57 protein-coding genes and 1 other RNA gene (1 of these 58 only partly in view) are annotated in these 55,452 nt (G+C 67.2%); 23 read left to right on the forward strand and 35 right to left on the reverse strand.

Annotated features, from left to right (window positions below):
- Positions 1-274, reverse strand: a transfer-messenger RNA (tmRNA) gene (gene ssrA, locus QZ755_RS08055); the annotation flags it as partial.
- Positions 275-318: 44 nt separating this feature from the next.
- Between ssrA and QZ755_RS08060 the strand changes: the two genes are divergently transcribed.
- Positions 319-750 (forward strand): Rrf2 family transcriptional regulator, encoded by a 432-nt coding sequence (locus QZ755_RS08060; RefSeq protein ID WP_294321721.1) that lies wholly within the window; start codon positions 319-321, stop codon positions 748-750.
- A 94-nt stretch (positions 751-844) separates the two neighbouring features.
- Here QZ755_RS08060 and mscL read toward each other — a convergent pair whose 3' ends face one another.
- On the reverse strand, positions 845-1,312 hold the full coding sequence (mscL, locus tag QZ755_RS08065) for a large conductance mechanosensitive channel protein MscL (protein ID WP_294321723.1): 468 nt from the start codon (positions 1,310-1,312) through the stop codon (positions 845-847).
- Positions 1,313-1,392: 80 nt separating this feature from the next.
- On the opposite strand from mscL, the gene QZ755_RS08070 reads away from it, so the two are divergent.
- From QZ755_RS08070 to QZ755_RS08085, 4 genes are read left to right on the forward strand one after another with little or no spacing between them, the layout of a single operon-like run.
- The gene (locus QZ755_RS08070) at positions 1,393-1,983 is read left to right on the forward strand and encodes a LemA family protein (RefSeq protein WP_294321725.1); all 591 of its coding nucleotides are present in this window, start codon (positions 1,393-1,395) and stop codon (positions 1,981-1,983) included.
- Positions 1,984-1,994: 11 nt separating this feature from the next.
- Positions 1,995-2,888, forward strand: a complete 894-nt coding sequence (locus QZ755_RS08075) for a YgcG family protein (RefSeq protein ID WP_294321727.1) — start codon at positions 1,995-1,997, stop codon at positions 2,886-2,888.
- On the forward strand, positions 2,888-3,556 hold the full coding sequence (locus QZ755_RS08080; RefSeq protein ID WP_294321729.1) for a hypothetical protein: 669 nt from the start codon (positions 2,888-2,890) through the stop codon (positions 3,554-3,556). The genes QZ755_RS08075 and QZ755_RS08080 overlap by 1 nt, the downstream gene beginning before the upstream one ends.
- Positions 3,553-4,077: an NUDIX hydrolase gene (locus QZ755_RS08085; protein WP_294321730.1), complete on the forward strand. Its 525-nt coding sequence runs from the start codon at positions 3,553-3,555 to the stop codon at positions 4,075-4,077. Before QZ755_RS08080 ends, QZ755_RS08085 begins: the two co-directional genes overlap by 4 nt.
- Positions 4,078-4,316: 239 nt before the next feature.
- Here the strand turns inward: QZ755_RS08085 and QZ755_RS08090 are convergent, their stop codons facing one another.
- The 9 genes from QZ755_RS08090 to QZ755_RS08130 form a co-directional block, all read right to left on the reverse strand.
- Complete coding sequence (locus QZ755_RS08090; protein ID WP_294321732.1) at positions 4,317-5,075, reverse strand: methyltransferase domain-containing protein; 759 nt, start codon at positions 5,073-5,075, stop codon at positions 4,317-4,319.
- On the reverse strand, positions 5,065-6,192 hold the full coding sequence (gene prfB, locus QZ755_RS08095) for a peptide chain release factor 2 (protein ID WP_294321734.1): 1,128 nt from the start codon (positions 6,190-6,192) through the stop codon (positions 5,065-5,067). Before prfB ends, QZ755_RS08090 begins: the two co-directional genes overlap by 11 nt.
- A 56-nt stretch (positions 6,193-6,248) precedes the next feature.
- Positions 6,249-8,768 (reverse strand): PBP1A family penicillin-binding protein, encoded by a 2,520-nt coding sequence (locus QZ755_RS08100; RefSeq protein ID WP_294321735.1) that lies wholly within the window; start codon positions 8,766-8,768, stop codon positions 6,249-6,251.
- 197 nt (positions 8,769-8,965) lie between these two features.
- Positions 8,966-9,322 carry a MerR family transcriptional regulator gene (locus QZ755_RS08105; protein WP_294321737.1) on the reverse strand — a complete coding sequence of 119 codons (357 nt, stop codon included), beginning with the start codon at positions 9,320-9,322 and terminating at the stop codon, positions 8,966-8,968.
- Between the two features lie 10 nt (positions 9,323-9,332).
- Positions 9,333-9,632 (reverse strand): integration host factor subunit alpha, encoded by a 300-nt coding sequence (locus QZ755_RS08110; RefSeq protein ID WP_294321739.1) that lies wholly within the window; start codon positions 9,630-9,632, stop codon positions 9,333-9,335.
- A gap of 73 nt (positions 9,633-9,705) precedes the next feature.
- Positions 9,706-10,677 carry a beta-ketoacyl-ACP synthase III gene (locus QZ755_RS08115; protein WP_294321741.1) on the reverse strand — a complete coding sequence of 324 codons (972 nt, stop codon included), beginning with the start codon at positions 10,675-10,677 and terminating at the stop codon, positions 9,706-9,708.
- Entirely contained in the window at positions 10,674-11,705 is a 1,032-nt protein-coding gene (gene plsX, locus QZ755_RS08120; RefSeq protein ID WP_294321743.1) for a phosphate acyltransferase PlsX, read from the reverse strand. Before plsX ends, QZ755_RS08115 begins: the two co-directional genes overlap by 4 nt.
- 27 nt (positions 11,706-11,732) lie before the next feature.
- The gene (gene rpmF, locus QZ755_RS08125) at positions 11,733-11,912 is read right to left on the reverse strand and encodes a 50S ribosomal protein L32 (protein ID WP_294321745.1); all 180 of its coding nucleotides are present in this window, start codon (positions 11,910-11,912) and stop codon (positions 11,733-11,735) included.
- A 310-nt stretch (positions 11,913-12,222) separates the two neighbouring features.
- Positions 12,223-12,882: an MBL fold metallo-hydrolase gene (locus QZ755_RS08130; RefSeq protein ID WP_294321746.1), complete on the reverse strand. Its 660-nt coding sequence runs from the start codon at positions 12,880-12,882 to the stop codon at positions 12,223-12,225.
- A 155-nt stretch (positions 12,883-13,037) separates the two neighbouring features.
- Between QZ755_RS08130 and pabB the strand changes: the two genes are divergently transcribed.
- From pabB to msrA, 5 genes are all read left to right on the forward strand, one after another.
- Positions 13,038-14,795, forward strand: coding sequence for an aminodeoxychorismate synthase component I (gene pabB / locus QZ755_RS08135; protein ID WP_294321748.1), 1,758 nt, complete (start codon positions 13,038-13,040; stop codon positions 14,793-14,795).
- A 38-nt stretch (positions 14,796-14,833) separates the two neighbouring features.
- Positions 14,834-16,033 carry a pyridoxal phosphate-dependent aminotransferase gene (locus QZ755_RS08140; protein ID WP_294321749.1) on the forward strand — a complete coding sequence of 400 codons (1,200 nt, stop codon included), beginning with the start codon at positions 14,834-14,836 and terminating at the stop codon, positions 16,031-16,033.
- Between the two features lie 66 nt (positions 16,034-16,099).
- Positions 16,100-17,281: a GGDEF domain-containing protein gene (locus tag QZ755_RS08145; RefSeq protein ID WP_294321751.1), complete on the forward strand. Its 1,182-nt coding sequence runs from the start codon at positions 16,100-16,102 to the stop codon at positions 17,279-17,281.
- Between the two features lie 150 nt (positions 17,282-17,431).
- Entirely contained in the window at positions 17,432-17,578 is a 147-nt protein-coding gene (locus QZ755_RS08150) for a hypothetical protein (RefSeq protein ID WP_294321753.1), read from the forward strand.
- Positions 17,579-17,639: 61 nt separating this feature from the next.
- Entirely contained in the window at positions 17,640-18,293 is a 654-nt protein-coding gene (msrA, locus tag QZ755_RS08155) for a peptide-methionine (S)-S-oxide reductase MsrA (RefSeq protein WP_294321754.1), read from the forward strand.
- Between the two features lie 173 nt (positions 18,294-18,466).
- On the opposite strand, the gene QZ755_RS08160 is transcribed toward msrA, so the two are convergent.
- Together QZ755_RS08160 and mgtE are read right to left on the reverse strand one after the other, a co-directional pair.
- A complete protein-coding gene (locus tag QZ755_RS08160; RefSeq protein ID WP_294321757.1) occupies positions 18,467-18,865 on the reverse strand; it encodes a DUF1489 domain-containing protein in 399 nt (132 codons plus the stop codon).
- 46 nt (positions 18,866-18,911) lie between these two features.
- Positions 18,912-20,303 (reverse strand): magnesium transporter, encoded by a 1,392-nt coding sequence (gene mgtE / locus QZ755_RS08165; RefSeq protein ID WP_294321759.1) that lies wholly within the window; start codon positions 20,301-20,303, stop codon positions 18,912-18,914.
- A 177-nt stretch (positions 20,304-20,480) separates the two neighbouring features.
- On the opposite strand from mgtE, the gene QZ755_RS08170 reads away from it, so the two are divergent.
- Positions 20,481-20,942 carry a peptidylprolyl isomerase gene (locus QZ755_RS08170; RefSeq protein ID WP_066692505.1) on the forward strand — a complete coding sequence of 154 codons (462 nt, stop codon included), beginning with the start codon at positions 20,481-20,483 and terminating at the stop codon, positions 20,940-20,942.
- A 236-nt stretch (positions 20,943-21,178) separates the two neighbouring features.
- Here QZ755_RS08170 and QZ755_RS08175 read toward each other — a convergent pair whose 3' ends face one another.
- Entirely contained in the window at positions 21,179-22,066 is an 888-nt protein-coding gene (locus QZ755_RS08175) for a LysR substrate-binding domain-containing protein (RefSeq protein WP_294321760.1), read from the reverse strand.
- A 281-nt stretch (positions 22,067-22,347) separates the two neighbouring features.
- Here QZ755_RS08175 and QZ755_RS08180 point away from each other — a divergent pair, with 281 nt between their 5' ends.
- The 6 genes from QZ755_RS08180 (at position 22,348) to QZ755_RS08205 (ending at position 30,520) form a co-directional block, all read left to right on the forward strand.
- Entirely contained in the window at positions 22,348-24,636 is a 2,289-nt protein-coding gene (locus QZ755_RS08180) for a CDC48 family AAA ATPase (protein WP_294321762.1), read from the forward strand.
- A 150-nt stretch (positions 24,637-24,786) separates the two neighbouring features.
- Positions 24,787-25,395 (forward strand): methyltransferase domain-containing protein, encoded by a 609-nt coding sequence (locus tag QZ755_RS08185; RefSeq protein WP_294321763.1) that lies wholly within the window; start codon positions 24,787-24,789, stop codon positions 25,393-25,395.
- A gap of 38 nt (positions 25,396-25,433) precedes the next feature.
- Positions 25,434-26,513 carry a type III polyketide synthase gene (locus QZ755_RS08190; protein WP_294321765.1) on the forward strand — a complete coding sequence of 360 codons (1,080 nt, stop codon included), beginning with the start codon at positions 25,434-25,436 and terminating at the stop codon, positions 26,511-26,513.
- Positions 26,510-27,196, forward strand: a complete 687-nt coding sequence (locus tag QZ755_RS08195; protein WP_294321770.1) for a methyltransferase domain-containing protein — start codon at positions 26,510-26,512, stop codon at positions 27,194-27,196. Before QZ755_RS08190 ends, QZ755_RS08195 begins: the two co-directional genes overlap by 4 nt.
- Positions 27,175-28,290, forward strand: coding sequence for an FAD-dependent monooxygenase (locus tag QZ755_RS08200; protein WP_294321771.1), 1,116 nt, complete (start codon positions 27,175-27,177; stop codon positions 28,288-28,290). The genes QZ755_RS08195 and QZ755_RS08200 overlap by 22 nt, the downstream gene beginning before the upstream one ends.
- A gap of 76 nt (positions 28,291-28,366) precedes the next feature.
- Positions 28,367-30,520 carry a PBP1A family penicillin-binding protein gene (locus tag QZ755_RS08205; protein WP_294321772.1) on the forward strand — a complete coding sequence of 718 codons (2,154 nt, stop codon included), beginning with the start codon at positions 28,367-28,369 and terminating at the stop codon, positions 30,518-30,520.
- On the opposite strand, the gene QZ755_RS08210 is transcribed toward QZ755_RS08205, so the two are convergent.
- From QZ755_RS08210 to QZ755_RS08220, 3 genes are read right to left on the reverse strand one after another with little or no spacing between them, the layout of a single operon-like run.
- The gene (locus tag QZ755_RS08210; protein WP_294321774.1) at positions 30,487-31,305 is read right to left on the reverse strand and encodes a SprT family zinc-dependent metalloprotease; all 819 of its coding nucleotides are present in this window, start codon (positions 31,303-31,305) and stop codon (positions 30,487-30,489) included. The two genes, QZ755_RS08205 and QZ755_RS08210, sit on opposite strands and share 34 nt — an antisense overlap.
- The gene (locus QZ755_RS08215) at positions 31,302-31,745 is read right to left on the reverse strand and encodes a YcgN family cysteine cluster protein (RefSeq protein ID WP_294321776.1); all 444 of its coding nucleotides are present in this window, start codon (positions 31,743-31,745) and stop codon (positions 31,302-31,304) included. Before QZ755_RS08215 ends, QZ755_RS08210 begins: the two co-directional genes overlap by 4 nt.
- Positions 31,733-32,341 carry an SCO family protein gene (locus QZ755_RS08220; protein WP_294321778.1) on the reverse strand — a complete coding sequence of 203 codons (609 nt, stop codon included), beginning with the start codon at positions 32,339-32,341 and terminating at the stop codon, positions 31,733-31,735. The genes QZ755_RS08215 and QZ755_RS08220 overlap by 13 nt, the downstream gene beginning before the upstream one ends.
- Positions 32,342-32,393: 52 nt before the next feature.
- Between QZ755_RS08220 and QZ755_RS08225 the strand changes: the two genes are divergently transcribed.
- Positions 32,394-32,990: an ankyrin repeat domain-containing protein gene (locus QZ755_RS08225; RefSeq protein ID WP_294321780.1), complete on the forward strand. Its 597-nt coding sequence runs from the start codon at positions 32,394-32,396 to the stop codon at positions 32,988-32,990.
- 125 nt (positions 32,991-33,115) lie between these two features.
- Here QZ755_RS08225 and ssb read toward each other — a convergent pair whose 3' ends face one another.
- Positions 33,116-33,679: a single-stranded DNA-binding protein gene (gene ssb / locus QZ755_RS08230; RefSeq protein ID WP_294321782.1), complete on the reverse strand. Its 564-nt coding sequence runs from the start codon at positions 33,677-33,679 to the stop codon at positions 33,116-33,118.
- Between the two features lie 100 nt (positions 33,680-33,779).
- Here ssb and QZ755_RS08235 point away from each other — a divergent pair, with 100 nt between their 5' ends.
- Complete coding sequence (locus tag QZ755_RS08235; protein WP_294321783.1) at positions 33,780-33,956, forward strand: DUF4169 family protein; 177 nt, start codon at positions 33,780-33,782, stop codon at positions 33,954-33,956.
- A gap of 44 nt (positions 33,957-34,000) precedes the next feature.
- Here the strand turns inward: QZ755_RS08235 and QZ755_RS08240 are convergent, their stop codons facing one another.
- The 3 genes from QZ755_RS08240 to QZ755_RS08250 form a co-directional block, all read right to left on the reverse strand.
- A complete protein-coding gene (locus QZ755_RS08240) occupies positions 34,001-35,854 on the reverse strand; it encodes a ferrous iron transporter B (protein WP_294321785.1) in 1,854 nt (617 codons plus the stop codon).
- A gap of 12 nt (positions 35,855-35,866) precedes the next feature.
- Entirely contained in the window at positions 35,867-36,124 is a 258-nt protein-coding gene (locus QZ755_RS08245) for a FeoA family protein (RefSeq protein WP_294321787.1), read from the reverse strand.
- A 63-nt stretch (positions 36,125-36,187) separates the two neighbouring features.
- Positions 36,188-36,871 (reverse strand): COQ9 family protein, encoded by a 684-nt coding sequence (locus QZ755_RS08250; RefSeq protein ID WP_294321869.1) that lies wholly within the window; start codon positions 36,869-36,871, stop codon positions 36,188-36,190.
- Positions 36,872-36,972: 101 nt separating this feature from the next.
- On the opposite strand from QZ755_RS08250, the gene QZ755_RS08255 reads away from it, so the two are divergent.
- Complete coding sequence (locus tag QZ755_RS08255) at positions 36,973-37,221, forward strand: glutaredoxin domain-containing protein (protein WP_294321789.1); 249 nt, start codon at positions 36,973-36,975, stop codon at positions 37,219-37,221.
- A 109-nt stretch (positions 37,222-37,330) separates the two neighbouring features.
- The gene (locus tag QZ755_RS08260) at positions 37,331-38,521 is read left to right on the forward strand and encodes an amino acid aminotransferase (RefSeq protein WP_294321791.1); all 1,191 of its coding nucleotides are present in this window, start codon (positions 37,331-37,333) and stop codon (positions 38,519-38,521) included.
- 3 nt (positions 38,522-38,524) lie between these two features.
- Here QZ755_RS08260 and QZ755_RS08265 read toward each other — a convergent pair whose 3' ends face one another.
- Positions 38,525-39,397, reverse strand: a complete 873-nt coding sequence (locus tag QZ755_RS08265; RefSeq protein ID WP_294321793.1) for a DMT family transporter — start codon at positions 39,395-39,397, stop codon at positions 38,525-38,527.
- A 98-nt stretch (positions 39,398-39,495) separates the two neighbouring features.
- On the opposite strand from QZ755_RS08265, the gene QZ755_RS08270 reads away from it, so the two are divergent.
- Positions 39,496-40,584, forward strand: a complete 1,089-nt coding sequence (locus QZ755_RS08270; protein WP_294321795.1) for an alkene reductase — start codon at positions 39,496-39,498, stop codon at positions 40,582-40,584.
- Between the two features lie 32 nt (positions 40,585-40,616).
- Here the strand turns inward: QZ755_RS08270 and QZ755_RS08275 are convergent, their stop codons facing one another.
- The 5 genes from QZ755_RS08275 to QZ755_RS08295 form a co-directional block, all read right to left on the reverse strand.
- Positions 40,617-41,315 carry a DUF2807 domain-containing protein gene (locus QZ755_RS08275; RefSeq protein ID WP_294321797.1) on the reverse strand — a complete coding sequence of 233 codons (699 nt, stop codon included), beginning with the start codon at positions 41,313-41,315 and terminating at the stop codon, positions 40,617-40,619.
- A gap of 103 nt (positions 41,316-41,418) precedes the next feature.
- Positions 41,419-41,952 (reverse strand): CarD family transcriptional regulator, encoded by a 534-nt coding sequence (locus tag QZ755_RS08280; protein WP_294321799.1) that lies wholly within the window; start codon positions 41,950-41,952, stop codon positions 41,419-41,421.
- A 238-nt stretch (positions 41,953-42,190) separates the two neighbouring features.
- On the reverse strand, positions 42,191-42,529 hold the full coding sequence (fdxA, locus tag QZ755_RS08285; RefSeq protein WP_055757295.1) for a ferredoxin FdxA: 339 nt from the start codon (positions 42,527-42,529) through the stop codon (positions 42,191-42,193).
- A gap of 38 nt (positions 42,530-42,567) precedes the next feature.
- Positions 42,568-42,891 (reverse strand): S4 domain-containing protein, encoded by a 324-nt coding sequence (locus QZ755_RS08290; protein WP_294321801.1) that lies wholly within the window; start codon positions 42,889-42,891, stop codon positions 42,568-42,570.
- A complete protein-coding gene (locus tag QZ755_RS08295; RefSeq protein WP_294321804.1) occupies positions 42,891-45,398 on the reverse strand; it encodes a helicase-related protein in 2,508 nt (835 codons plus the stop codon). Before QZ755_RS08295 ends, QZ755_RS08290 begins: the two co-directional genes overlap by 1 nt.
- Positions 45,399-45,594: 196 nt before the next feature.
- On the opposite strand from QZ755_RS08295, the gene QZ755_RS08300 reads away from it, so the two are divergent.
- Positions 45,595-47,052 (forward strand): M23 family metallopeptidase, encoded by a 1,458-nt coding sequence (locus tag QZ755_RS08300; RefSeq protein ID WP_294321805.1) that lies wholly within the window; start codon positions 45,595-45,597, stop codon positions 47,050-47,052.
- An 85-nt stretch (positions 47,053-47,137) separates the two neighbouring features.
- Here QZ755_RS08300 and QZ755_RS08305 read toward each other — a convergent pair whose 3' ends face one another.
- From QZ755_RS08305 to rho, 8 genes are all read right to left on the reverse strand, one after another.
- The gene (locus QZ755_RS08305) at positions 47,138-48,784 is read right to left on the reverse strand and encodes a DUF87 domain-containing protein (RefSeq protein WP_294321807.1); all 1,647 of its coding nucleotides are present in this window, start codon (positions 48,782-48,784) and stop codon (positions 47,138-47,140) included.
- Positions 48,785-48,827: 43 nt separating this feature from the next.
- Entirely contained in the window at positions 48,828-49,754 is a 927-nt protein-coding gene (locus QZ755_RS08310) for a ParB/RepB/Spo0J family partition protein (RefSeq protein ID WP_294321809.1), read from the reverse strand.
- Positions 49,751-50,530, reverse strand: a complete 780-nt coding sequence (locus QZ755_RS08315) for a ParA family protein (RefSeq protein ID WP_294321811.1) — start codon at positions 50,528-50,530, stop codon at positions 49,751-49,753. The genes QZ755_RS08310 and QZ755_RS08315 overlap by 4 nt, the downstream gene beginning before the upstream one ends.
- The gene (gene rsmG, locus QZ755_RS08320; RefSeq protein WP_294321813.1) at positions 50,527-51,147 is read right to left on the reverse strand and encodes a 16S rRNA (guanine(527)-N(7))-methyltransferase RsmG; all 621 of its coding nucleotides are present in this window, start codon (positions 51,145-51,147) and stop codon (positions 50,527-50,529) included. The genes QZ755_RS08315 and rsmG overlap by 4 nt, the downstream gene beginning before the upstream one ends.
- Complete coding sequence (gene mnmG, locus QZ755_RS08325) at positions 51,144-52,970, reverse strand: tRNA uridine-5-carboxymethylaminomethyl(34) synthesis enzyme MnmG (protein ID WP_294321815.1); 1,827 nt, start codon at positions 52,968-52,970, stop codon at positions 51,144-51,146. The genes rsmG and mnmG overlap by 4 nt, the downstream gene beginning before the upstream one ends.
- A gap of 25 nt (positions 52,971-52,995) precedes the next feature.
- Positions 52,996-54,285 (reverse strand): tRNA uridine-5-carboxymethylaminomethyl(34) synthesis GTPase MnmE, encoded by a 1,290-nt coding sequence (mnmE, locus tag QZ755_RS08330; RefSeq protein ID WP_294321817.1) that lies wholly within the window; start codon positions 54,283-54,285, stop codon positions 52,996-52,998.
- On the reverse strand, positions 54,278-54,508 hold the full coding sequence (locus QZ755_RS08335) for a DUF6489 family protein (protein ID WP_066692592.1): 231 nt from the start codon (positions 54,506-54,508) through the stop codon (positions 54,278-54,280). Before QZ755_RS08335 ends, mnmE begins: the two co-directional genes overlap by 8 nt.
- A gap of 265 nt (positions 54,509-54,773) precedes the next feature.
- Positions 54,774-55,452 carry the 3' portion of a transcription termination factor Rho gene (gene rho, locus QZ755_RS08340; protein ID WP_056457730.1) on the reverse strand. The gene runs 578 nt beyond the window's last position, so only the last 679 of its 1,257 coding nucleotides appear in the window; its start codon lies off the right edge, out of view; its stop codon occupies positions 54,774-54,776.

Consider the following 55,452-nt stretch of genomic DNA (forward strand, 5'->3'; position numbering starts at 1 on the left):
TTACGCCGCAATCGCGAGTGCTTCGTTATCGTTGGCACTTGTGTGTATGGGCCGTTGCGGTGGTCCCATTCCGAACGAAAACAGCGCTTTTCAACACACGTCGATCCTGGTTCGGCCCCGTCAGAAACGGTGTCCAGAAACACCACCTTATGGTGGAGCCGCCGGGTACTGCCCCCGGGTCCGCTGCGTCTATTGCACGCCGCAGTTTATCGTCATAGCCGGCTGGAAGCCGACATTGGGGCATATAGGCGGTCGGGACCGCTTTGAAAAGAAGCGTACTTCCCATGGCCGCGCCCAAGTGGCATGGGCGATCGGATCATGCTGACCCAGCGTTCCCGCTATGCGCTTCGCGCGATGCTGTTCCTTGCCGAACAACCCGCGGGAGAGGCGCCAATGCCGATGCACCGGATCGCCACCGCCGCGAACGTGCCGCGCAAGTTCCTCGAACTGATCCTTGCCGACCTGCGCGAGGCAGGGTTCCTGTCGTCGACGCGTGGCAAGGCGGGCGGGTATCACCTCGCCCGGCCGGCGCACCTGATTTCGCTGGGCGAGATCATCCGCGTGATCGAAGGGCCGCTGGCGCTGGTCCCGTGCGTCAGCCGCACCGCATACCGGGCGTGCGGCGATTGCAAGGACGAGGCGAGCTGCGCCATCCGCCACGCCATGGCACGGGTCCGCGACGAAACCGCGCGCATCCTCGATGGCACCAGCCTGGCGGCGGCCGCCGCGCAGGAACTGGCCGCGGCCTGACCCTTCCGTATCCCCGCGCAGGCGGGGATTCAGGGTTCCACGCATTGCCGCCGCGTTCCTGGCGCTGGACCCCCGCCTGCGCGGGGGTACGGAATTATTCGGGCAGCTTCTTCGCGGCGCGCAGTTCGTCGCGGATTTCGCGTAGCAGCGCGATTTCGGGTGGGTCGGCGGCGGGCGGTACGTCACCAGCCTTTTGTTCCTGATGCACCGTCGCGATCGCCCGGTTCACGAATTTCACCAGCAGGAACACGATGAAGGCGAGGATGACGAAGTTGATCACCACGCTGACGAACTGGCCATAGCCGAACAGCGGGACGCCCGCTTCCTTCAGCGCGACATAGCTGTCGGGGCTGCCCTTGTAGGTCGCCGGGATCGGACCGAGCTTGATGAAATAGCTGGAGAAATCGAAACCGCCGAAGATGTAACCGATCACCGGCATGATCATGTCGTCGGTCAGTGATTTCGTGATCGTGCCGAACGCCGCGCCGATGATGACCCCGACCGCGAGGTCCAGCACGTTGCCGCGCGCGACGAACGTCCGGAATTCCTTGAGCATCGACATGACTCCCTCCCGTCTTAGCCGCTTGAGGGTGCCATAGTGCTTCGATACGGTGGCATCAGGCAAGCATCAGGTGGGATAACATGCACATGCGGCGGGCGATGGTGGTGATGGCGGCGGTGCCGCTGGCGGCGTGCGGCGTGAACAGCGTGCCGACGGCCGAGGAGAATGTGAACGCCAAATGGGGCGAGGTACAGAACCAGTATCAACGCCGCGCCGACCTGATCCCCAACCTCGTCGCGACGGTGAAGGGCTTTGCGAAGCAGGAGGAGCGCGTACTGACGCAGGTCACGCAGGCGCGTGCCGCGGCGACGTCGATCAACGTCACCACCGACGACCTGTCCGATCCGGCGACGTTCCAGCGGTTCCAGGCGGCGCAGAACCAGCTGACCCAGGCGCTGGGCCAGTTGCGTACCGTGGTCGAGGCGTATCCCCAGCTGACCAGCAACCAGAATTTCCTGTCGCTGCAATCGCAGCTGGAGGGGACCGAGAACCGCATCAGCATCGCGCGCCGCGATTATAACGAGGCGGTGCAGGCCTATAACACGCGTATCCGCACCTTTCCTGACGCGATCGGAGCCAAGGTCTTTTACGGCGCGAAACCCAAACAGAGCTTCCAGGCACAGGCCGGGGCGGAGGTCGCGCCGCAGGTCGATTTCGGCAATTCGAACTGACGCGCGGCCCCATGCGGCGCATCCTGTTCTGCCTGTGGATAAGTCTGTGGACGGTTTGCGCGCTGCCCGCCAGCGCGCAGACATTTCCCAAGTTCACCGGGTTGGTCGTCGACGATGCGAACGTCCTGCCGCCTGAGACGCGTGCCGATCTGACACAGAAATTGCAGGCTTTACAGCGGGATACTAAGCGGCAGTTCGTCGTCGCGACGATCGGCGACATGCAAGGCTACCCCTTGGAGGAATATGGTTACCGGCTGGGCCGCGCTTGGGCCGCCGGGTTGAAGGATGTGGATAACGGGGTCATCCTGTTCATCGCGCCGAACAATCCCGGTGGGCAACGCGGGCCGCGGATCGAGGTCGGCTATGGTCTCGAACCGATCCTGACCGATGCGATATCGAGCGCGATCATCCGGCAGCAGATGATGCCGAAGCTGAAGGAAGGCGATGTTCCGGGGGCGATGACCGCCGGGGCCGATGCGGTAATCGCGCAGCTGCGGCTTAGCCCCGAGGAAGCACAGGCACGTGTCGACGCCGCCGCAGCGGCGTTCGACCGAGGGCGGCAGCAGCGAACGTCGGGATCGGATGGCGGTGCGGTGATCGGCATCGTCTTCTTCGTCGGTGTCGGCCTGTTGATCTTCGGCATCATCGCGGTGTCGAGTCGACGACGGCGCATCGGTCCGTGGGGCCGGCCACATCGCGGCAGCACGGCGGGCGATGTCGCGCAGGTCGTCCTGTGGTCGATCGCCGACGAACTGGCGCGCGGCGCGATGCGCGGCGGCAGTTGTGGCGGGGGATGGTCCGGCGGCGGGTCGTCAGGCAGCTCCGGCGGCGGGTGGAGCGGCGGCGGCTTCACCGGCGGCGGTGGCGGATCGTTCGGCGGCGGCGGCGCGTCGGGGAATTGGTGATGCAGTTGACCGACACCGACCGCGCGCGCATCCGCGATGCGGTAACCCAGGCCGAGGCCGCGACCGAGGGCGAGATCGTCGTCGTGCTGGCGCGCCGGTCCGACGCTTATCACGATGTCGGACTGCAAATGGCGGTGCTGGCGATGCTGCTGGTGCTGGTCGTGACCGCGCTGTGGCCCACCTGGCTGCTGGCGTTGCATGGCTGGGCCGAACCATGGGGCGATGCCCCTACCCCGCTGTTCCTGCTGACGACGCTTGGCTGGGTGCAGGGCGCGGTGTTCCTGATCGTACGCTATGCCTGCGCATGGATGCCGCTGCGCATGGCGCTGACCCCGGCGTCGACCAAGGCGCGGCGGGTCCATGCCCGTGCGCTGCTGCTGTTCCGCGCTGCCGCCGAACGGCGCACCGTGGCGGCGACCGGCGTGCTGCTGTACCTGTCGCTAGACGAGCATCGCGCCGAGCTGATCGCCGAAGCCGCGATCCATGACCGGGTCGAGCAGGCGGTGTGGGGCGATGCGCTGGCGGCGTTGCTGGTGGCGTTGAAGGCGGACCGTCCCGCCGACGGTATCGTCGCGGCGGTCGGTGCGATCGGCGCGGTGCTCGCCGAACATTTCCCGATAGGAGCCAAACCCGTGAACGAACTTCCCGACCGGTTGATCGAACTATGATCGACGCCGATGCCCCCGAAGAGGTGATGTGGGCGGGCCGCTTCATCACCGCGAAGAAACGCGGCCGCTGGGAATATGTCGGCCGGGCGAACGGCATCGGTGCGGCGGTGATCGTCGCGATCGATGCGGGTCACGTCTTGCTGGTCGAACAATATCGCGTGCCGCTGGGCCGCAACTGCATCGAATTGCCGGCGGGACTGGTCGGCGACGATAGCGAGGGCGAGGCGGCGGCGGTGGCGGCGACGCGCGAGCTGGAAGAGGAAACCGGCTATCGCGCGGGCACGATGGTGCCGCTGGGCGAATATCATTCGTCGCCGGGGATGGTGTCGGAAAGTTTCACGCTGTTTCGCGCGGGCGAACTGGTGAAGGTCGGCGACGGTGGCGGGGTGCCGGGCGAGAATATCACCGTCCATCGGGTTGCGCTCGACGGGATCGTAGCGTTCCTCGCCGGGCAGCGGGCGGCGGGCAAGGCGGTCGATGTGAAGCTGTTGTTGTTGCTGGCGCCGTACCTTCTGGGGTGAGCTTCCTCCAAGCGTAGCGCGAAACAGGAAGAAGCGGGCCCCCGGATCAAGTCCGGGGTGACGGGGTGGAGTGGTTATCCTCTCCACTCCTTCCCCCGTTCGCTTCGAGCGCAGGTTCGAGCCTGTCGAGAACCGTAGTCGAGAAGGCGGTGCCCCACGCGACCGGTTTTCGACAGACGCTTCTTGACTGCGCTCGAAGCTGCTCGAACCGAACGGAATGGGTGCGGGACGGGGAGAGGTCAGCCCTTGGGGCTGGGCGTCGCACCGGGCGTCGGCACCCTGCACGGCACGATCGTCTTCGGCTCCGGCCTCGCCCCGTCCGGGGTGAACATCGCGATATAGCCGCCCGCCGAGGGCATCTTCTGCAGCTCGACCAGCTTGTAGCCGACCGCTTCGAATTCGCATTTCAGCAGCGCGGGCGGCGTGCCGTGGTTCTGGGTACGACGGTCGGCGTCGACCACCACCACCTGCCCACCGCTGCGCAAGGACGGGCGCAGGTTCCACAGGAACGCGTACGGCTCGGCGATCTCGTGGTACATATGGACCATCAGCACCCGGTCGAAGCTGTCGATCGGCAGCTTCGCATCGTCGGGTTCGCCCAGCCGGACGCTGACATTATCCAGCCGTTCGCGCGCCACCCGCTGCGCCAGCGCATCGCGGATCTGCGGGATGATGTCCTCGGCCAGCACGCGGCCGTCCGGCCCGACGCGCTGCGCGAGGCGGATGGTGTAATAGCCCTCGCCCGCGCCGATATCGGCGACGGTCATGCCGGCTGCGATGCTGGCCTTGTCCATCACCAGCTCGGCTTCGTTCAGCCGGTCGCGCGCCTCTTCGGTCGACCAGCGCGCCGACACGATCGTCGCCACCGGCCGGTCGGCCTTCGGAAAGGCGGGCTTGTCCTCCCGCTGCGCATTGGCGGCCGGGTTCGGCTGCGTCGCATCGCAGCCGGCCAGCAACAACAGCGCAAGCGGAAGGGCATGGCGCATCTCAGTCGACATCCTCGACATCGACCGATTCGCCGGTCACCCGCTGCGACAGCGCCGCCGCCATGAACGGGTCGAGCGCACCGTCCAGCACGTCGCCCGGCGCGGTCGAGACGACGCCGGTGCGCAGGTCCTTCACCATCTGATACGGTTGCAGGACATAGGAGCGTATCTGGTGGCCCCAGCCGATATCGGTCTTGGTCGCGTTTTCGGCATTCGCCTCCGCCTCGCGGATCGCCAATTCGCGCTCGTACAGGCGCGCGCGCAGCTGGTTATAGGCTTCCGCCTTGTTCTTGTGCTGCGATCGCTGGTTCTGGCACTGGACCACGATGCCGGTCGGGATGTGGGTGATGCGCACCGCCGAATCGGTGGTGTTGATGTGCTGACCACCGGCACCCGACGCGCGGTAGGTGTCGATGCGCAGGTCGCTTTCGTTATATTCGACCTCGATATTGTCGTCGATCACCGGATAGACCCAGATCGACGCGAACGAGGTGTGGCGGCGCGCCGCGCTGTCATAGGGGCTGATGCGGACGAGGCGATGGACCCCGCCCTCGGTCTTGGCGAAGCCATAGGCGTTCTCGCCCTTGATCAGCAGCGTCGCCGACTTGATGCCGGCCTGCTCGCCCGAATGCTGGTCGACCAGCTCGACCTTCATGCCGCGGCGTTCGGCCCAGCGGGTGTACATGCGCTGCAGCATCCCCGCCCAGTCCTGGCTCTCGGTCCCGCCGGCCCCGGCGTTGATCTCGATATAGGTGTCGTTGGCATCGGCTTCGCCCGACAGCAGGGCCTGTACCTTGTCATGGTCCGCACGGCTGGCCAGTTCGGCGAGGTTCGCGACGCCCTCCTCGGCCATCTCGGTATCACCCTCGGCATCGGCCATCTCGATCAGCTCGACGGTGTCGGCTAGGTCGCGTTCGATGGTGCGGGTGGCGGTGATCGCCTCGTCCAGCCGGCGGCGTTCGCGCATCACCTCCTGCGCGGCCTTGGGATCGTTCCACAATGCCTGATCCTCGACGCGTGCGTTCAGCTCGTCGAGCCGGCGCAGCGCCCGGTCCCAGTCGAGAAAGCGGCGCAGCAGCGCGAGGGCATCGTTGATCTTGTCTACATGGGCTTGCGCTTCGGCGCGCATGGGGAAAACTCCGGGAATAAGTAATCAGGGGGAATGCCGCCGATATAGGGCGCGCGCTAGTAGATTCCCCCTTCGCGTTGCAAGAAGTCGCTGTCGCGCGGTTGCGCTGCCTTCACCTGTGGCGCGGCGCGGGTCGGATCGCGGGTGACGGGGGCGCGGGCTTCGCCAAGGCGGCCGCTGGCGCGGCGGGCCTCGGTCTCGGGCTTGAACGCTTCCCAGATGATCGCCGCCTTGGGGTCGGTCGTCGGCCAGCCGCCATAGACCGGGCGGCCGCTGGCGCGGTCGATGCGGACCATGCGGATGCCGGCGGGGGCACGGAACGGCAGCACCTCCATGTCCTTGTACGCCTTCATCGCGAACGCCTTGTAGATCGGCGCGGCGATCGTCCCGCCCTGTGCATAGCCGCCCAAGTTGCGCGGGGTGTCGAAGCCCAGATACAGGCCGGCGATCATCTGCGGCGATCCGCCGACGAACCACACGTCGGTGGGACCGGTCGAGGTGCCGGTCTTGCCCATGATCGGACGGTTCAGGTCGCGCAGCGTCGTGGCGGTACCGCGCTGGATCACCCCTTCCATGATATGCACCATCTGGTACGCGCTCATCGCATCGACGACCTGTCGCGACTTGATCTGCGGGCGAGGCATCGGCCTGCCGTCCCAGTCGGGCGCGTTGCAGCGGTCGCAGGCGCGCCAGTTTTCGGGCAGGATCACCTTGCCACGCCGGTCCTGCACGAAATCGATGACGCTGGGCTTCAGCTCGCGGCCCTGGTTCGCCAGGATCGAATAGGCGTTGACCATGCGCATGACGGTCGTCTCGCCCGCGCCCAGTGCGTAGGAGAGATAGGGCGGGAATTTCTCATCGCTGACGCCGACGCGCTGGATCAGGTCGTTGACCTTGTCCATGCCGGTCTGCGCCGCCGCGCGCACCGTCATCAGGTTGCGCGACTGTTCGACGCCCCAGCGCATCGTGTGCGGGCCGGCGCCGCCGCCGCCGAAGTTGCGGAAGCATTTCTGGCCCAGCCGCCCGCCCTGGTTCACGCAGAACGGGCCGTCGACGATGATCGAGGCCGGGGTCATCCCCGCCTCCAGCGCGGCGGCATAGACGATCGGCTTGATCGTCGATCCGGGCTGGCGCATCGCCTGCGTTGCGCGGTTGAACGACTGGATGCGGCTGTCGAAGCCGCCCTGCATCGCGAGGATGCGACCGGTGCGCGGGTCCTCCACCACCATGCCGCCCGAGACGCGCGGGACCGAGCGCAGCGACCATTGCGACCCGGCGGGGGCGACCGCGAGGATGTCGCCCGGCTGGATCGCGGCAAAGGCGGTACCGCCCTGCCCCCGGACCGGCATCACCGCATTGCCGCGCGGCAGGACGCCGGTACGCCCGTCGGCAAAGCCGATCCGTGCCTCGCCGCCATCCTTCGCGATGACGATCGCCGCCTGCCAGTCCTGATAATCGAGGGCGATGTTGGTGTTGAGCAGAACCGACTGCCAGTTGTCGTCGTCGACCTCGGCGCGCGGCTTGTTCAGCGGACCCGACCAGCCGCGCCCCGAATCGAACCGGATCAGGCCGCTGCGCAGCGCGTCCTGCGCATCTTCCTGCAGCTTGGGGTCGAGCGAGGTGCGCACCCACAGGCCGCCGGCATAGACGCTGTACGGGCCGTCCTTCGCATTCTCGCCGAACTGGTTGAGGAGCTGGCGGCGGACTTCCTCGATGAAATAGCCGCCGGCGGTTTCCTTGCGCGGGGTCTGGCGCGGGATGGTGCCGAGCGGCTGGGCGACCGCGTTGGCGCGCTGGGCCGGCGTGATGAAGCCGTTGCGCTCCATTTCGCCCAGCACCCAGTTGCGCCGGGCGATCGCGCGGTCATAGCCGCGCTCGGGCGTATAGTTGGACGGCCCCTTGGGCAGGATCGCCAGATAGGCCATTTGCGGCAGCGTCAGCTCGCGCAGTTCCTTGCCGAAATAGGCGTGGGACGCCGCTTCGACGCCGAACGCATTCCGGCCGAGCGCGATCTGGTTGAGATAGAGTTCGAGGATCTGCTGCTTGGTCAGCGCGCTTTCGATGCGATAGGCGAGCAGCGCTTCCTTCGCTTTCCGGACATAGCTGACCTCGTTGGTCAGCAGCAGGTTCTTCGCCACCTGTTGCGTGATGGTCGACGCGCCGATCGGGCGGCCGTTGCGCGTCAGGTTGGTGAACATCGCCGCCGCGATGCCGGGATAATCGACGCCGTGATGTTCGAAGAAGGTGCGATCCTCGGCAGCGAGGAACGCCTTTACCAGCAGCGGCGGATATTCGGCATAGGACAGCTGCACGCGGCGTTCGCGGGCATAGCTGTGGATCGGATCGCCCTCGATTCCGCGCACATTGGTCGGCAGCGGCGGTTCGTAGGCGCGCAGCGAATCGACCGATGGCAGCGTGCGCCACAGCAACAGCCAGATGAGGAACACACCGATCCCGGCCAGCAGGAAGGCGATGGCCGGCAGGCGGAACCACCACCGTCGCCGGATACGGGCGAAACGGGCGCGCCGGCCGGATCGGGCGGCGTCGGGAGTGGCTTCGGTGTCGGATACGCTCATCGCCCGCGCGGTTTAGCAGGTTTGGGCGTGGGGGAAAGCGGGGCGTTTCTTGGGCCTCGCCCCGGATACGTCATCCCAGCGAAGGCTGGGATCTTCCGGTTGTAGCGCGGGACAGGGGTCGATGGAGGCCCCAGCCTGCGCTGGGACGACGCTTTGGGGAAGCGGGATAGCGGATCAGGTCTAGGGCGACGAAAGGCCTATTGATCCACCGCCAGCGCGTCGGACAGCAGCGCCCGGATCGCGCGCAGTTCCGTGATGCGGGCGGCGCGGCGGGGTGCAGGCGCGACCGGCAGCGGCGCCTTTGCCTCCTGCGCCAGCAATTGCTGCACGCCGCGCACGGTATAGCCCTGTTCGCCCAGCAGGCTGTGGATGCGGCGCAGCAGCGCGACGTCCTCCGGCCGGTAATGGCGGCGGTCGCCGGCGCGGGTCAGCGGCTTGATCTGCGGGAAGCGCCCTTCCCAATAGCGCAGCTTGTGCTGCGGCACCCCCAGATCGCGCGCGACCTCGCCGATCGTGCGATAGGCGCCGGCCGATTTGTCGACGGGGGGCGCCAACCCGCCCCGATCAGCCCGCCGCGACGATGCGGTCGCGCATCATCTGGCTGGCACGGAAGGTCAGGACGCGGCGCGGGGCGATCGGCACTTCGACGCCGGTCTTGGGATTGCGGCCGACGCGTTCGCCCTTGTCACGCAGGACGAAGCTGCCGAAGCCCGAAATCTTGACGTTCTCACCCTTCGACAGGGCTTCGCACATCGCGCCCAGAATCTGTTCGACCACACGGGCGGAATCGGCGCGCGACAACCCGATTTCGCGGTGCATTTCCTCGGCGAGGTCCGCGCGGGTCAGCGTGCTGTCGGATGCCATCGGTTCTAGTCCCTCTTCGAAATACCACGAACCGGTAGCACGGCGTATACGAAGTTTCAAAAATACGAAAGGATTACCAACGCACTACGGCGGCGCCCCAGGTAAAGCCACCCCCCATCGCCTCCAGCACGACGATGTCGCCGCGCTTGATCCGCCCGTCCTTCACCGCGACGTCGAGCGCGAGCGGAACCGAGGCGGCGGATGTGTTGGCGTGACGGTCGACGGTGACCACGACCTTTTCCGGTGCGAGGTTCAGCTTGCGCGCGGTCGCATCGAGGATGCGGGCGTTCGCCTGGTGCGGCACGACCCAATCGACATCGGCCGGGGTCAGGCCGGCAAGGTCGAGCGATTCGCCCATGACCGTGGCGAGGTTCACCACCGCGTGGCGGAACACTTCCTTGCCCTTCATCCTGAGCTTGCCGACGGTGCCGGTGGTCGACGGACCGCCATCGACATAGAGCAGCTGGTTGTGGCGGCCATCGGCGTGGAGCCGGGTCGACAGGATGCCGCGGGGCGTATCGGCGGCGGCATCGTCCTCCGCCTCCAGCACGATCGCGCCGGCACCGTCACCGAACAGGACGCAGGTGGTGCGATCCTCCCAGTCGAGGATGCGGCTAAAGGTTTCCGCACCGATAACGAGCGCACGGCGATGGACGCCTGCGCGCAGCATCGAATCGGCGACCTGCACCGCGTACAGGAAGCCCGAACACACCGCCGCCACGTCGAACGCGACGCAATCGTCGATGCCGAGCGCCGCCTGCACCTTGGTCGCAGTCGCCGGGAAGGTCTGGTCCGGGGTGGCAGTCGCCAGCACGATCAGGTCGATCTGCGCCGGCTCCAGCCCGGCGGCCGCGATCGCGGCACGCGCGGCATCGGTCGCGAGCGTCGCGGTCGTCTCATGCTCGGCGGCGATATGGCGGAACCGGATGCCGGTACGCTCGACGATCCATTCGTCGGACGTGTCGACGCGCTCGGCAAGGTCGGCATTGGACACGCGGTTGGCGGGCAGCGCCGATCCGGTGCCGGTGACGATCGCGCGCATCATGCTGCCTGTGCCTCGATACCGGCCAGATCGCTGGCGATGCTGCGGGTCAGGTCGTCGCGGACCATCTTCGCCGCGACCTGGATCGCGTTCGACACGCCGATCGCATTGGCGCTGCCATGGCTCTTCACCACCAGCCCGTTTAGGCCGAGAAAGACCGCGCCATTATGGTTGTTGGGGTCCAGATGGTGGCGCAGCAGGTCGGTCGCGGGCTTGGAAATCAGGAACCCGATCTTCGAGCGCACCGACGAACGGAACGCCCGCTTGAGCAGGTCGCCGACGAAGCGTGCCGTGCCCTCCGCCGTCTTGAGCGCGATATTGCCCGAGAAACCGTCGCACACGACGACATCGACCTGTCCGCGCGACAGGCGATCCCCCTCGATATAGCCGGTGAAGGTCATCGGCAGATGGGGGGATGCGCGCAGCGTCGCCGCCGCGTCCCGCACGCTGTCGATCCCCTTCAGCTCCTCGGTCCCGATGTTCAGCAGCGCGACGCGCGGCGAATCGAGGTCGAGCGCGGTGCGGGCATAGGCCGCGCCCATCACCGCGAACTGGACGAGATTGCGGGCATCGCACTCGGCATTGGCGCCGAGGTCGAGCATGACGAGATCGTTGTCGCCGAGGCTCGGCAACAGCGCCGCCAGCGCCGGACGATCGATGCCGGGCATGGTACGCAGCGCAAGCTTGGCCATCGCCATCAGCGCGCCGGTATTGCCCGACGACACGGCGGCGGCGGCACGCCCCTGCTTCACCAGGTTGATGGCGATCCCCATCGACGTGGTTTTCGCCCGGCGGATCGCCTGGCTGGGCTTGTCGGAAGAGCCGACAACCTCAGGCGCGTGGACGATCTCCGACGCGGCACTGAGGTTGGGATGCGATTCGAGACCGGCACGAATCGCCGCCTCGTCGCCGACCAGCAGGAACCGCATCGATTCGTGGCGTCGCCGGGCATGGGCGACGCCAGCGAGCATGGTGGCAAGCCCTTCGTCACCGCCCATCGCGTCGATGGCGATCCAGGACCCGTCAGCCATGCGTGCTTCCCTGTCCGGTTGCGCGGTTTACGCGTCGACCGAGACGACTTCGCGACCGTTATAGTGGCCGCAAGCGGTGCAGAGGTTATGCGGACGCTTCAGTTCGCCACAGTTCGGGCACTCCTGGAACGACTCGATGCTCAGCGAATCGTGGCTGCGACGCATACCGCGCTTCGAGGGCGAGGTCTTTCTCTTGGGAACTGCCATTTCGGCACCTTTATTACGTGGGTATCAGTTGGTTTCGCTACCAACTGACGGCGCGGCCCAGGCAAGTGCCGGACCACAGTGCGAGGCCGGCAACCCGCCGGACCGGCAGACAGGCTGGTCGCGAAGCGAACCGCGCCTATAGCGTTTTCGTGCGCGGTTGCAAGCATTGGGTTGGCGTGTGCTGTCGAGAACCCTTCGACAAACAGCGTCACCCCAGCGCAGGCTGGGGTCTCTCGCGGATAGCGCAGAACAGGAGCCACAGGGAGGCCCCAGCCTGCGCTGGGGTGACGTTTGCGGCGCCCGTTGTCGGTTATCTGGCGAGTACCGCATCCCCCACGAACGGATTCGTCGCGCGTTCATGGCCGAAGGTGCTGCCCGGACCATGGCCCGGCACGAACGCGACGTCGTCGCCCAGCGGCCACAGCTTGGTCACGACCGAATCGAGCAGCGCCTGATGGTCGGACAGCGGAAAGTCGGTGCGGCCGACCGATCCCTGGAACAGCACGTCGCCGACCAGCGCGAATCGGGCTTCTTCGTGGAAGAAGATCACATGGCCCGGCGTATGGCCCGGCGTCTCGTACACCGACAGGACCGCCTCGCCGACCGTCACCGTATCGCCCTCGACCAGCCAGCGGTCGGGTTCGAACGGCACGCCGCGCAGTCCCCAGCGCTTGCCATCCTCGTCCAGCCGCGCGATCCAGAAGCGATCTGCCTCGTGCGGCCCCTCGATCGGCACGCCCAGCTGCTCGGCGAGCGGCTTCGCCTCGCCACAATGGTCGATATGGCCGTGGGTCAGCAGGATTTTTTCGATCGTCACCCCCTGCTGCTCGGCAGCCGCCAGCAGGCGCGGCAGGTCGCCGCCGGGATCGACGAACGCGCCGCGCATCGTCTTCGTACACCACAACAACGTGCAGTTCTGCTGGAGCGGGGTCACCGGGATGATCGCCGCGCGGATCGGGGATGGGGTCATGGGCGATGCCATATCGCTTGTCGTCCGATCCGGCAAAGCCGGATCATGGCGGTACCGGCCCGCCTCTATGGAAGTCGATCAGACTTAATGCCACGTACACAAAGGCGCGTCACAATGCTTGCCCCGCGCGCGCGCAACCGGCACAGCGTGGGTGGATGTTCGACACGACCCGGCCCTTCGTGCTGCTCGACGATGCCCGGCCGGGCGGAACCGCACGGCTGTACCGCGCACCGGCGCGCATCGTCCGCGCCGATCGCGTCGAGGAAGTGGCCGAGGCGCTCGCCGCACTGCGCGCGGCGACGGCGGCCGGGGCGAGTGTTGCCGGCTATCTGACCTATGAAGCCGGGGCGGCGCTGGTGCCGGGAACGCCAGTGCGTCCTCCCGATGGCCCGCTCCTGTGGTTCGGGGTGTTCGAACGCGCCGAACGCGTCGATGTCGCCGGCACGCTGCCCGATCCGGACGGGGCGTGGATCGGGGCGACCGAACCGGACATAGCCGCCGACGTCTATGCCGCGCGCTGTACGCAGATCCTCGACCTGATCGCGGCGGGCGACCTGTACCAGGCGAACCTGACCTTCGGCGCGACGGTGCCGGTGGTCGGCGACCCGCTGGCGCTCTATGCCGCGATCCGGCCGCGCGCCGCCGCCGGACATGGTGCGGTGGTGTGGACCGGCCGCGACTGGCTGTTGTCCTTTTCGCCCGAGCTGTTCTTTGCGGTAGAGGGCGGCACGATCGCCGCGCGACCGATGAAGGGCACCGCGACCCGCAACGCCGATCCGGCGCGCGACCGTGCCGCCGCCGACGCGCTGGCCAGCGATCCCAAGCAACGCGCCGAAAACCTGATGATCGTCGACCTGATGCGCAACGACCTGTCGCGCGTCGCAACGCCGGGCAGCGTGCGGGTGCCCGAGCGATTCGTCGTCGAAACCTATCCCAGCATCCACCAGTTGATTTCTTCGGTGACTGCCCAACTGTCACCCGGCAGGGATGCAGTCGATGCGCTGGCGGCCTTGTTCCCCTGCGGATCGATCACCGGCGCGCCGAAACGGCGGGCGATGCAGGCGATCGATGCGGTCGAAGGGCGCGCCCGCGGCATCTATACCGGGTCGATCGGCTGGATCGACGGTACGGGCGACGCATCGTTCAACGTCGCGATCCGCACGCTCCACCTGCCCGCGGGCACGCAGCAGGCGACGCTGGGGCTGGGATCAGGAGTCGTCGCCGATTCGGAACCGGCGGCGGAGTGGCGCGAATGCCTGGCCAAGGCGCGCTTCCTCGACGCCCCGCCGACGCGATTCGACCTCATAGAGACGATGGCGTTCGACCCGCACACCGGCATTCCGTTGCTCGAGCGGCATCTGGCGCGGTTGACCGCCAGCGCGCGCGCGCTGGGCTTCGCATTCGATCGCCATGCGACCCGCAACGAATTGCAGGCGGCGACCTTTCGCCTGCGCCTGCCGTCGCGGGTGCGGCTGCTATTGTCGCGCAGCGGAGCGATCGCGGTCGATGTCACGCCGTTGCCGCCGGCGGTCGCCGGGCCGGTCGACGTCGCGGTCGCCCCGCTGCCGCTCGACCAGCGCGACCTGCGCCTGGCCCACAAGACCAGCGACCGGCGGTTCTGGCCGGCGCCCCCGGCGGGCTGTTTCGAGACGATCTTCCTGGGCGACGATGGCGAAGTGACCGAGGGAAGCTTCACCTCGATCTTCGTTTCGCGCGGTGGCGCACAGCTGCTGACGCCACCGCTCGACCGGGGGCTGCTGCCCGGCGTGTTGCGCGCCGAGCTGATCGCGCGGGGCGAGGCGGTCGAGATGCCACTGAAACTCGCCGATCTCACGCAAGGATTTTACATCGGCAACGCCGTTCGCGGATTGATTCGTGCGCGCTTGGTTGCGGAGGGCGAGCGGGAGGGCTAGAGGCCCGCCATCTGTTCCTTCTCAGCATCGGACGTCCCATGAAGCCCTCCGCCGCGCTCGACCGCATCAACCCGTCGCCGACCCTCGCCATCACGTCGAAGGTTCTCGAACTGAAGCGGCAGGGCGTCGATGTCATCGGCCTGGGCGCGGGCGAACCCGATTTCGACACGCCCGATTTCGTGAAGGACGCCGCGATCGAGGCGATCCGTGCCGGCAAGACCAAGTACACCAACGTCGACGGCACCCCCGACCTGAAGGACGCGATTGCCGCGAAGTTCAAGCGCGACAACGGCCTGGCCTATGCCGCGAACCAGATTTGCGTGAACGTCGGCGGCAAGCACACCCTGTTCAACGCGCTGGTCGCGACGGTCGATGCCGGCGACGAAGTGATCGTGCCCGCGCCCTATTGGGTCAGCTATCCCGACGTGGTGCAGTTCGCGGGCGGTACCCCGGTGTTCATCGCCGCCGGCGCCGACCAGAATTACAAGATCACCCCCGAACAGCTCGATGCCGCGATCACCGCGCGGACCAAGTGGGTCATCCTCAATTCACCGTCGAACCCGACCGGCGCCGGCTATACCAGGCAGGAACTGCGCGAACTGGGCAAGGTGCTGGAACGGCACCCGCATGTGTGGATCTTTGCCGACGATATGTACGAACACATCGTCTATCCCGGCTTCGAATTCGCGACGATCGCCGAGGCGAACCCCAGCCTGTACGACCGTACGCTGACGGTGAACGGCTGTTCGAAGGCCTATGCGATGACCGGCTGGCGCATCGGCTATGCCGGCGGCGCGGCGTGGCTGATCAAGGCGATGGCCAAGCTGCAGTCGCAATCGACCAGCAACCCGTGTTCGATCGCGCAGGCCGCCGCCGTCGCCGCGCTGAACGGCGACCAGTCGTTCCTGGCCGAGCGCAACGCCGCGTTCCAGCGGCGTCGCGACCTGGTGGTCGCCGAACTCAATGCGATCGACGGCGTCACCTGCCCCACGCCCGAAGGCGCCTTCTATGTCTATCCCGACATTTCCGGGCTGATCGGCAAGACGACGCCGGGCGGCAAGCGGATCGACACCGACGAGGATTTCGTCGGCTATCTGCTGGAGGATGCCCGCGTCGCGGCGGTGCAGGGTGCGGCGTTCGGTCTCTCGCCCGCGATGCGCATCAGCTATGCGACGTCGGACGACCTGCTGCGCGAAGCCTGTGTCCGTATCCGTACCGCGTGCGCCGATCTGAAGTAATTCGGCTTTCGCAACGGACTATTAGGGGCTGGTCCCTATCATGACGCCAGTTGTGATAGGGACTCCATGCTCCTCGATATTTCCACCCTGTATGTCATGGTCGCATTGTGTTCGGTGGTTGCGGGGATCGTCCACCTGACCGCCGCGGCCGGCGGCCGGTTCGATTCATGGGCGAACTGGTGGGGCTGCGGACATCTGCTGCTGGGGGTAAGCGCGGTTGCCCCGCTGCTGCGCTGGCTGCACATCCCCGGACTGTTGCCGATCGGCAATGCGATCGCCGCGGCCAGCTATGGCGTGATCTATATCGGGATGCGCCGGTTCGCCGATCCGGCGGCGCCGGTGCGACCCTGGATCGTCCTGGCCTGGATCGTCGCGCTGCCGTTGCTGTTCTGGTCCGATCCCGCCGGGATGGGCCAGCGGATCGCCTATTTGAACGTCATCCGGTCGCTGTTCGACGTGGCGACGGTGGTGCTGGCCATGCGCATCGCCCGACAGGACGCGCTGCGCACCGGATGGATCGTGGCGGTCATGTTCGCGATGACCGTTCCGATGTTCCTCGGCCGTGCCTGGCTGGCGGTCACCGGGCAACTGGGGTCGGAACCGACCGGGATGCATGGCGGGCCTGCCGCCTGGATGGCGGCGGCGGCGATCGCGTTCATCATGTTCCGCGGCTTTTCGCTGCTGACGATGGATGCCGAACGCTGCGAACAGCGGCTGGCGATGCTGGCCGAACGCGACGGGCTGACCGGGGCCAGCAACCGCACCGCCTTCGACCGGGCCAGGCCCACATGGCGGGGCGATTGCGCGGTGCTGATGATCGACCTGAACCGGTTCAAGGCGTTGAACGATCGCCATGGCCACGCCGCCGGCGATGCCGCGCTGAAGGTCGCGACGCGGGCGGCGGTCGTTTCCATTCCGATGAACGGCCGGGTATTCCGCTGGGGCGGGGACGAATTCGTCTGCGTCCTGCCCGGAATGGACGCCCCGGCGGCAGCGGCGCTGGCGCAGGCGATCGCCGACCGCTTCACCCTGGAAACTGCCGCATTGTTCGGGGCCGATGACGGCGCCGATCTGAGCGTCGGCTGGGCCACCGGCCCCTGTGCGATGATCGACCGGCTGATCGAACAGGCGGACGAGCGGATGTACGCTCAAAAGCATCGCAACCGCCAACCGACACCGATCCCGCAACGCAGCGTTGCCGAATGCGCACCGTCCGCCCCCTTGATTTCGCAGTCGCAACATGGTTGAGGCTGTGCGCAACATGAACGGACGCGCCAGCGTCGGTTCAGCCCCGCAACCTATATCTTGCACTCGAACACGGACGACCCGCTGCTTTGGCACGGTCCGTCCGGCGCCGCGAACCATCCGGGAACGCGGGCGGGCAAGAGGATGAGACAGATGACAGCCAAGCGCACCGGTTTCCTTCGCCATTTCGTCAGCGGCTTCGCACTCGGTGCGGTCGCGCTGGTCGCGGTGCAGGTCGCGGATCGCAGCGATGCGAAGTCGGTCCGTCCCGCACCGGCAGTGGTCGAGCGCATCGGTTGATCTGGCGGTGCGCCACCGCGCACCCCATGTTGGTTCCCGGCATCCCCGGAGGAACCTTCCCATGAAAGTCCTGCTGCCCGTTGCCATCGCCGCCATCGGCGTGGCTGCCCTGTCGATCCCGCCTGCGACCGCCGAACGTGCGGTCCCGATCCCCGCCGTCGCCAGCGACGTGCCCCCCACCCCCGGCATGGCCACCGCGGTCCTTGCCGGCGGCTGCTTCTGGGGCATGGAGGCGGTGTTCGAACGGGTGAAGGGCGTGAAATCGGTCGTCAGCGGCTATGCCGGGGGCGTGCGCCAAACCGCTACCTATGACCAGGTTTCGACCGAACGCACCGGCCATGCCGAGGCGATTAGCATTACCTATGATCCGCGCATCGTCAGCTATGGCACGTTGCTGCGCATCTATTTCTCGGTCGCGCACGATCCGACGCAGGTGAACGGGCAGCTTCCCGATTCGGGGCCGAGCTATCGATCCGCGATCTTTCCACAAACCCCGTCGCAGGCGCTGACCGCACGGCGCTATATCGTACAGCTGACGCGGGCAAAGGCGTTCCCGAAACCGATCGCGACGAAGATCGAAAGCGGCGCCTTCTATCCGGCCGAGGCCTATCATCAGGACTTTGCCCGACGGAACCCGTCGCATCCCTATATCATGCGCTGGGACAAGCCGAAGGTCGCGGCGGCAAAGGCGGCCTATCCGCGGTTGGTCGGGTAGAAGAATAGGGGTTCGCGCGGAGGCGCGGAGACGCGGAGGAGGTCGCGGCTTCCCTGTCGTTCCGCATTAGCGGAACTGTTATCGTCGTGGTAGCGAAGAGAGACGAGGATCGCTACGCGAACGGGCCGGCAACAAGCGCGACCTCCTCCGCGTCTCCGCGCGAGCCCCTCTCTCTACAGCAGCCCCAACGCCATCAGTTCGCCGATCAGGCGCGGCGGCAGGGCATCTGCACCCGTGCCCTCCCCACCCAGATCGGCCGGCGCATCGGCTTCCTCCAGATAGCGCCAGCCCTGATGCGCGCGCTTGGGCCGTGCTTCCACCAGCACCAGCTTCGGCCCCAGATGAATCGCGACGCGTCCGCCCTCCGCCTCGCCGAACCCCAGGATCGGCGAACGCGCGACGAGGCGGTGCTTCAATATCCAGAACAGCGACCCGCCCTCGATCTCGGCTGCGCGTTTCGGCAGGTAGCGGGTGGTCAGGAACCCGCCTTCGGCATGGCGCGTGGCCAGCCGCTCGGCGAGCTGTTCGACCGATTCGATGGCGAAGGCGACTTTGGTGAGATGCAGCGGCACGCGCCCCAGATGGGAAGTGCCGCCGCAACCCTCAACCCGCCCCCCCTCAGCCCGTCAGTCCGCTGACGGTCGCGAGACCGAGGAAGACGAGGAACCCCATCGAATCGGTGGTCATGGTTACGAAGATCGACGACGCGACCGCCGGGTCGGCGTTGAACCGGTCGAGCGTCAGCGGCACGAACACACCCGCGAACCCGGCGATGACGACGTTCAGCAGCATCGCGCTGCCGATCACCGCGCCCAGCTGCGGATTGCCGAACCACAAGGTGACGCCGGTGCCGATCAGCGCGGCGACGGTCGCGCCGTTCATCAGCGCGATGATCATCTCGCGCCGGATCGCGCGCACCGTGTTGGACTGGGTCAGCTGGTTGGTGGCCAGCGCGCGGACGGTCACCGCCATCGTCTGCGTACCGGCATTGCCGCCAAGGCCGGCGACGATCGGCATCAGCGCGGCCAGCGTCACCATCTTGTCGATCGTCGCGCCGAACGCGCCGATGATCGTCGCGGGCAACAGGGCGGTCATCAGGTTGGTGATGAGCCAGCGTACCCGCGCCTTGTACGAATCGCGAATCGGTTCGTTGATGTCGCCTTCACCCGCCCCCGACAGCAGCAGCGCGTCCTCGCCCGCCTCCGCCTGGATGATGTGGACCACGTCGTCGACGGTAATCATGCCGACCAGCCGTCCGCCGCCATCGACCACGGCGGCGGAGATCAGCGCATATTTCTGAAAGCGCAGCGCCACCTCTTCCTGGTCCATGTCGACCGGAATCAGCGTCTGTTCGCGCGCCATCACGTCGGCGATCGCAACATCGCGCGGCGTGCGCAATATCCACGACAGCTGGCAGGTACCGATCGGCTTGTGGGCCGGATCGACGACAAAGATTTCCCAGAAATCGGTGGTCAGCACGTCATCGGCGCGCAGATAGTCGAGCGCGTCGCCGACGCTCCAGTGCTCGGGCACCGCGACCAGCTCGCGCTGCATCAGGCGGCCGGCCGACTCCTCGGGATAGGACAGCGCCTCTTCGATCGCGGCACGGTCGTCGGGGTCGAGCGCGCGCAGCACCGCACGCTGTTCCGCGTCATCAAGGTCCTCGATGATCGCGACCGCATCGTCGGTGTCGAGCTGTGCCGCCAGATCGGCGACCTGGGTCGCGGTCAGCGCCTCGATCACCGCGTCACGGACCCAGTCGTTCATCTCCGCCAGCACGTCGCCGTTCAGCCGTTCGGCGATGGCGGCGGCCAGCGCCGCGCGCTGTTCGCCGGGCACCAGTTCGAACAGGTCGGCAAGGTCGGCGGGGTGGAGCGGCTCGACCAGCTCGCGCGCCGCCTCGTCGTCGCCGCGATCGACCGCTTCGCACACGGCACGGACGAATTCCGGCTTCAGCCGGTCATCCTCGTCCAGTTCGCTGGTATCGTCGGGAAGGTCGAGTTCGGTCATGGTCGCAACCCTCCGCGCGCGTTTCCCGTCCGCTCTAGCCATGCTGCACCGCCGTGCCAATGTCCGTGCGGTTGCCAGCACCGTTCCGGCACCCTAGCTAGGCGGGCGAGTTGCGGTGCCGGCACCGCAGCGATCCGGCACCGCCGGATCGACAAACAAGGTTTCAAGGAGCTTTCAATGGCCGATACCCCCAGCACGCTCGTGATGACGCTTGATACCGGCGAAGTCCGCATCAAGCTGCGCCCCGACCTTGCCCCCAATCACGTCGCACAGATCGTGAAGCTGGCCGACTCGGGCTTCTATGACGGCGTGCCGTTCCACCGCGTGATCGACGGCTTCATGGCGCAGGGCGGTGACGGCGGGCGTGGTGATGGCACCGGCGGGTCGAAGGAACCCAATCTGAAGCAGGAGTTCAACGCCGAACCGCATGTGCGCGGCGTATGTTCGATGGCGCGGACGATGGACCCGAACTCGGCCAACAGCCAGTTCTTCATCTGCCTCGACGACGCGACCTTCCTCGACCGCCAGTACACCGTGTGGGGCGTGGTCGAGAGTGGCATGGATGCCGTCGACGCCCTGCCCAAGGGCGAGCCGCCGCGCAATCCGGGCAAGATCGTGACCGCGCGCTCGGAAGCGTAAGGCAACCTGCCGATCGTCATTCCCGCGCAGGCGGGAATCCATAGACGCTGACGCTGCGGTTCCATCGTTGGCGTTGATGGACCCCCGCCTGCGCGGGGGTGACGACTGAAGGGATAACCTCCCCCGTCCGTCATCCCGGCGCAGGCCGGGATCCATGGATGGGGGACGGCTGCGCTCCATCGACAGCGCCCGACGCCATGGATTCCGGCCTTCGCCGGAATGCCAGGCGCTTTTCGCTATTCCGCCGGCGCGTCCAGCGCCTTGACCAGCCAGTCGTGGAACAGCTTCACCGGCCGCTGCTGCAACATGCGCGGGCGGCACACGAACCAGTGGCTGTAGGTCGAATCGACCGCCATATCGAACAGCGGCACCAGCCGGTCGTCGCGCGCGGTTTCAAAATGCGATTCAAGCATGAACGCGACGCCCAGCCCCTGCGCCGCCGCCTCCAGCATCAGCGTCCCCGAATCGAACCGGTCGATCGCTGCGGGTTCGAGGTCGGGCAGCCCGGCCGCGTGCATCCAGTCGGCAAAGGTATCGGGCATGTCGCGGTGGATCAGCGCGGTGTGCTGCGCCAGCTGCGCCGGGTCGGTGATCGGGGTGCGATCGATCAGCGCGCGTCCGGCAATCGCATAGACCCGGTTGCGATCCAGCCGCCGCGCATAGAGCGCCGGGTCGATCATGTGGTCCAGCACGATCGCGACGTCGATTCCCTCGCCCAACCGCCCCAGACCGTGGTGAGCGGTATCGAAATCGAGGTGCAGTTCGGGATGCTGGTCGTGCAGGTCGCCCATGCGCGGCATCAGTCGCTGGATCGCGAACAGCGGCAGCACCCCCAAGCGCAGCCGCAGCACCTCCACCGCGCCCGACATCTGCTCGACCGCATCCGACAGCGTGTCGAGTGCGCCCGACAGCAGCGCGAGCAGCCGTTCGCCATCGTCGTTCAGGCGCAGCGCCTGATGCCGGCGTTCGAACAACGGCTTGCCGATGAAGCGTTCCATCGCCTGGACCCGGCGGCTGAGCGCCGGGGACGACAGCGCCAGTTCGTCGGCGGCGAGCTTGACCGAACCTAGTCGTGCGACATGCACGAACGCTTCGATCGCGGTGAGCGGTGGCAGGCGACGCATCCGATACCCTAAAACCTGGTTGCGGTGCGGTACACGCTGCACGTCGATCGTCTCGCGTGCAACCATACTCCGCGATGGTGTTGCATTTTATGCAACGTGAATTGAGTTGTTCGCACTTGCACAAAACTACGCTGCGCCGCACATAGAGCGTGCCTTTCAGGCATCCTCTCCTAAAAACTTTCCGGCCGGTCGCTTTCGATCGGCCTTTTTTTTCGCCTTGTTGCGGGCAACCCACCGCCCATATCCGCCGTTCTTGTGCGTTCAGATCGGGACGGAAGTTGATGGCGGACAGCGAAACAGGCGGACGGCGGTTGCAGGTGGCGAATGCCCGGCCCGAGGATAGCGGGCGCGGCATCGCCCATCTACCCCGGTCGGTCATGGCGCTGCTGGGCATCAACGAGGGTGATGTCGTCGAAATCATCGGCAAGAAGACGACGCCGGCGCGCGCGATTGCGCCCTACCCGGAGGACGAGGGCCTCGACATCGTCCGCATCGACGGGTTGCAGCGCGCCAATGCCGGCGTCGGCTCGGGCGACCAGGTGGAGGTACGTAAGGCCGAGTCGCGCCCGGCCAGCCGCGTCGTCTTCGCCCCCGCCCAACAGAATCTGCGGCTGCAAGGCTCGGCCAACGCATTGAAGCGCACCTTTTTCGGGCGGCCTTTGTGCCAGGGCGATATCGTCGCGACGACCGGCCACCAGCGGGTTGACAATCTGTCGCCCAATGTCCGCCGCTACGTGAACGCACCCGCCTTCTCGTTGCAGGAAATCCGTCTGGCCGTCGTGTCGGCCACGCCGAAGGGCGTCGTCCATATCGACGAATCGACCGAGATCGAGCTGCGCCCCGAATATGAGGAGCCGCGCGAGACCCGCCGTGCCGACGTCACCTATGACGATATCGGCGGCATGGGACAGACGATCGACCAGCTGCGCGAGATGGTCGAACTGCCCTTGCGCTATCCCGAACTGTTCCAGCGCCTGGGCGTGGATCCGCCCAAGGGCGTGTTGCTGCACGGGCCGCCCGGCACCGGCAAGACACGTCTCGCCCGCGCCGTCGCCAACGAATCGGACGCCGAATTCTTCCTGATCAACGGTCCCGAGATCATGGGATCGGCCTATGGCGAATCCGAAAAGCGTCTGCGTGAGGTGTTCGAGGAAGCGACCAAGGCGTCGCCATCGATCGTGTTCATCGACGAGATCGATTCGATCGCACCCAAGCGAGGGCAGGTATCGGGCGAGGCGGAAAAGCGGCTGGTCGCGCAGCTGCTGACGCTGATGGATGGCCTCGAGTCGCGTGCCAACATCGTCGTCATCGCCGCGACGAACCGGCCCGAAGCGATCGACGAGGCGCTCCGCCGTCCCGGCCGGTTCGACCGCGAGATCGTGGTCGGCGTGCCCGACGAACGCGGCCGGCGCGAAATCCTCGGCATTCATACCCGCGGGATGCCGCTGGCCGACGATGTCGAACTGACCGAATTGTCGCGCACGACCTATGGCTTTGTCGGGGCCGATCTGGCGGCGCTGACCCGCGAGGCGGCGATCGAGGCGGTGCGGCGGATCATGCCGCGCATCGACCTGTCCGAAGGGACCATCCCGCAGGACGTACTCGACAGCCTGTCGGTGACCCGCGACGATTTTCTCGAAGCGCTCAAGCGCGTGCAGCCGAGCGCGATGCGCGAGGTGATGGTGCAGGCGCCGACCGTCCGCTGGGACGATGTCGGCGGGCTGGACGATGCCCAGATGCGGCTGAAGGAAGGCGTCGAGTTGCCGCTGAAAAGCCCTGAGTCCTTTCGTCGGCTGGGCATCCGCCCGGCCAAGGGGTTCCTGCTCTACGGCCCGCCCGGCACCGGCAAGACGCTGCTGGCCAAGGCGGTCGCGCGCGAGGCGGAGGCGAACTTCATCGCCACCAAGTCGAGCGACCTGCTGTCCAAATGGTATGGCGAGAGCGAGCAGCAGATCGCCCGCCTGTTCGCCCGCGCACGGCAGGTGGCGCCGACGGTCATCTTCATCGACGAACTCGATTCGCTGGCGCCCGCGCGCGGCGGCGGCATGGGCGAACCGCAGGTGACCGAACGGGTGGTCAACACCATCCTGGCGGAAATGGACGGGCTGGAGGAGCTGCAATCGGTGGTCGTGATCGGTGCGACCAACCGGCCTAACATGGTCGACCCCGCGCTGTTGCGGCCTGGCCGGTTCGACGAGCTGATCTATGTCGGCGTGCCCGACCGGGCGGGCCGCGCGCGCATCCTGGGCATCCAGACGCAGAAGATGCCGCTAGCCGCCGATGTCGATCTCGACGCGATCGCCGCGCGGACCGACCGCTTCACCGGGGCCGATCTGGAGGATGTGGTGCGCCGCGCCGGCCTGTTCGCGCTACGTGCCTCGCTCGACACGCGCGAAGTGACGATGGCGCATTTCGAATCGGCACTGGCCGACTCGCGCGCCTCGGTGACGGCGGAGATGGAGGAAGAGTATCGCGCGATGTCCGCCCGGCTGAAGCAGGATGCGGTCGCGATCCAGCCGATCGGCTTCATCGCGCCCGGCATGGTCGAAGGGCGCGGGCCAAAGGGATAGGGCAAGCGGGGACCGGCGGTACCGGCCGGTCCCCGATCCGATCGGTACGGACATTCGTCGCAGCGCGAAACCGATCCGCTTGCAAGTTCGTTGCGCTTTTGCGACGACGCCCTGACCATGGCCCTGTGCGCCATCCGTTCGAGGATTTGCATGACGACGAGTTCCAACGCCGCGACCCGACGGAAGCCGCGCGGCGTGCCATCGCCTGCCGGCATCTTCCTCCGCGGTTTCGTGAAGCATCCGGTGATGGTCGGTTCGGTCATCCCGTCGTCGAACAAGCTAATCCGCAAGATGCTGGCCCCGATCGACTGGGCCAATGCCAAGGTCGTCGTGGAATATGGCCCCGGCGTCGGCACCTTCTGCCGCCCGATCCTGCAGCGCCTTGCCCCCGATGCGCAGCTGATCGTGATCGATACCAACCCCGACTTCATCAATTACCTGAACGCGACGATCCTCGATTCGCGATTCTCGGCGGTCCATGGATCGGCGGCGGATGTCGAACAGATCGTGGCCGATCATGGCCACTCCCATGCCGATTACGTGCTGTCGGGCCTACCCTTTTCCACCCTGCCGCCCGGCATCGGCGACAAGATCGCGGCGGCGACCCAGGCGGTGTTGCGGCCGGGCGGCGCGTTCCTCGTCTATCAGTTCAATCCGCGCGTCCGCGATTTTCTCGACCGCCAGTTCGCGCGGATCGACCATGACATGGAATGGTGGAACGTACCGCCTGCGCAGCTGTGGTGGGCGTGGAAGGATTGATCGGGTAGCATCCGGCGTCCCTGCGCGTTGATCGCCGGATGACCCCCGCCCCCGCACCCGTCGCCTGGCTCAACGCCGTGGCGACCGCGACTCCCTCGCACGATATTCACCACGCCTTTATCGGTTGGGCACGCCAGCGGCTGCCCATACGGGAGGCGAAGCTGTTCGACCGGATGGTGGAGCGTGCCGGCATCGAGCATCGCTGGTCGGTGCTGCCGGTCGGGTACGATGGCGGATCGCCGGTTTCGCCCGGCGGCTTCTATGCCGATGCGATGCCCGGAACCGCCGCGCGCATGACTATCTACGCCGATGCCGCGCCGACGCTGGCGATCGCCGCGATCGATGCGCTGGCGGACCGGGTGGCGCTGGACGGAATCACCCATCTGGTCGTTGCCAGCTGCACCGGCTTCGTCGCCCCCGGCATCGACCAGATCATCGCGGCGCGCATCGGCCTGTCGCCGAAGGTCGAACGGCTGCTGGTTGGGTTCATGGGCTGTTACGCCGCCGTCGCCGCGCTGCGCAGCGCCCGCCATATCGTGCGGTCGCAGCCGGAGGCACGGGTACTGGTCGTCACGGTCGAGCTGTCGACGTTGCACCTGCAACCGGCGACCACGCTGGAGCCGTTGCTGGCGATGCTGCAATTCGGCGACGGCGCCGCCGCCGCGCTGGTGACAACGGAGGCGACGGGCTTTGCGATCGAGGCACCCTTTGCCGCAACCCTGCCCGATTCGGCGGCGCTGATCCGTTGGGACATTACCGATGCCGGCTTTGCGATGCATTTGTCGGGCGAGGTGCCGGGCCGGATCGCGCGGGCGTTGACCGATCCCGATTTCGCCAGCGCGGCGACCGGGGGGCGTTCGCTGTCGGAGGTCGATGGCTGGGCGGTTCATGCCGGCGGGCGCTCGATCCTCGATGCGGTGGAGCGCAGCCTGTCGCTGTCGCCGGACGCGCTGGCCGCGTCGCGTGGCGTCTTGGCGGCGAACGGCAACATGTCGTCGGCGACGTTGATGTTCGTGCTGGCCGCAATGCTGGACGGGCCGTCGGTATCGAACGGCATCGCGCTGGCGTTCGGTCCCGGCCTGGCTGCCGAGGGATTCGGCTTTCGGAGCGCGCCATGAGCTTCCCCCGCTCCCATGCCGAAGAGGCGATGGACGATCCCGCGCTCGATCCCGCCGTCTATGCGGCGGTGCTGCGCGATCTGGCGCAGGTCAATGTGGTGACGATGGCGGCGCGGCCGACGCTCGCCTTCCTCGACCGCGTTGCCCGACGGGGCGATCGGATGAAGCTGCTCGATGTCGGCTATGGCGATGGCGACATGTTGCGCCGGATCGCGCGCTGGGCGGGCAAGCGCGGTGTCGTCGCGGAGCTGGTCGGGATCGACCTGAACCCACGTAGCGAGGCGATCGCCCGCGCCGATACGCCGGGCAATCTTCCCATCACCTATCGCACCGGCGATTATGCCGATCTGGCCGGCGAGGGATGGGACGTGATCGTCTCCAGCCTGGTCGCGCACCACATGACCCATGCGCAATTGGTCGCGTTCCTGCGCTTTATGGAGGCGGAGGCGGCGCGCGGCTGGCTGGTCAACGACCTGCACCGCCATCGTTTCGCCCATCGCGGCTATCCGCTGCTGGCGACGCTGCTGCGCTGGCACCCGATCGTCCGCGCCGACGGTACGCTGTCGATCGCTCGGTCCTACCGCCCCGACGAATGGCCACCGATCCTTGGCGAGGCGGGGGTCGCGGGTGCCGAAGTGCGTCGGCGCTTTCCGTTCCGGCTATGCGTCGAACGCCGGCGCTGATCGCGGGCGGCGGCCCGGCGGGGTCGGTCGCCGCGCTGGTGCTCGCCCATGGTGGCGCATCGCCGCTGGTGCTGGAACGATCGCGTGGGTCCCAGGATGCGCTGTGCGGCGGGTTCCTGTCGTGGCGGACGCTCGAATCGCTGGCATCGGTCGGGATCGACCCGGCAATGCTGGGCGGCCATGCCGTGCGGCGCGTCGTGCTGTTCGCTGGCAAGGGCCGCGCCGAATCACCCCTGCCCGCTCCCGCCATCGGCCTGTCGCGCCGGCGACTCGACGCGCTGCTGCTGGATACCGCGCGGAGCGCCGGTGCAGGGGTCGAGCGCGGGGTGACGATCCGTTCGGCCGAGGGCACGACGCTCCATACCGGCGACGGGGCGGAGGTGACGGGTGAGACGCTGTTCCTCGCCACCGGCAAGCATGATGTGCGCGGCGCGATGCGCGATGCGGCGGTCGGCGACGATCCGGCGATGGGCGTGCGCGTCCGGCTGGCACCGCATCCCGCGCTCGCCCGGCTGGTCGGCGACGCGATCGAGCTGCACGCCTTTTCCGGGGGCTATGGCGGGCTGGTGCTTCAGGAGGATGGCAGCGCGAACCTGTGCATGGCGCTGCGTCGCTCACGCCTGAAAGCGGCGGGCGACCTGCCCGCGCTGTTGCGGGTGCTGGGCGACGAACTGCCGGCGTTGGGCGAACGACTCGCACATATGGGCGGCACGCCCGCGATCGATGCCATCGCCAACGTCCCCTATGGCTGGCGGGCAAAGGGCACGGTGTCCGGCGTCTATCGGCTGGGCGATCAGGCCGGGGTGATCCCGTCGCTGGCCGGCGAAGGCGTGGGCATCGCCATCGCCAGCGCGATCCGCGCGGCGCGGCATTGGCAGCGCCAAGGGCCGGACGGCGCGCCGGGGTTCCAGCAGGCGCTACGCCGACGCCTCCATCGCCCGATCGCGCTTGCCGGATGGTTGCGGACGCTGGCCGAACACCCCGCCGGCCATGCGCTGTTGCTGGCCGGCGGACGGCTGCCGTCGCTGGTCGGCACGGCGGCGCGCTGGACCCGGATCGATTCCGTCAGCCGCCGTTCAGCCGACCTGGCCTAGCGCGCGCCATTCCCAATGCGCCCATGCGTCCGGGGCTTGTGCCGCCGGGGGCCGGCGCGGTATCCGGCGCATTCCCATGGCACGCACTCCCCAAAGCCCGCAAAAGCGGCCCGCCGCCGCCCGATCCCGCTGGTGGCGCATCCTGCGCTGGGTGCTGGGCATCGGCCTTGGCCTTGCCCTGCTTGCGACGATCGCACTGGTCGTCGCCGTCTATAACGCCAAATCGAACCTGCCGAGCTTCAACCAGCTCAAATCGTCGCCCAACGGACAGATGATTCGGGTGCGCGCGGCGGACGGGTCGATCCTCGTCTCGCTGGGGCCGAGCTATGGCGAATGGATCCCCTATGCGCAAATCCCGGCGGCGATGCGCGACGCGATGGTGTCGGTCGAGGATCGCCGCTTTCGCTCGCACCTGGGCGTCGATCCGGTGGCGCTGGCCCGCATCACGAAGTTCGCGATCGCGACGCGCGGCACCGGGCGGCGGTTGCAGGGCGCGTCGACCATCACGCAGCAGGTCGCGCGCACCATCTTCCTGTCGAATAGCTACACGGTCGGGCGCAAGTTTCGTGAGATCATCTTGGCGCTGGCGCTGGAACGCAAATTCTCCAAGAACCAGATTCTCGAGCTGTACCTGAACAAGGTCTATTTCGGCGGCGGCGCCTATGGGATCGACGCGGCATCGCGGCGATTCTTCAATCATCCCGCGACGAACCTGTCGCTGTCCGAGGCGGCGGTCATCGCCGGGCTGGTCAAGGCCCCGTCGCGCTATTCGCCGACCGCCGATGCCGAGGCGGCGGTGGGCCGCGCGGGGGTCGTGCTGAAGCTGATGCAGGAAACGGGCGCGATCACCGCGAGCGAGGCGATGGACGCCGATCCGCAGGCGATCAAGCTTGCGCCTGAGCCGCAGCAGAACAGCGTGCGCTATTTCACCGACTGGGCCTTGCCGCAGCTCGAAACGCTGATCGACGAAACCGAAGCGCCGCTGGACGTGTGGACCACGCTCGACCCGTCGATGCAGAAAAGTGCCGACACCGCGATCCGCGCCAATGCGCCCGCCGGGGTACAGGGCGCGCTGGTCGCGCTCGACCGCGACGGGGCGGTCAGGGCGATGGTCGGCGGCAAGGATTACGTCTCGTCGATCTACAACCGCGCGACGCAGGCGACCCGCCAGCCCGGATCGGCGTGGAAGCTGTTCGTGTATCTGGCGGCACTCGAAGCCGGCATGAACCCCGACAGCCAGGTCAACGACGCACCGATCACCATCGACGGCTGGAGCCCGCGCAACAGCTCGCGCCGGTTCAGCGGGCAGGTGTCGCTACGCACCGCCTTCGCCTATTCGCTCAACACCGTGTCGGCGCGGCTGGGGCAGGAGGTCGGCTTTGCGACCGTCGCCGACATGGCGCGGCGCTTCGGGATCACCACGCCGGTCAACACGAAGCCGGCGATGGTGCTGGGTACGTCCGACGTGCGCCTGCTCGACCTGACCAAGGCCTATGCCTCGGTCGCGAGCGGGGGCACGGCGGTGGTCCCCTATGGCATCACCCGTGTTACCGCCAACGGACAGCTGATCTACCAGCATCAGGTCGACAGCTCGCGCGTGCTGGTCGCGCCCTATGTCGCGCAGCAGATGACCGACCTGCTCCAGACCGCGGTCAACACCGGCACCGGCCGCGCGGCACAGATCGGCCGCCCGGTCGCGGGCAAGACCGGGACGACCACCTCCTACAAGGATGGCTGGTTCATGGGATTCTCGTCGGGCATCACCACCGGCGTATGGATGGGTCGCGACGATGCGAAGGCGGTCGCCGGCCTGCAGGGCGGCACCGCCCCCGCCCGCGCCTTTGCCGCGTTCATGCGACAGGCGGTCGCCAACCGTCCTGTCGAGGAATTCAATACCAAGGTGACGCTGCCCGAATGGCAGGAAGAACCGGACGCGGAGAGCTATTATGGCGCGCCCGACGACCGGGTCTATGTCGATCCCGACGGCAATCCGGTCGAACAGCCCGGCGCGACTCCGCCCGACGCCCCGACCGACGATGGCGACCAAACCATCCCGCCGCCGCAGCGTGCGCCCGACGAACAGCTCGACCAGGAATGGATCGACCGCGCACTCGGCCGAGGCCAGCGGCCCGACCAGCCGGTCCCGGCGCAGCGTCGTCCCGCCCCCGATCGTCGCCAGCCGCCGCCGGCCGATCGTTACCCGGACGAGGACGCCCGCCCGTACCAGTGAAGCGCGGCCCCCTCCGCGCGGAGCCAGCGGCGGGCATCGTCCGGGTCGCCCTCGAACAGCGCCGCGACCAGCGCGTGGAAAGCGGGGCCGTGATGCATATGGACGCGGTGTGCCACCTCATGCGCCACGGTCGCGCGGCGGACGAAGCCGGGGGCGAGCAGCAGCCGCCAGCTATAGCGGATCGTGCCGTCACCGCTGCAACTGCCCCAGCGCGCCTTCGGATCGCCGATCGCGACCTTGGTGACGGTGACGCCGGCCTTCGCGGCATAGTGCGCCGTATCCTCGGTCAGCAGGCGCAGCGCCTCGCGCTTGAGCCAGCGTTCGATACGGGTCGGGAACTGGTCGATCGGGCCGCCGCAGGCGAGGATCGCGCCGATGTCCTCGAATTCTTCCCCGTCACCAGCCACGTCACCCCAGCGCAGGCTGGGGTCTCCCGGTAACGAAGCGCCACTCCTCGCCGCAGGAGACTCCAGCCTACGCTGGAGTGACGCAGAAAACGGGGCAACAGGCACCAGCTGCACCGTCCGCGACGCCCCTTCCCGCCACGTAAGCCGCACCGCACGATCCGCCACCGGCACCACCGCCCCATCGATAAACGGTCGCCCCATGGGCAGCTTCGCCCGCTGCGCCGCGATCCAGTCCGCCTTTTCCCCGGCCCAGGCCACCGCCTTGGCCAGCGCCATCCGCTTCGGCACGGTCAACCGCACCCGTCCGGTGGCCGGATCGACCGACAGCCGCGCGACGCGCGCGCGGGGGTGGCGGACAACCTCCAGCCCGTCGATCACAGCGTCCTGTCGGTCAGGTGATGTTCGAGGTCGCCGACATCATTCTCCGATACCGTCCAGCCACGCGTTGACTGGCCGGCTTCATGGACGCTCTCGCGGTCGCCGCTGTTCAGATAATGCCAGTCGGGCAGCGGCTTGCCCTCGTTGCGCAATCGATAGGCGCAGGTGGACGGCAGCCATTCGATGTCGCCGACATTGCGCGCGTTCAGCCGGACGCATTCGGGGACATAGGCATGGCGGTGGCGATAGTCGCTGCACTGGCCCATGCGCCGGTCGAGCAGCTTGCACGCGACGTTGGTCGCATGGATTTCGCCGGTATCCTCGTCCTCCAGCTTGTGCAGGCAGCATTTGCCGCAGCCGTCGCACAACGCTTCCCACTGCGCACGGTCGAGCGCGGCGAGCGGCAGATCCTCCCAGAAGCGCCCGCTCACCGGACCCATTTCTTCAGTTCGGCGGCCACCGCCTCACCGCTTTCGTCCTGCGGCAGCAGGGCGACCGGCTGGCCCTTCGGGTCCATCAGGATCGCGGTGCGGCTATGGTCCATCAGATATTCGGTGACACCGGGCGACTGCTGCTTGGCATAGGTTACGCCATAGGCCCGCGCGGCATCGGCGATCGCCTGCGCGCTACCGGTCAGCCCCACCATGCGCGGGTGGAAGGCGGAGACGAATTTCCCGACCACCACCGGCGTATCGCGTTCGGGATCGACGGTAATGAAGATCGGCACGACCTTCGCACCCAGCTCCGGTTCCTCGCCCTCGAACGCCTTCACGCCCGCCGCGATATTCTGCACATCGACCGGGCAGACATCGGGGCAATAGGTATAGCCGAAATACATGATCCGCCATTTGCCGGCGAAATCGGTATCGCGCACGACCTTGCCCGTGGAATCGGTCAGCACGAACGGCCCGCCGATCCGTGCGCCGGCCAGCGGCGGAGTCGCGGCGGGTTCGGCCGAGCCGCCGCACGCAGCGAGCGCCAGCGCGAGGGCCGGGGTGAGGGTACGCAGGATGCTGTTCATGGTGTTGCCAGCCATGATCTGATAGGCGACGCCTTGCAAGCCGCGTCACGTCCTTTGGAGCCTCCCCATGTCCGTCCTCCGCCTCGCCCTCGCCGCCGCGCTGATGCTGCCCGCCGCGGCGCACGCGCAGCAGATGTCGCCGGGCTATCTGTTCCTGAAGGCGATCCGCGACGAAGACGGGAACAAGGTCAACGACATCCTCGGCCAACCCGGCCAGACGATCATCAATACCAAGGACCGCACGACCGGCGAAGGTGCGCTGCATATCGTCGCGAAGAACGGCAACCTGACCTATCTGCGGTTCCTGCTGGCAAAGGGCGCGAACCCCAATCTGCAGGACAATCGCGGCAACACGGCTGCCTTGCTGGCGGTGGAATCGGGGTCGGTCGAGGCGATCAACGCGCTAGCCCAGCGCAAGGCGAACCTGAACCTGGGCAACAGCAGCGGCGAAACCCCGCTGATCCGCGCGGTGCAGCTGCGCAACCTCGACATGGTGCGCACACTGATCGCCGCCGGGGCCAATCCCGACCAGGCCGACGTGATGGCCGGCATGTCGGCCCGCGACTATGCCAAGCGCGACACCCGCACACCCGCGCTGCTCAAACTGTTCGACGAAGCGCCGGCGGCCAAGCCGAAAGCGCCGGTCGCGGGGCCGCGCTTCTGACGCGGTTTCCCACAAGGTTATCCACAGGCTGATCGACCGGTTCCCGGTCCGGTCAGGCCAAGGAAAACGGCCCGCCTTCCCATCGGAAAGCGGGCCGTTTTCGTGTCGGCGATGGTGGACGGCGATCAGAACGGAACGTCGTCGTCCAGATCGTCGCCGAAGCCGCCACCCGAACCGCCGCCGAAATTGCCGCCCTTGTTGCCGCCGGAGTTGAATCCGCCGCCGCTGCCGCCGCGCGAACCGCCACCGTAGCCGCCGCCCGAACCGCCGCCGAAATCATCGCCGCCGCCGAAGTCGCCACCGCCGCGGCTGCCACCGCCGCCCCCCTGGCCGCCGCCCGGACCGTCGAGCATCGTCAGCACGCTGTTGAAGCCCTGCAGCACGATTTCGGTGCTGTACTTGTCCTGGCCCTGCTGGTCCTGCCACTTCCGCGTCTGCAGTTGGCCCTCGATATAGACTTTCGACCCCTTGCGCAGGAAACGCTCGGCGACGTTGGCGAGGCCTTCGTTGAAGATCGCGACCGAATGCCATTCGGTCTTTTCCTTGCGCTCGCCGCTGTTGCGGTCCTTCCACGATTCCGACGTGGCGATGCGCAGGTTCACGACCTTGCCGCCATTCTGGAACGACCGCGATTCCGGATCGCGACCCAGATTGCCCACGAGGATGACTTTATTGACGCTGCCGGCCATGGCGCAGTTCTCCGAGAAAGATACAGCCCGGCTTCCTATGCCACCGGGCGGCGCGACGCCAGTGGTTGCCGAAACGGGAGGCAGGGTTCAGTGTACCGGGATGGGTGACGTCATCAACCTCAACCGCTTTCGCAAGGCGCGCGACAAGGCCGCCAGGGCGCAGGACGCCGACGCCAATCGCCGCAAGTTCGGCCGGACGAAGGCGGAGAAGGCGGTCGAGGACAGCGAGGAAGCGCGGCGCAAGGCGCTGCTCGACGGGGCGAAGCGGGAGGAATAGGCGATCTCCCCTACCTCTCAAGGAGGGGAGCAATCGAGCAAAACCTACCCCAGCCCGAACGCCACCGCCGTCCAATAGGTCGCCCCCGCCGCGACATAGGCCAGCGCGAAGAGATACCCGATCATCACCAGCGGCCATTTCCAGCCATTGGTCTCTCGCCGGGCGACCGCGATCGTCGACAGGCATTGTGGCGCGAACACGAACCACGCAAGGAACGCGAGCGCGGTAGCGAGGCTCCAGCGACCGCGCAGCCGCCCGCCCAGTTCCTGCGCACCCTGTTCTTCATCCGCCGCATCGATCGCATAGACGGTCTGCAGCGCCGACACGGCGACCTCGCGCGCGGCCATCGCCGGGATCACCGCCAGCGACATTTCATGGTTGAAGCCGATCGGCCGCAGCACGACCTCCAGCCCCGACGCGATCCGCCCGGCGATCGAATATTCGGATTGCTTCACGCCCGCCGGCGCGACCGGATAGGAGGTCAGCAGCCACAGGGCGACGGTCACCTGAAGGATGATCGTACCGGCGCGGCGCAGGAACACATAGGCACGCTGCCACAGCCCGATCGCGATATCGCGGATCGAGGGCAGCTGATAGCGCGGCATTTCCATCAGGAACCCGCCGCCCACCCCCTTGGTCGCGGTCCGGCGCAGCACGAACGCGGCGATCACTGCGCCCAGGATGCCGGTCAGGTACAGCACCAGCAGCACCAGCCCTTGCAAGCCGACGCCGGGCAAGACCGTCCGTGCCGGAATGAATGCGCCGATAATCACGGCATAGACCGGCAGGCGTGCCGAACAGGTCATCAGCGGCGCGATCAGGATCGTGGTCAGCCGTTCCTTGGGATCGTCGATCGACCGCGTCGCCATGATGCCGGGGATGGCGCAGGCGAACGACGACAGCAGCGGGATGAACGCGCGGCCCGACAGGCCGACTCCGCTCATCAACCGGTCCATCAGGAACGCGGCCCGCACCATATAGCCCGATGCTTCCAGCAGCAGGATGAACAGGAACAGGATCAAAATCTGCGGCAGGAACACCACGACCGATCCGACGCCGTTGATGACGCCCTGCACCAGCAGGTCGCGCAGGAACCCCGGCGGCAGGGCGGCGGTTGCCTGATCGGCCAGCCACGCCTGCAATCCCTCGATCCAGCCGATCGGTGCTTCGGACCAGCTGAACACCGCCTGGAACATCACGAACAGGATCGCGAGCAGCAGGATCGGCCCGACCACCGGATGCAGCGCCACCCGGTCCAACCCGCGCGTGACGGCGCGCATCCGCGGCTGTTCGACGGTCGCGGCGCGGGAGATGCGGCGCGCCTCGCGCTGGAAATGGCGGATGTCGGATTCGACCGATTCGACCGGCACCGTGCCCGGTGCGGCGGCAAGAATGTCAGCCAGGGCGACACGGAGTTCGTCCAGCCCGCGCTTGCGCACCGCGACGGTGGCCACGACCGGCAGGCCGAGTTCGGCGGACAGGGTGCCCAGGTCGATCTGCAACCCGTCGCGCGTCGCCATGTCGATCATGTTCAGCGCCAGCACCATCGGCCGCCCCAGTGATTTCAGCTGGAGGACGAAGCGCAGGTGATTGTCGAGATTGGTGGCGTCGGCGACGACGATCAGCGCGTCGGGCACCCGCTCCCCCACCTGCCGTCCCAGCACCACGTCGCGGGTGACCGCTTCGTCGGGGCTGGAGGGATCGAGGCTGTAGGTGCCGGGCAGGTCGACCAGTTCGATCGGCCGTCCGTCGTCGAGCGCGAGGCGCCCCGAATGGCGCTCCACAGTCACGCCCGGATAATTGCCGACCTTCTGCCGCGCACCGGTCAGCGCATTGAACAGCGCCGTCTTGCCGGCATTGGGATTGCCGACCAGCGCGACCAGAGGTGCAGCGTTCACGTGAAGGTGCCGTCAGCCCGCCATCGGCGCGACGCGGATCGCGCCAGCGACATGCGCGCGCAGCGCAACCGTCATCCGCCCGATGCGGCAGGCCAGCGGCCCGCCCGACAGCATCGCGCGATGCAGCAGTTCGATGTCGACCCCCTCATCAAGGCCGAATTCGCGCAGGCGACGCGCTTCCCCTGGCGACATGCCCTCCCAATCGATCGATGCGACCGTCGCCCGGCAGGTGCGGGGCAGCTGGGTAAGGTGCAGATTGGGCGACAACATTGCGACTAATTAGCAATAAGCCCCGGCCAAGGGAAGCGGATTCTTTGCCCGATGCGCACGGCGTCAGACCGCCGGGTAGCGCAACCGCCCGATGAATCGCGACAGGCTCAATCGCCGTTCGGGATCGCGCGACGACAGGATACGGCCCTTCAGCTTTTCGAAGCGCATGATCCCGTCGATCCGCCGCGCCAGAAAGGCACGCGTGTCGGCATGGCCGCCGCTTTCGTCGTCGAGGAACACCGCGATGGTGCTGCCGTACACCGCCCCCAGCATCGCCCGCTTGGTATAATGGTTGTAATCGGTCGCGCTATCGCCCGCCAACCGCCACATCAGGTCGACCGTTCGCCAGCCGAGCTTCGTCGCCCGCGCGACATTCTGCGGCATCGCCAGGATCGCCAGCGCACGACGCAGCGCTTCCCGTTCACCCGCGACCGCCGCCAGCCGCGCCTCGACCAATGCGGTGATCCGTTCGCGAATCTTCATCGCGGCCAGTGCGTCCGCGCTTACCGTCTCGATCATCCGGCGATCGACCTCGGCGAACCACGCATCGATCATCTCGACCGCCCCGCCCGAAAAGGCGAGCCGCGCGACATCGGCATCCGCGCCGAACGTCTGCGCGGCAGCCTCCACCGCCTTGTCGTTCCAGCCGTCGAACGCGGCATTGGCGGCGACCAGCGGCGCGAGCGCGACACGCAATTCGTCGAGCGTCAGGTCGGCAGGTGCCAGCGGGGCCATCGCATCGTCCATCATGGTCCCTAGCTAGGGCGCGTACAACCAAACGGCAACGGCGGAACCCCCGCCCGCGCGATACGCTATGCCTGCGCTATCCCGTGACAAGAGGAACTCCCATGGCCGACCCCCGCAACGCGACGCTCTATCGCATGGTCCTGCCCGACCATATCTGCCCGTTCGGGGTGAAGGCGAAGCAGCTGCTGCAATCGGCCGACTTCACGGTCGACGACCGCATCCTGCGCAGCCGCGAGGAGGTGGACGCGTTCAAGGCGGAACAGGGCGTCGACACCACGCCGCAGGTCTTCATCGATGGCAAGCGGATCGGGGGCAGCGACGATCTGGAGCGTTACCTGGCGGACATGTGATCGAACCGACACGGCGACAGCATTCCTTTCCCGGAGATAGGATTTCCCCTGCCCCTGGCCGAACCGATCGGCCTATAGGCGGGCATTCACGCCGTCTCCGGGAGTTTCCATGCCGTTCCGTTCGCTGGTCGCCCAGCCCGCCGATTCCCTGCTTCGCCTGATCGGGGCGTTCCGGGCCGATCCTCGAGCGCACAAGATCGACCTGGGTGTCGGCGTCTTTCGCGACGATCATGGCCATACCCCGGTGATGCAGGCGGTGAAGCAGGCCGAAATGCGCCTGATCGCGACGCAGGACAGCAAGGCCTATCTGGGGCCGGAGGGCGACAAGGGCTTTGTCGCTTTGCTCGAACCGCTGGTGTTCGGAAACGGCTTCCCGGCCGATCGTCGCTGCGGGTTGCAGACGCCGGGCGGTACCGGCGCATTGCGGCTGGGTGCGGAACTGCTGGCGAAGGCCGGTGTGCGCCGCATCCTGGTCGGGCAGCCGAGCTGGGCCAACCATGCGCCGGTCTTTGCCGCGGCCGGGATCGTCGTCGTACCCCATGCCATGTTCGACATGGCGGCGCAGACCATCGACCTGCCCGCGATCCGCGCGGCGATCGGCCAGGCGGAGGCGGGCGACGCCATCCTGCTGCACGGCTGCTGCCACAACCCGACCGGGATCGATCCGACCCCGGCGGAATGGCGGGCGATCGCCGATGCCATCGCCGACAGCCGCCTGGTCCCGTTCGTCGACCTCGCCTATCAGGGGCTGGGCGACGACATGGATACCGACGCCGCCGGCACGCGCACCGTGCTGGATGCGGTGCCGTTCGCGATTGTCGCCTATTCGTGCGACAAGAATTTCGGGCTGTATCGCGAACGCACCGGCGCGCTGTGGGCGACTGCTCCCGACGCTGAAGCACGCGACATCGTGCTGTCGAACCTGCTGGCGCTGGCCCGCGCCAACTGGTCGATGCCGCCCGATCATGGCGCGGCGGCGGTGCGGATCGTGCTGGAGAACGAACAGCTTGCCGCCGACTGGCGCGGCGAACTGGATGCGCTGCGTACCCGGTTGCAGGGGCTGCGCGCCGAACTGGCGGCGCTGGGCCAGTGCGGATCGGTCGATCTCGCCCCGCTGGCCCGCGGCAAGGGCATGTTCGCCACGCTGCCGCTGAATCCGGCGCAGATCGAATGGCTGCGCGCGACGCACGGCATCTACATGGCCGGGTCTGGCCGGATCAACATTGCCGGCTTCGCACCGGGCGATATCGCCCGCTTCGGCGAGGCGCTGGTCGATCTGGGCCGCGCCGGCGTCGCCTGATCGCTATCTGTCGGGGGTACGGCGCGCGCTGACGATGACCAGCGCCGCCGCCACCAGCACCCCGCCCACCGCATCCATCGGCCCCAGCCGCTCGCCATAGGCCAGCCAGCCGATCGTCGCGCCGACCAGCGGCTGGACCAGCAGCGCAAGGCCGACGACCAGCGGGCTGAGGTGGCCCAGCGCATAGATCATCAAGCCCTGCCCCGCGATCTGGCTGACCAGCGCCAGCGCGAACAGCGGCCCCCATCGTTCCGGCAGGATCGTCTCGCCCAACGCGAGCGCGAACAACAGCAGCGGCACCACACCGGCGACACTCGACAAGGCGAGCGCGGGCAGCGGTGCCATCGTCCGCCGCACGCCGCGCATCGCGATGAAATAGACCGCGTACAGGACCCCGGCGAGCAGGCAGAACAGGTCGCCTGCCAGATGCCGCGACGATAATTCGGCGGACCGGCCCAGCAGCAGCATACCCCCCACTGCGGCCAGCAGCAGCGCCAGACCCTGCGCACGGGTCGGCCAGCGGCGCATGGCAATGAAGCCGTACAGCGGAAAGATCAGTACCGCGCAGTTCCCGAACAAGGTGGCGTTGGCTAGCGTCGTCCGACGGATACCGATGTGCCACGATCCCAGATCGACGGCGAAGGCGAGGCCGCCTACCAGCAACGGCAACCACAGGGTCCGGGTGGGCAGCATTCCCCGCCGGTCGGTCCACGCCGCCGCAGCGAGCAGCACCGGCAGCGCCAGTGCGATCCGCCAGAAACCGGCGGCCACCGGCCCGGTATCGGCCAGCCGGACGAACCATGGTCCGAATGCCAGCGCGATATTGGCGATAATGACGGCAACGATCGCGCTGCGCGGCGTTCTTGGGGGCGGCATAATATTTGTTTCAGACGATACCGGCTGCATGGGGCCTCCTACCGCCCTATCTTTCCGGCGTCGCCTGCATTTCCCCATGGCACAGGAGTTTTCATTTTATGCCCAGTCTGTTCGACCCCATCACGCTGGGGGATATCCAGGCACCGAACCGCGTATTGATGGCCCCGCTGACCCGCGGGCGCGGCACGCGGGAGCATGTGCCGACCGCGATCATGGCGGACTATTATGCGCAGCGCGCCTCTGCCGGCCTGCTCATTTCCGAAGGCACCGGAATCAGCCGCGAAGGGCTGGGCTGGCCGTTTGCGCCAGGCCTGTGGACCGACGAGCAGGTAGAGGCATGGAAGCCCGTAACCGCCGCCGTCCATGCCGCCGGCGGACGGATCGTGACCCAGTTGTGGCATATGGGCCGGGTCGTTCACCCCGATTATCTGGGTGGTGCCGCGCCGCTGTCGTCGTCGGCAACCACCGCGCCGGGCAAGGCGCACACCTATGACGGCAAGAAGCCGTATGAGCAGGCCCGCGCCGCGACGCTGGACGACATTGCCCGCGTCCTCGACGATTATTCGCTGGCCGCACGCAATGCCAAGGCTGCCGGCTTTGATGGGGTGCAGCTGCACGCCGCCAATGGCTATCTGATCGACCAGTTCCTGCGCGACGGCGCAAACCAGCGCGACGATGATTATGGCGGCAGCCCGGAAAACCGCATCCGCCTGCTGGGCGAGGTCGTCGACCGGCTGATCGCCGAAGTCGGTGCCGGGCGTACCTCGGTCCGCTTCTCGCCCAATGGCGATACGCAGGGCGTGATCGACAGCGATCCGGCATCGGTGTTCGTGCCGGCTGCGAAGTTGCTGTCGGACAAGGGGATCGGCTTCCTCGAACTGCGCGAACCCGGCCCCGACGGCACGTTCGGCAGCGCGACGCAACCGCGCGTCTCGCCCGACATCCGCAAGGTCTTTGCCGGGCCGCTGGTCCTCAACCAGGACTATGACGGCGCAAAGGCACAGGCCGAACTGGATGGCGGGGTCGCCGACGCGATCGCCTTTGGCCGGCCGTTCCTTGCCAATCCCGACCTGCCGCATCGGCTGGAACGGGGGGCCACGCTCACGAAGGACGAGATGGCCACGTGGTACTCGCACGGGGCCGAAGGCTATACCGACTATCCGACGCTGGAACGCGAACCGGCCTGATCGGGCGCGGATAGCCGGTGGCCCCGCCCCGGCTATCCGCAGCGGATCGTGGCGCTCCCCTGCGTCCGGCAGCGCGGCGTGCCGTCGACGGTTACCATGCCGGACCCTTGGGCATTGACCTCGGCGGTGTAGCGCGCACGATAATGGCCGGTGCCGGTCCCTTGGGACTGTACCAGCAGTGCATCGATCGACAGCGCGGCCGCATCCACCGTGCCGGGACCGTTGATCAGGAACTGTGCATCCCCGCCGCGCCCCGCCAGCATCAGCCGCCCCGACCCGATCAGCATCGCATCGATCCGCCCGGCATCGATCGCCCCGACCTCGATCGATCCGTCGCCGGTCAGCGACAGGTCGACCTGCGCCCCGACCATCCGCTCGACCCGCACCCGTGCCGGCCCTCTTAGCGCGATGCCCTTCAGCCGATCGTTGGTCAGCTCGACCACAAGCGGTTCGATCGATGCCGCGTCGGGGCGGCCGCGATCGTCGCGCGCCGGGGCGACGATCAGCGTCTGCCCCTCGACCCGGACATCCACCGCGTCCAGTGCGCGCGACGCACCCGTCACCCGCCCGCCGATCGCCGATCCCGCCGCCACGCGGACGGTGAACGGGCCGTCGACCTGCACCCGGTCGAACCCGGTCAGCATCAGCCGGCGCTCCGCCTCCTGCGCAGGAGGCGTCGGTGCGGCAGCGGCCGGGGCGAGCAGGACGGTGGCGAGCAGCGAAGCGATCATCCGCCCTGCATCCCGCGTCCCCGCGCCCCTGACAAGTCGCCGCACGAAAAAGGGGCGACCGTTGCCGGCCGCCCCGTTCATTCGGTCCAGATCGTTCGCCCGATCAGGCGGCGGTCTTTTCCTTGTTATAGATCGCCGCAGCATCGCGCAGGATCTCGATGATCCGCTCCAGTGCCTTCGGCTCGTCGACCTGCTCCATCGCCGCCAGTTCGCGGGCGAGGCGGCTGGCCGCCGCTTCGAAAATCTGGCGTTCGGAATAGCTCTGCTCGGGCTGGTAGTCGGCACGGAACAGGTCGCGGACCACTTCGGCGATTGACACTAGGTCGCCCGAATTGATCTTCGCTTCATATTCCTGGGCGCGGCGCGACCACATGGTGCGCTTGACCTTGGGCTTGCCCTTCAGCGTTTCCATCGCCTCGCGCATCGTCTTGTCCGACGACAGCTTGCGCATCCCGACGCTTTCCGCCTTGTTGGTCGGAACGCGCAGGGTCATGCGTTCCTTTTCGAAGCGCAGCACATAGAGTTCGAGCTGCATTCCAGCGATCTCACTGCGCTGGAGTTCAATCACACGGCCAACACCGTGCTTGGGGTACACGACATAATCGCCGACATCGAAGGACAATGCCTTGGCAGCCATTGGTAACCTTTCCGTGGTCGCCGTCCCGAAAACATCGATTCCTGCCAGCGCTGGGGTTCGGCGGCGGCAGGTTGGCGACGTGGGACGTTGCTAAAGGTGATCTCCGGGCGGGGCATGAAACTGCCGCCGTCACACGCGATTATAGCAGCCCGGCAACAAAATTACCAGCGCAAAGCCGAACGGCCGGAACCGCTGGTGCGGCCCGGCCCTTGTTTCACGTGGAACGTGGTCGGATCGATCAGTCGCCCGCGCCTGGTTCGGCCGAGAAATGCTCGATCTTGTTCTCGACACCCTTCCACTTGTCGGCATCGGGCGGGGTCTGGTTGGCGTTGCGGGTGACGTTGGGCCACTGCGCCGAATAGGTGTTGTTCAGCTCCAGCCACTGTTCCAGCCCGCTTTCGGTGTCGGGCAGGATCGCTTCGGCCGGGCATTCCGGTTCGCACACGCCGCAGTCGATGCACTCGCTCGGGTTGATGACGAGCATATTCTCGCCTTCATAGAAGCAGTCGACCGGACACACCTCGACGCAGTCCATATATTTGCAGCGGATGCAGGCGTCGGTGACGACGTAGGTCATGGGTCCGTCCAAACTCCGAGAAATCGATCGCACCCGCGTTATGACGGGTCGTCGCCCCCGTCAACGGGGCCGGACCCACTCGGTTCCAGCAGCGTATAGAGCAATTGCGCCTCGGCAGGCGGTCCGCGACGGATCGGCAGCGCCTCCACCCGCAGGATATGCACGCGGCTTCCTTGCGGAAACGCGATGACCATGCCGATGCGAACCGGGCAGTGTGCTCGTTCGATCCGACGACCGTCGATACGCAGCGTCCCCTTCTCCGCAATCGCCTGTGCTGCGCTGCGGGTCTTGGCAAAGCGCGCATACCACAGGAACAGGTCGAGCCGCAGGTGCGGCACGGGTTCCGGCGCGCGCGCCGCCATCAGCGCTCGAAGCCCAGGTCGGCGAGCGCGGCAAAGGCATTGCCCGGCCGCGCCACCGGTCGCGGCATCTGCACCGCCGCCCGCCGCCGCGCAGGCGCCCACCGCCAGTGCGGTACATCGCCCACCGGCGCACTCTGGCGAAAGCCCAGCTTCGCCATCAGCCGCGTAATCGTCTCCGCCTTCAACCCCATCGATACCGCCAGCGCCGGATCGGGGGCGAACGGGGCGTGCCCATTGCGCGCGTCATGCGCCGCCTGTGCCAGTCGTTCGATCAGGTCGACGCGCACCGCCTGCGGTCCGAAACGGCGGAACCCCCACGCCCCCTGCCCGACCGGCAATACCGTCGCGCCGGTCGGTGCCAGCGCTTCGACCGGATGGCCATCGCGCGCCGCCAGCAATGCCGCCCGCCACCGCGCCGCGGCGGGCTTGAACAGCCGCGCATCGAACAGGTCGAGCGCACCGATCACCACGCCTGCCTTGCGCAGCCGCCGCCGGTCGTCGCCGGTCAGGGGAAGCAGCATCGCGTCGAATCCGTCGCGCGGGGCGATCCCGCCGACCTCGGTCAACGCCGCCGCGACCGCGCGCAACGCACCGCTCGCCGCCGGATCGCGCGCCAGTGCCGCCAATGCGCCGAGCGTCGGTGCGCGCCGGGCCACGTCGCCCTGTACCCACCCCGCCAACCGCTCGCGCACCTCGCCCTGCGCCGCCCGGTCGAGGACGTGCAGGCTGCGGTCGAGCGTCACCACCGGCCGGTCGAGCGTCGTACCGCCGGTCAGTGTCGCGACGACCAGACCGTTCCACCAAATCTCCGGCACGGTACCCGGCTCGGCCGCCAGCGCCAGTTCGGTATCCGCCGCTGCGATCAGCTCGGCGCCGCGCGTGCGCAACTCGCTCGCCAGCCCTTTTTCCGCCGCCGCGATCAACAACCGCTTGTCGGCGACGCGCGTGTCGGACGAAACTTCGAACCGGAACCCGGTCAGCCTGCCCAACGCATGGCCATCGACGCTGACCGCACCATCGGCGGCGACATCGACCGGCAGGTCCGCCGCCCCCGCCCCGATCCGCCGCAACAGCACCGTCGTCCGCTGATCGACGAAGCGCTGGCGCAGCCGGTCGTGGAGTGCATCGGACAGCTTTTCCTCGACACCCCGCGTGCGCGCCGCCCAATGTTCGGGATCGAGCAGCCAGTCGGCACGGTGGGCGATATAGGCCCAGCTGCGCGCCGCCGCGATCCGACCGGCGATCGTTTCGACATCGCCGTTCATCTGGTCCAGCCGTTGCAATTCGTCGGCGAACCATTGGTGCGGGATATGCCCCGCCCCCTCGCTCAAATGGCTGAAGACGCGCCCGACGAACCGGCTGTGCGGGTCCGGTCCCAGCTTGCGGAAATCGGGCAGGCCACAAGCCGACCAGAGCCGCCGCACCATCATCGGCGACCGCGTGCGCGTACGAACCCAATCCTCCTCGGCCAGCCGCTTGAGGACGATCAGGTCGATCGCTTCCGGCGCGGCGGTCAGCACCGGATGGCTCGGCCGCTGTTCCAGGCTTTCGATCAGCGCGTCGATGCTCGAGAAATCCGGCTCGCCGCTACGCCAGTAGAGTCGCTCCAGCGGCGGGACATGATGCCCCTCGATCGCCAGCAGCTCCTCCGGCGTGAAGGCGTTCGGCCCTTCCTCGACCAGCGCGCCGAACGTGCCGTCGCGATGGTGCCGCCCGGCACGGCCGGCGATCTGGGCCATTTCGGCAACGGTCAGGCGCCGCTGCCGCCGCCCGTCGAACTTGCGCAGCGAAGCAAAGGCGACATGCGCGACGTCGAGGTTCAGCCCCATGCCGATCGCATCGGTCGCGACCAGGTAATCGACCTCCCCCGACTGGAACATTGCGACCTGTGCGTTGCGGGTGCGTGGGCTCAGCGCCCCCATCACCACCGCAGCCCCGCCGCGCATCCGGCGGATCGCCTCGGCAACCGCATAGACCTCTTCGGACGAGAAGGCGACGATCGCCGACCGCTTCGGCAGGCGCGACAGTTTGCGCGCGCCGGCGTAGCTGAGCGTCGAAAAGCGCGGACGCGAGATGATTTCCGCATCCTTCACCAGCGCGCGGACCATGGGCTTGAGCGAATCCGACCCAAGGATCATCGTCTCCTCGCGCCCCCGCGCGCGCAGCAGCCGGTCGGTGAAGACATGGCCGCGTTCCGGGTCGGCGCCCAACTGTGCCTCGTCCAGCGCGACAAACGCCGTCTCGCGCTCCAACGGCATCGATTCGGCGGTACACAGGAACCAGCGTGCCTTGGGCGGGATGATGCGTTCCTCGCCCGTCACCAGCGCGACATTCTCCACGCCCTTCATCGCGACGACGCGGTCGTAATTCTCACGCGCCAGCAGCCGCAACGGGAAACCGATCATCCCGGAGGCATGACCGCACATCCGCTCGATCGCGAGATAGGTCTTGCCGGTATTGGTCGGCCCCAGCACTGCCGTGACCGGGCTACGCGCGAACTGGCTCATCGGATGCAACATCGGGGCTGGCGGGTCCGGGTGCAACGGGTTTCGCGGGTTCCCTGAAAGGTTTCGCCCGGTCGCAGCCATGCCACGCCCTGTCGCACGCTCTTGCGTGCCTCGTGTGGTTCATTTGACTTTAAATATTTGGCTTCACAGGGGGAGGAGACTGGGCCGGGTCGGGCGGCCATCATGGGGGCTGGGCGTGTTCCTGCGCACCGATCACGGACTGGAACTGGCGGGCGGCACCAGCGCATTGCGCTTCGGGCGCGCCCCGGTCCTTTCCGCGCCTGCCCGCGCTGCCGCGTGGCGTGGCCAGATCGAATCGTTCGACTGGACCCCCGACCTTGGCGCCGCGATCGGATCGCGCGACTGGTGGCGGGGGCTGGCCACCTGTACCGCGCTGTGCGCCGGCGTTTGGGCACTGTCGCCGTCATGGGATCGCCCGATCCTGAGCGCGGTTCCCGCTCCCCTCGATGGCACTGCACTCGACGAGGCGCGCAGCCTGTCGTTCGGCGCCAGCGCGCTGGGCGGGACCAGCGGAATGCGGCTCGCCGCCACGTCGCGGGTCGTCCCGCTTGCCAACACCCCCGAACGTCCGATCGTCGAAGCGACGGCGACACTGGGCAGCGGGATCGCCAGCGCGCTCGAACGCACCGGTGTCGGCGCGGCGGAGGCACGGCAGGTCGCGGCGATGGTCGCCAGCCGGGTCGATCCGGCGGAACTGGCCCCCGGTACCCGGCTCGACATCACGCTTGGCCGTCGCGACACCCCGTCGCAGCCACGACCGCTTGAACACCTCGCCTTTCGCGCAAGGTTCGATCTCGCGCTCGCCGTCGTCCGCGACGGCGGGACGCTGCGCCTTGACGCAAAGCCGATCGCGATCGACCATACTCCGCTGCGCATTCGGGGCCGGGTCGGTGCCAGCCTGTACCGTGCCGCCCGCGCCGCCGGCGCACCGGCCAAGGCGGTCGAAACCTATATCCGCACCGTCTCCGGCCTCGTCCCCATGGGTCAGGTCGGGCAGGACGACGGCTTCGACCTGATCGTCGAACAGGCACGCGCCGCCACCGGCGAGGTGCAACTCGGCCAGCTGCTCTACGCCGGGCTAAACGGGCGCCGGGATGTCCGGCTGGTCCGCTGGCAGGACGGCAGCCGCACCGAATGGCTCGATCCCAAGGGCGTGGGCGAACGCAAGGGCACGATGATGTGGCCGGTGGCGGCGCGCATTTCCTCGAATTTCGGCTGGCGCGTCCATCCCGTGCTGGGCTTTCGCCGGTTGCACAAGGGCATGGACTTCGCCGCCGCCTATGGCAGCCCGATCCGTGCCACCACCGATGGCCGCGTGGTCAGCGCCGGGTGGCACGGCGGCTATGGCAACTTCGTAAAGCTCGACCATGGCGGCGGCCTGGCCACCGGCTATGGCCATATGAGTCGGATCATCGTCGGCGCAGGGAACCGCGTGTCGAAGGGGCAGGTCATCGGCTATGTCGGCTCGACCGGCCTGTCGACCGGCCCGCATCTGCACTACGAGCTGTGGAAGAACGGCGTGCCGGTCAACCCGCGCTCGGTAGCATTCGCGACGGTGCAGCAATTGCAGGGCGACGAACTGGCCCGTTTCCGCCAGCATGTCGGGCAGTTGATGGGCGTCGCAGCGCGTTAAGGCCGGACCGGACGCCATCCCGGCAACGGCCGGGTTTCCCAAAGTGCCCCCCTCCCCCGACAGCCCGCCGTCGCAGCGGCGTGGGTCAGCGACCCTGGGTGCGCCAGCGGCGGATGGTGCGGTCGACCATCGCGTCCTCGCCGCCCTCCTGCTGCCACATCTCGGTAAAGGATGGCGAGGTGGAGGCCGGGCAGCGCGACGCTTCGAGCATGTCGAACGACACCCGGATCGGTGTTGCGACCCCTTCGCCGACGATGATGCATTCGCGATTGCGCAGCGCAGGAATCGCATCGAGAAACCCGCGCGCATCCTCCGGCATCGCTGCACGGACAAAGGCCTGATCGCGTTCGTTGTTCAACCGCATCGTCAGGATGGTGCCGCATTGCGACAGCACCCCTTCGGCCAGATCGGACGGGCGCTGGGTAATGAGGCCCAGCGACACGCCATATTTGCGGCCTTCCTTGGCGATGCGGCTGAGAATGCCGGCCGCCGACGATCCCGATCCGGCCCGCTCGTTCGGGACGTAGCGATGCGCTTCCTCGCACACCAGCAGCACCGGCTTGGGCATTTCCCCGCGTGACCAGATCGCAAAGTCGAACACTAGTCGCGACAGGACGGCGACCACGACCGACGTAATTTCCGATGGCACCCCCGACACGTCGACGATCGAGATCGGCTTGCCTTGCGCCGGCAGGCGGAACACCCGTTTCAGGAAACCGGCCATCGTGTCGGCAACCAACATGCCCGAAAACATGAAGGCGTAGCGTGGGTCCGCGCGAATTTCCTCCAGCCGCGCCTTCAACCGCAGATAGGGTGCGTTGTCGCTGCCCCGATCCATCCGGGTCATCTCGGCCTGCAGGATCGCGGTCAGGTCGGACAGGAGGTACGGGACCGGCGCATCGACAGTCAGGCGCGGAATCTCCTGCGCCAGCCGGCTCTTGGCCTTCGCCGCCAGGATACAGCGTCCCAGAATATCCGCTTCGACCTGTCGCGCCGATCCTTCGGACGTCAGCAGGATGTCGCAATGTTCGTGAAAGTTCAGCAGCCAATAGGGCAGTTGCAGGTTGGACGCGTCGAGCAGTTCGCCCTTGTCCGCAAATGCCGTGGCATATTCGCCATGCGGATCGATCACGACGACATGGCCATGGGGGCTGAAGTCGCAGATCCGGTGCAGGATCAGCGCAGCGGACGTCGATTTGCCGGTACCGGTCGATCCGACCAGCGCGAAATGCTTGCCGAGCAGCGGATCGACATACAGTGCCGCCCTGAGGTCGGGCGCCATATGGACGGTACCGATCGTGATGTGCGGACGATCCTGCATCGCATAGATGTGGCGCAACGCGTCGCGCGAAACCGGATGGACCGGCGATCCCGGCAACGGATAGCGCGTGACGCCGCGGCGGAACCCGCGCATCCCCTGTCCCGGTTCCGGCTCATAGCCCTCACCCATCAGGTCGACTTCGGCGATCAGGTTCGACCCGTCATCGGCCAGTCGGGTCGACCGGATGCTGGCCACGACCCAGGTCCGACCGATCTGCAGCTTGACCAGTGAACCGACCTGCCCCGCCGGTTCGGCATGGGGTCCCTGCTGCAGCGAAAACGCCGACAGCGCGTCCATGTCGAGCAGCAAGCGGCTCGACGCACCGGAAATGTCGAGCAGAATGCCGATGGCGGGCACGCTGTCGCTCGATCCGGTGCTGGATGCCGCGGTCAGCGGTGGGCGAATCGGCATGTTCATATCCATACCCTGCGCGCCTACCCGTAAATTTTGTGTATCAGATGCGCTCGCCGCTTAACCGTTGGCAAACCATATCGAGCTGGCCGAGTGTCGAATAGCCGATGGTGATCGATCCGCCTTTCTCACCATGGTTGATATGAATCTTCAGCCCCAGCACATCGCCCAGCTGCCGTTCCAGCGCACGTAGATCGGCATCGGTCGCACCATCTTCCCCACCGCCGGCCATCGCCGGATCGCGTGGCGTCCGGGCACGTCTTGGTTCCGGATCGCGGGCCTGCCGTGCCATCCGTTCGGCGTCGCGGACCGACAGCCCCTTTGCCACCACCTTTTCTGCGATCGATTCGGCGCCGGGTACATGGATCAGCGCACGGGCATGGCCCATGCTCAACCGCTGGTCGCCAACCATGTCCTGAATCAGCTTTGGCAGTTCGAGCAGGCGGAGCAGGTTGGTCACATGGCTGCGTGACTTGGCGACCAGATTGGCGAGTGCTTCCTGGGTATGGCCGAATTCATCGATCAGCCGGCGATAGCCCTCGGCTTCCTCGATCGCGGTCAGGTCGCGGCGCTGGATATTCTCCACCAGCGCGATTTCCATCGTCTCGGCATCGGTGAAGTCGCGCACGACCACCGGCACCTCGTGCAGCCGCGCCCGCTGCGCCGCACGCCAGCGCCGTTCGCCGGCGACGATCTGATACCCCTTGCCATGCGGGCGGACCACGATCGGCTGGATCACCCCGCGATGCGAGATCGATTCCGCCAGTTCATCCAGCGCCGATTCATCGAAGAAACGCCGCGGCTGTCCGGGTAGCGGCGACAGTGCGGTGACCGGGAGTTGCCGCACGCCGCTGGGCGGGGTCGATCCGCGCGTGGTCGCCGCCTCGCCATCGGGTTCGCCCAGCAGCGAACTCAATCCCCGGCCAAGCCCCCCCATACGCGGACGCCGCGGTGCCGCCTGTTCGCTCATGCCGCCTCCGCCAGCGAAGGCAGCCGCGCGATCACTTCACGCGCCAGCGCGATATAGGCTTCGGAACCGGCGCAGCGATAATCATAGATCAGCGCGGGCATCCCATGGCTCGGCGCCTCGGACAGGCGAACATTGCGCGGAATGACCGTATCGAACACTACTTTCCCCAATACCGCGCGCACATCGTCCGACACCTGATCGGTCAGCCGGTTGCGCCGGTCGTACATCGTCAACACCACGCCCAGGATCGACAGCCCCGGATTGAACCGTCCGCGGATCCGCTCGACGGTACTCAGCAGCTGGCTCAGGCCCTCCAGCGCAAAGAATTCGCACTGGAGCGGCACCAACAGCGCATGGCTTGCTACCATCGCGTTAATGGTCAGCAATCCCAACGACGGCGGACAATCGATCAGGATCACGTCCCACCGCCCCCCGCTCGCCTCGACCACGCGGTCCAGCCGATGGGTGCGCACGTCGAACTCGATCAATTCGATCTCGGCACCGGACAGGTCGACCGTCGCCGGCACGATCGACAGGCGCGGCACCTTCGTCGCGATCGCCGCCTCGTTCAGCATCAGGTCGCCGACCAGGAGGTCGTAGGTCGAATGTTCGCGGTCGTTGCGACCGATGCCCAGCCCGGTCGACGCATTACCCTGCGGATCGAGGTCGAGGATCAACACCTCCAGCCCGGTTGCGGCGAGCGCCGTACCGACGTTGATCGCCGTGGTGGTCTTGCCGACGCCCCCCTTCTGGTTCGCGATGGCAATGCAAATCATGCTTGGCGCACTCCCCTGGCGACCACGATCGACGATGTCGGATCGGTAATGCTATGTTCCACGTGAAACATTCCACGCCAGTCGGCTTTGGCCTCGACCAGCTCGTCGGCGGCGGAACGTCCCTTCGGCAACACCCATATCGTATCGGGATCGCTATGCCGATGGCCGATCGCAAATAACGCGGCCAATCGCGCTACGGCACGTGCGGTGATGATCGCCGCCGGGCGATCCGCCGGCAATTTCTCGATCTTTGCCTGATGGACGACGACGTTCGCCAGCCCCAGATCCGCCGCCATCTCGCCCAGCAACATCGCGCGTCGCGCACGCGGTTCGACCAGCACCACCCGACGATCGGTCAGGATTGCCGCGACGATGCCGGGGAAGCCCGCGCCCGATCCGATATCGATCCAGTCCCCGGCCCCGGCTGGCTCGGCCAGCGGTACCAGCTGCGCGGAATCGAGCAGATGCCGTTCCCAGATATGATCGATGGTCGATGCCGCGATCAGGTTCTGGTTGGCGGTTTCGGCGACGATCCGCTCGGCAAATTGCGCGAGCAGCGCGGTACGGTCCGCGCCGAACCGCGCCTCGATCCAGTCGCGTGCGTCCTGTTCGCTCATGCCGCCAGCTTCCCACCGCGATAATGCAGCAAGATCGCCACCAGCGCCGCCGGCGTAACCCCCTGGATACGACCCGCCGCCGCCAGCGTTTCCGGCGCGGCCGACGTCAGCCGTTCGACCATCTCGTTCGACAGGCCGGGTACCGCGCCATAGGCAAAGTCGACCGGCAACGCGACATGATCGACCCGCGCCGCCGCGAGTTCGGCCGCCTGGCGTTCCAGATACGGGGCATAGCGCGCATCCTCGATCAACTCGCTCAGCACGTCATCCTGTTGCTCGATCCCCAGATGGCGTGGCGTGACGCCCGGTACCAGCAGCCACTCACCCCCGCTCCGCATATCGGTACCGGTGATCGGCGCGCCCCTGGCCGCCAGCGTATTCGCGACATGTCGCGTCGCCAATGCTTCCGCCAACGTCGCACGCTTCTCGTCCCGTACGGCGTTGAACGCCTGACGCTGCACCGACAGCAATCCGGCCGCAGCACCGATCGCACCAAGGCGGGTCGCGGCATTGTCCGACCGCAACCGCAGTCGATATTCGGCGCGCGCGGTCATCATGCGATAGGGTTCGGATACGCCCTGCAACACCAGGTCGTCGATCATCACGCCGATATAGCTCGACTCGCGCGACAGGATCAGCGGGTCGAGGCCCAGCGCTTCCCCCGCCGCATTGGCGCCGGCGACCAATCCCTGCCCGCCCGCTTCCTCATATCCGGTCGTACCGTTGATCTGCCCGGCGAAATACAGCCCGCCGAGCGCCCGCAGGCCGAGCGTCGCGGACAATGCGCGCGGGTCGATATAGTCATATTCGACGGCATAACCCGGCGTGACGATCTCGACCCGCTCCAGCCCGGCGACGCTGCGCAGCATCGCCAACTGCACATCGGTCGGCAGCGAAGTCGATACCCCGTTGGGATAGACGAGATGCGTATCCAGCCCTTCGGGTTCGAGAAAGATCTGATGTCCGTCACGGTCGCCGAAGCGATGCACCTTGTCCTCGATCGACGGGCAATAACGCGGCCCCCGCCCCTCGATCGATCCGCTGAACAGCGGCGAGCGGTCCAGTCCGGCGCGGATGATGTCGTGCGTTTCCGCCGTCGTGCGCGCAATGGCGCAGGCGAGCTGCGGCAGGCGCCGGGCCGGATCGGACAGCGGCGACATCGTCCACACATCGTCGTCCGACGGTTGCTCGGGCAGCGATGCCCAGTCGATCGTCCGTCCGTTAAGGCGCGGCGGCGTACCGGTCTTCAATCGGGCGATCGGCAACGACAGGTCACGCAGCTGTTGCCCCAACCGCGTCGCCGCGCGTTCGCCGACCCGCCCGCCGATGGCGCGCTCGTCCCCCCGGAACATCGTTCCGCCGAGGAACGTCCCTGTGGCCAGCACAACGGTCCGCGCATCGATCCGGCTGCCATCGGCCAGTTCGACCCCGGTTACTCGATCACCCGCCGTCGTCAGCGCCACGGTATCGCCGCCCAGTACGGTCAGCTTCGGATGCGCCAGCAGCGACCGCACCGCCGCCGCATAGCGAACGCGATCCGCCTGAACCCGCGGTCCCTGCACCGCCGACCCCTTCGACCGGTTGAGCATCCGATGGTGGATCGCCGCAGCATCCGCCGCCCGCGCCATCAGCCCGTCGAGCGCATCGATCTCGCGAACGATATGACCCTTGCCCAAGCCCCCGATCGCGGGGTTGCACGACATCGCGCCGATCCGACCGGGGTCGAAATCGATCAGCAGCGTGGTCGCGCCGCGCCGTACCGCTGCCGCGGCTGCTTCGGTACCGGCATGGCCGCCACCGACGATCACTACATCATAGGTCATGCTGTTCGTGGTTCCACGTGGAACATTATTTGCCGATACAGAAGCGACCGAACAGATCGTCGAGAACCGCCTCGGTCGCGCGCATCCCGGTCAATGCCGCGAATGCCTGCACCGCATAGCGCAATTCCTCGGCCAGCAACAGCGGATCGTCCTGCCTTGCGGCACGTCCTAGCGCGGCGGCAGCGGTACCCGCATGATGCGCCTGGCGTCGGTTGAGCGACAGTTCATCCACCTTCGGCAACAGCGACGCCGCTTCCTGACCCAGTGCGCTCCAGACCGCTGCCATTCCCGCTCCCGTCGCCGCCGACACCGCGATCCGTTCGCGAGCATGATCTGCCGGGCGTATGTCCGACCGTGGATAGACCGCGACGATCCGATCGGTCCGTGGCGGCGCTTCGTCACCCAGCCACAACACCACATCCGCTGCCGCGATCGATCCGGTCGCCCGGTCGATGCCGATCCGCTCGATCGGATCGTCGCTATCGTCGCGCAGTCCAGCGGTATCGAGGAACAGCCACGCCACCCCGTCGCGCGTCACCGGAATCTCGATCACATCGCGCGTCGTCCCCGCCACCGGTGAAACGATCGCTGCGTCCCGTCCGACCAGCGCGTTGAGCAGGGTAGACTTGCCCGCATTGGGCGGCCCGGCCAGCACCACGCGGATACCGTCGCGCAATCGCTCGACGGGCGGGACGGCCAGCACAGCGCCGATCACGTGCGCCAGTTCGTCCGCCTGTACCCGAACCCCGGCCAGCACGTCGTTGCCCACATCCACATCGTCTTCGTCGGCATGGTCCAGCACCGCCTCTACCACCGCCGACAATCGCGTCGCGGTCGCGGTCCATTCCGCCACTGCCCGCCGCAACCGGCCGTCGCTGTTGGCCAATGCCATCTGTCGCTGCGCCTCGGTCTCGGCCGACAACAGGTCACCCAGCCCCTCCGCTTCGGTCAGGTCGATACGGCCATGCGCCAGCGCACGCCTGGTGAACTCCCCCGGTTCGGCAGCGCGCAGTCCGGGCAGCCTCGCCAGCGCACGTTCGACACTCGCTACGACCGCACGGCCACCATGCAGGTGCAGCTCGACCAGATCCTCGCCGGTCGCCGTCGCCGGTCCGGGAAACACCAGCACCAGTGCCCGATCGAGCAACCGGTTATCCACAGGATCGCGCAACGCCCGCACGGCGGCACGGCGCGGTGGGGGCAGGCTTCCCGCCAACCGGGTCGCGGCGTCCAGCGCCCCCGCGCCCGACAACCGCAGCACGGCGATGGCGGCGGGCGGACGCCCGCTCGACACCGCAAAGATCGTGTCAGCCACCACGGCCCGCCGTCTCGAACATCTTGCGCCAGAAGGTCATGCCGGCCTCGCCCATCGGCGCCCAGCTCTTCATCATCTGGTCCAGCAATTCGGGGCTGGCCCCCTTTTCCATTGTCTCGGTCAGCATCGCGACATAGCGTTCATGGACCGGCGTGAAATCAGGCAGGCCCATCGCGCGGCGCGCTTCCTCCGGCGTGCAATCGACTTCGACGTTGATCTTCATGGGTGGTTTCCCCTGTGGTTCGCCGGGCACGATAGGGAGAAAAGTGGCGGATGGCGATAAGCGCGCGGGTTTTGCCGCCCTGTGGCCGAAGTTATCCACAGCCTTGTGAACAGGATGGATACGACACCGCCCGCCTCTCCGGGTGGGAAAGACGGGCGGTTTGTTTGGGGTAGACGCGGGCGAAGCCCGCGTCGTCGGTCGGGGCGTTGCCCCGCCGGCCGGATCGATGAGACTCCTGCGACGGCACGTCGCAGGGCGCATTCGATCACTGGTTCATGCTGTCGAAGAAGTCCTCGTTGGTCTTCGAATTCTTCATCTTGTCGAGCAGGAACTCCATCGCGTCGATCGTGCCCATCTGCATCAGGATGCGGCGCAGGACCCACATCTTGCTGAGCTTGGTCTTGTCGACCAGCAGCTCTTCCTTGCGGGTACCCGACTTGCCCACGTCCAGCGCCGGGAAGATGCGCTTGTCGGCGACCTTGCGGTCGAGGACGATTTCGGAGTTGCCGGTGCCCTTGAACTCTTCGAAGATCACCTCGTCCATGCGGCTGCCGGTATCGATCAGCGCGGTGGCGATGATCGACAGCGAGCCGCCCTCCTCGATATTGCGCGCCGCACCGAAGAAGCGCTTCGGCCGCTGCAATGCGTTCGCATCGACACCGCCGGTCAGCACCTTGCCCGACGACGGCACGACCGTGTTGTAGGCACGGCCCAGACGCGTGATGCTGTCGAGCAGGATCACGACGTCCTTCTTGTGTTCGACCAGCCGCTTGGCCTTCTCGATCACCATTTCGGCGACCTGGACGTGACGCTGCGCCGGTTCGTCGAAGGTCGAGGAGACGACCTCGCCCTTCACGCTACGCTGCATGTCGGTCACTTCTTCGGGGCGTTCGTCGATCAGCAGGACGATCAGGAACACTTCGGGGTGATTGTCGGTGATCGCC

Origin of the sequence: uncultured Sphingomonas sp., from assembly GCF_913776855.1 — a bacterium.
GTDB lineage: Bacteria > Pseudomonadota > Alphaproteobacteria > Sphingomonadales > Sphingomonadaceae > Sphingomonas.

Bases quoted from the DNA above. Each gene is read 5' to 3' on its own strand.
- prfB (WP_294321734.1), bottom strand. From the start codon at position 6,192: ATGCGCGCCGAAGCGCAAGCCCATGTAGACAAGATCAACGATGCCCTC.
- QZ755_RS08215 (WP_294321776.1), bottom strand. From the start codon at position 31,745: ATGGGTCCGGTGAGCGGGCGCTTCTGGGAGGATCTGCCGCTCGCCGCG.
- QZ755_RS08085 (WP_294321730.1), top strand. From the start codon at position 3,553: ATGATCGACGCCGATGCCCCCGAAGAGGTGATGTGGGCGGGCCGCTTC.
- QZ755_RS08310 (WP_294321809.1), bottom strand. From the start codon at position 49,754: ATGAGCGAACAGGCGGCACCGCGGCGTCCGCGTATGGGGGGGCTTGGC.
- QZ755_RS08150 (WP_294321753.1), top strand. From the start codon at position 17,432: ATGACAGCCAAGCGCACCGGTTTCCTTCGCCATTTCGTCAGCGGCTTC.
- msrA (WP_294321754.1), top strand. From the start codon at position 17,640: ATGAAAGTCCTGCTGCCCGTTGCCATCGCCGCCATCGGCGTGGCTGCC.
- QZ755_RS08255 (WP_294321789.1), top strand. From the start codon at position 36,973: ATGGCCGACCCCCGCAACGCGACGCTCTATCGCATGGTCCTGCCCGAC.
- mnmG (WP_294321815.1), bottom strand. From the start codon at position 52,970: ATGACCTATGATGTAGTGATCGTCGGTGGCGGCCATGCCGGTACCGAA.
- QZ755_RS08275 (WP_294321797.1), bottom strand. From the start codon at position 41,315: ATGATCGCTTCGCTGCTCGCCACCGTCCTGCTCGCCCCGGCCGCTGCC.
- rpmF (WP_294321745.1), bottom strand. From the start codon at position 11,912: ATGGCAGTTCCCAAGAGAAAGACCTCGCCCTCGAAGCGCGGTATGCGT.
- ssb (WP_294321782.1), bottom strand. From the start codon at position 33,679: ATGGCCGGCAGCGTCAATAAAGTCATCCTCGTGGGCAATCTGGGTCGC.
- fdxA (WP_055757295.1), bottom strand. From the start codon at position 42,529: ATGACCTACGTCGTCACCGACGCCTGCATCCGCTGCAAATATATGGAC.
- QZ755_RS08185 (WP_294321763.1), top strand. From the start codon at position 24,787: ATGACGACGAGTTCCAACGCCGCGACCCGACGGAAGCCGCGCGGCGTG.
- QZ755_RS08335 (WP_066692592.1), bottom strand. From the start codon at position 54,508: ATGAAGATCAACGTCGAAGTCGATTGCACGCCGGAGGAAGCGCGCCGC.
- QZ755_RS08235 (WP_294321783.1), top strand. From the start codon at position 33,780: ATGGGTGACGTCATCAACCTCAACCGCTTTCGCAAGGCGCGCGACAAG.
- QZ755_RS08280 (WP_294321799.1), bottom strand. From the start codon at position 41,952: ATGGCTGCCAAGGCATTGTCCTTCGATGTCGGCGATTATGTCGTGTAC.
- QZ755_RS08110 (WP_294321739.1), bottom strand. From the start codon at position 9,632: ATGGCATCCGACAGCACGCTGACCCGCGCGGACCTCGCCGAGGAAATG.
- QZ755_RS08295 (WP_294321804.1), bottom strand. From the start codon at position 45,398: ATGAGCCAGTTCGCGCGTAGCCCGGTCACGGCAGTGCTGGGGCCGACC.
- QZ755_RS08245 (WP_294321787.1), bottom strand. From the start codon at position 36,124: ATGTTGTCGCCCAATCTGCACCTTACCCAGCTGCCCCGCACCTGCCGG.
- QZ755_RS08190 (WP_294321765.1), top strand. From the start codon at position 25,434: ATGACCCCCGCCCCCGCACCCGTCGCCTGGCTCAACGCCGTGGCGACC.
- pabB (WP_294321748.1), top strand. From the start codon at position 13,038: ATGTTCGACACGACCCGGCCCTTCGTGCTGCTCGACGATGCCCGGCCG.
- QZ755_RS08270 (WP_294321795.1), top strand. From the start codon at position 39,496: ATGCCCAGTCTGTTCGACCCCATCACGCTGGGGGATATCCAGGCACCG.
- plsX (WP_294321743.1), bottom strand. From the start codon at position 11,705: ATGGCTGACGGGTCCTGGATCGCCATCGACGCGATGGGCGGTGACGAA.
- QZ755_RS08075 (WP_294321727.1), top strand. From the start codon at position 1,995: ATGCGGCGCATCCTGTTCTGCCTGTGGATAAGTCTGTGGACGGTTTGC.
- QZ755_RS08145 (WP_294321751.1), top strand. From the start codon at position 16,100: ATGCTCCTCGATATTTCCACCCTGTATGTCATGGTCGCATTGTGTTCG.
- QZ755_RS08260 (WP_294321791.1), top strand. From the start codon at position 37,331: ATGCCGTTCCGTTCGCTGGTCGCCCAGCCCGCCGATTCCCTGCTTCGC.
- QZ755_RS08205 (WP_294321772.1), top strand. From the start codon at position 28,367: ATGGCACGCACTCCCCAAAGCCCGCAAAAGCGGCCCGCCGCCGCCCGA.
- QZ755_RS08170 (WP_066692505.1), top strand. From the start codon at position 20,481: ATGGCCGATACCCCCAGCACGCTCGTGATGACGCTTGATACCGGCGAA.
- QZ755_RS08080 (WP_294321729.1), top strand. From the start codon at position 2,888: ATGCAGTTGACCGACACCGACCGCGCGCGCATCCGCGATGCGGTAACC.
- QZ755_RS08225 (WP_294321780.1), top strand. From the start codon at position 32,394: ATGTCCGTCCTCCGCCTCGCCCTCGCCGCCGCGCTGATGCTGCCCGCC.
- QZ755_RS08130 (WP_294321746.1), bottom strand. From the start codon at position 12,882: ATGACCCCATCCCCGATCCGCGCGGCGATCATCCCGGTGACCCCGCTC.
- QZ755_RS08140 (WP_294321749.1), top strand. From the start codon at position 14,834: ATGAAGCCCTCCGCCGCGCTCGACCGCATCAACCCGTCGCCGACCCTC.
- QZ755_RS08265 (WP_294321793.1), bottom strand. From the start codon at position 39,397: ATGCCGCCCCCAAGAACGCCGCGCAGCGCGATCGTTGCCGTCATTATC.
- QZ755_RS08315 (WP_294321811.1), bottom strand. From the start codon at position 50,530: ATGATTTGCATTGCCATCGCGAACCAGAAGGGGGGCGTCGGCAAGACC.
- QZ755_RS08200 (WP_294321771.1), top strand. From the start codon at position 27,175: ATGCGTCGAACGCCGGCGCTGATCGCGGGCGGCGGCCCGGCGGGGTCG.
- mscL (WP_294321723.1), bottom strand. From the start codon at position 1,312: ATGTCGATGCTCAAGGAATTCCGGACGTTCGTCGCGCGCGGCAACGTG.
- QZ755_RS08175 (WP_294321760.1), bottom strand. From the start codon at position 22,066: ATGCGTCGCCTGCCACCGCTCACCGCGATCGAAGCGTTCGTGCATGTC.
- QZ755_RS08180 (WP_294321762.1), top strand. From the start codon at position 22,348: ATGGCGGACAGCGAAACAGGCGGACGGCGGTTGCAGGTGGCGAATGCC.
- rsmG (WP_294321813.1), bottom strand. From the start codon at position 51,147: ATGAGCGAACAGGACGCACGCGACTGGATCGAGGCGCGGTTCGGCGCG.
- QZ755_RS08250 (WP_294321869.1), bottom strand. From the start codon at position 36,871: ATGGACGATGCGATGGCCCCGCTGGCACCTGCCGACCTGACGCTCGAC.
- mgtE (WP_294321759.1), bottom strand. From the start codon at position 20,303: ATGACCGAACTCGACCTTCCCGACGATACCAGCGAACTGGACGAGGAT.
- QZ755_RS08290 (WP_294321801.1), bottom strand. From the start codon at position 42,891: ATGGCGGCGCGCGCGCCGGAACCCGTGCCGCACCTGCGGCTCGACCTG.
- QZ755_RS08220 (WP_294321778.1), bottom strand. From the start codon at position 32,341: ATGGCTGGCAACACCATGAACAGCATCCTGCGTACCCTCACCCCGGCC.
- QZ755_RS08115 (WP_294321741.1), bottom strand. From the start codon at position 10,677: ATGATGCGCGCGATCGTCACCGGCACCGGATCGGCGCTGCCCGCCAAC.
- QZ755_RS08195 (WP_294321770.1), top strand. From the start codon at position 26,510: ATGAGCTTCCCCCGCTCCCATGCCGAAGAGGCGATGGACGATCCCGCG.
- QZ755_RS08305 (WP_294321807.1), bottom strand. From the start codon at position 48,784: ATGCCGATTCGCCCACCGCTGACCGCGGCATCCAGCACCGGATCGAGC.
- QZ755_RS08070 (WP_294321725.1), top strand. From the start codon at position 1,393: ATGCACATGCGGCGGGCGATGGTGGTGATGGCGGCGGTGCCGCTGGCG.
- QZ755_RS08060 (WP_294321721.1), top strand. From the start codon at position 319: ATGCTGACCCAGCGTTCCCGCTATGCGCTTCGCGCGATGCTGTTCCTT.
- QZ755_RS08090 (WP_294321732.1), bottom strand. From the start codon at position 5,075: ATGTCGACTGAGATGCGCCATGCCCTTCCGCTTGCGCTGTTGTTGCTG.
- QZ755_RS08100 (WP_294321735.1), bottom strand. From the start codon at position 8,768: ATGAGCGTATCCGACACCGAAGCCACTCCCGACGCCGCCCGATCCGGC.